General features: G+C 65.6%; 52 protein-coding genes, 1 pseudogene and 1 riboswitch (1 of these 54 running past the window's edge). Of the genes and pseudogenes, 29 read left to right on the top strand and 24 right to left on the bottom strand.

Annotated elements, in window-relative coordinates; translation table 11 throughout:
• Positions 1–11 precede the first annotated feature (11 nt).
• Complete coding sequence (locus tag ACPXCG_RS14685) at positions 12–1,430, top strand: stealth family protein (RefSeq protein ID WP_425792846.1); 1,419 nt, start codon at positions 12–14, stop codon at positions 1,428–1,430.
• On the opposite strand, the gene ACPXCG_RS14680 is transcribed toward ACPXCG_RS14685, so the two are convergent.
• Entirely contained in the window at positions 1,394–2,341 is a 948-nt protein-coding gene (locus ACPXCG_RS14680; RefSeq protein WP_425792681.1) for a phosphodiesterase, read from the bottom strand. The two genes, ACPXCG_RS14685 and ACPXCG_RS14680, sit on opposite strands and share 37 nt — an antisense overlap.
• 113 nt (positions 2,342–2,454) lie before the next feature.
• A riboswitch (TPP riboswitch) is annotated at positions 2,455–2,547 on the top strand.
• On the opposite strand from ACPXCG_RS14680, the gene ACPXCG_RS14675 reads away from it, so the two are divergent.
• Complete coding sequence (locus ACPXCG_RS14675) at positions 2,538–3,320, top strand: 3-oxoacyl-ACP reductase (protein ID WP_425792680.1); 783 nt, start codon at positions 2,538–2,540, stop codon at positions 3,318–3,320. (Overlaps the previous riboswitch by 10 nt.)
• A gap of 21 nt (positions 3,321–3,341) precedes the next feature.
• Here the strand turns inward: ACPXCG_RS14675 and htpX are convergent, their stop codons facing one another.
• Positions 3,342–4,202 (bottom strand): zinc metalloprotease HtpX, encoded by an 861-nt coding sequence (htpX, locus tag ACPXCG_RS14670; RefSeq protein WP_425792679.1) that lies wholly within the window; start codon positions 4,200–4,202, stop codon positions 3,342–3,344.
• A gap of 206 nt (positions 4,203–4,408) precedes the next feature.
• Here htpX and ACPXCG_RS14665 point away from each other — a divergent pair, with 206 nt between their 5' ends.
• Entirely contained in the window at positions 4,409–5,290 is an 882-nt protein-coding gene (locus ACPXCG_RS14665) for a peroxidase family protein (RefSeq protein ID WP_425792678.1), read from the top strand.
• Positions 5,290–5,943 (top strand): hypothetical protein, encoded by a 654-nt coding sequence (locus tag ACPXCG_RS14660; protein ID WP_425792677.1) that lies wholly within the window; start codon positions 5,290–5,292, stop codon positions 5,941–5,943. Before ACPXCG_RS14665 ends, ACPXCG_RS14660 begins: the two co-directional genes overlap by 1 nt.
• A 6-nt stretch (positions 5,944–5,949) precedes the next feature.
• Here ACPXCG_RS14660 and ACPXCG_RS14655 read toward each other — a convergent pair whose 3' ends face one another.
• Positions 5,950–6,969: a polyprenyl synthetase family protein gene (locus ACPXCG_RS14655; protein WP_425792676.1), complete on the bottom strand. Its 1,020-nt coding sequence runs from the start codon at positions 6,967–6,969 to the stop codon at positions 5,950–5,952.
• A 102-nt stretch (positions 6,970–7,071) separates the two neighbouring features.
• Here ACPXCG_RS14655 and ACPXCG_RS14650 point away from each other — a divergent pair, with 102 nt between their 5' ends.
• Both ACPXCG_RS14650 and ACPXCG_RS14645 read left to right on the top strand, forming a co-directional pair.
• The gene (locus tag ACPXCG_RS14650) at positions 7,072–8,346 is read left to right on the top strand and encodes a geranylgeranyl reductase family protein (protein ID WP_425792675.1); all 1,275 of its coding nucleotides are present in this window, start codon (positions 7,072–7,074) and stop codon (positions 8,344–8,346) included.
• A 26-nt stretch (positions 8,347–8,372) separates the two neighbouring features.
• Positions 8,373–9,344 carry an oxygenase MpaB family protein gene (locus ACPXCG_RS14645; RefSeq protein WP_425792674.1) on the top strand — a complete coding sequence of 324 codons (972 nt, stop codon included), beginning with the start codon at positions 8,373–8,375 and terminating at the stop codon, positions 9,342–9,344.
• A gap of 180 nt (positions 9,345–9,524) precedes the next feature.
• On the opposite strand, the gene ACPXCG_RS14640 is transcribed toward ACPXCG_RS14645, so the two are convergent.
• Entirely contained in the window at positions 9,525–10,223 is a 699-nt protein-coding gene (locus ACPXCG_RS14640) for a demethylmenaquinone methyltransferase (protein ID WP_425792673.1), read from the bottom strand.
• A gap of 130 nt (positions 10,224–10,353) precedes the next feature.
• Positions 10,354–11,496 carry a glycosyltransferase family 4 protein gene (locus tag ACPXCG_RS14635; protein WP_425792672.1) on the bottom strand — a complete coding sequence of 381 codons (1,143 nt, stop codon included), beginning with the start codon at positions 11,494–11,496 and terminating at the stop codon, positions 10,354–10,356.
• A 113-nt stretch (positions 11,497–11,609) separates the two neighbouring features.
• Here ACPXCG_RS14635 and ACPXCG_RS14630 point away from each other — a divergent pair, with 113 nt between their 5' ends.
• Positions 11,610–12,230, top strand: coding sequence for a Type 1 glutamine amidotransferase-like domain-containing protein (locus ACPXCG_RS14630; RefSeq protein WP_425792671.1), 621 nt, complete (start codon positions 11,610–11,612; stop codon positions 12,228–12,230).
• Here the strand turns inward: ACPXCG_RS14630 and ACPXCG_RS14625 are convergent.
• Positions 12,179–12,715, bottom strand: a complete 537-nt coding sequence (locus ACPXCG_RS14625; RefSeq protein ID WP_425792670.1) for a hypothetical protein — start codon at positions 12,713–12,715, stop codon at positions 12,179–12,181. The genes ACPXCG_RS14630 and ACPXCG_RS14625 overlap by 52 nt on opposite strands.
• A gap of 89 nt (positions 12,716–12,804) precedes the next feature.
• Here ACPXCG_RS14625 and ACPXCG_RS14620 point away from each other — a divergent pair, with 89 nt between their 5' ends.
• The 3 genes from ACPXCG_RS14620 to ACPXCG_RS14610 are packed head-to-tail and all read left to right on the top strand — an operon-like array spanning position 12,805 to position 14,828.
• A complete protein-coding gene (locus ACPXCG_RS14620; RefSeq protein WP_425792669.1) occupies positions 12,805–14,046 on the top strand; it encodes an amidase domain-containing protein in 1,242 nt (413 codons plus the stop codon).
• A complete protein-coding gene (locus ACPXCG_RS14615) occupies positions 14,043–14,453 on the top strand; it encodes a hypothetical protein (protein WP_425792668.1) in 411 nt (136 codons plus the stop codon). Before ACPXCG_RS14620 ends, ACPXCG_RS14615 begins: the two co-directional genes overlap by 4 nt.
• A gap of 33 nt (positions 14,454–14,486) precedes the next feature.
• Complete coding sequence (locus ACPXCG_RS14610; RefSeq protein WP_425792667.1) at positions 14,487–14,828, top strand: type VII secretion target; 342 nt, start codon at positions 14,487–14,489, stop codon at positions 14,826–14,828.
• Positions 14,829–14,868: 40 nt separating this feature from the next.
• On the opposite strand, the gene menD is transcribed toward ACPXCG_RS14610, so the two are convergent.
• Positions 14,869–16,545 carry a 2-succinyl-5-enolpyruvyl-6-hydroxy-3-cyclohexene-1-carboxylic-acid synthase gene (gene menD / locus ACPXCG_RS14605; RefSeq protein ID WP_425792666.1) on the bottom strand — a complete coding sequence of 559 codons (1,677 nt, stop codon included), beginning with the start codon at positions 16,543–16,545 and terminating at the stop codon, positions 14,869–14,871.
• Between the two features lie 86 nt (positions 16,546–16,631).
• Between menD and ACPXCG_RS14600 the strand changes: the two genes are divergently transcribed.
• From ACPXCG_RS14600 to ACPXCG_RS14590, 3 genes are all read left to right on the top strand, one after another.
• Complete coding sequence (locus tag ACPXCG_RS14600; protein WP_425792665.1) at positions 16,632–17,249, top strand: class I SAM-dependent methyltransferase; 618 nt, start codon at positions 16,632–16,634, stop codon at positions 17,247–17,249.
• Between the two features lie 215 nt (positions 17,250–17,464).
• Positions 17,465–18,562 carry an AbrB family transcriptional regulator gene (locus ACPXCG_RS14595; RefSeq protein ID WP_425792664.1) on the top strand — a complete coding sequence of 366 codons (1,098 nt, stop codon included), beginning with the start codon at positions 17,465–17,467 and terminating at the stop codon, positions 18,560–18,562.
• Between the two features lie 45 nt (positions 18,563–18,607).
• The gene (locus ACPXCG_RS14590) at positions 18,608–19,891 is read left to right on the top strand and encodes a saccharopine dehydrogenase family protein (protein WP_425792663.1); all 1,284 of its coding nucleotides are present in this window, start codon (positions 18,608–18,610) and stop codon (positions 19,889–19,891) included.
• Between the two features lie 60 nt (positions 19,892–19,951).
• Here ACPXCG_RS14590 and ACPXCG_RS14585 read toward each other — a convergent pair whose 3' ends face one another.
• Positions 19,952–21,760, bottom strand: coding sequence for a hypothetical protein (locus ACPXCG_RS14585; protein ID WP_425792662.1), 1,809 nt, complete (start codon positions 21,758–21,760; stop codon positions 19,952–19,954).
• Between the two features lie 136 nt (positions 21,761–21,896).
• Positions 21,897–22,547 (bottom strand): PaaI family thioesterase, encoded by a 651-nt coding sequence (locus ACPXCG_RS14580; RefSeq protein ID WP_425792661.1) that lies wholly within the window; start codon positions 22,545–22,547, stop codon positions 21,897–21,899.
• A gap of 375 nt (positions 22,548–22,922) precedes the next feature.
• Between ACPXCG_RS14580 and ACPXCG_RS14575 the strand changes: the two genes are divergently transcribed.
• On the top strand, positions 22,923–23,891 hold the full coding sequence (locus tag ACPXCG_RS14575; RefSeq protein WP_425792660.1) for a 1,4-dihydroxy-2-naphthoyl-CoA synthase: 969 nt from the start codon (positions 22,923–22,925) through the stop codon (positions 23,889–23,891).
• 209 nt (positions 23,892–24,100) lie between these two features.
• The gene (locus ACPXCG_RS14570; RefSeq protein ID WP_425792659.1) at positions 24,101–25,936 is read left to right on the top strand and encodes a glycosyltransferase; all 1,836 of its coding nucleotides are present in this window, start codon (positions 24,101–24,103) and stop codon (positions 25,934–25,936) included.
• 8 nt (positions 25,937–25,944) lie between these two features.
• Here ACPXCG_RS14570 and ACPXCG_RS14565 read toward each other — a convergent pair whose 3' ends face one another.
• The 9 genes from ACPXCG_RS14565 to ACPXCG_RS14525 all read right to left on the bottom strand — a co-directional run bounded on the left by ACPXCG_RS14565 (position 25,945) and on the right by ACPXCG_RS14525 (position 35,798).
• Positions 25,945–27,240, bottom strand: a complete 1,296-nt coding sequence (locus tag ACPXCG_RS14565; RefSeq protein ID WP_425792658.1) for an O-antigen ligase family protein — start codon at positions 27,238–27,240, stop codon at positions 25,945–25,947.
• Between the two features lie 110 nt (positions 27,241–27,350).
• Positions 27,351–28,088, bottom strand: coding sequence for a hypothetical protein (locus ACPXCG_RS14560; protein ID WP_425792657.1), 738 nt, complete (start codon positions 28,086–28,088; stop codon positions 27,351–27,353).
• A 120-nt stretch (positions 28,089–28,208) separates the two neighbouring features.
• Positions 28,209–29,165 carry a GDP-L-fucose synthase family protein gene (locus tag ACPXCG_RS14555; RefSeq protein WP_425792845.1) on the bottom strand — a complete coding sequence of 319 codons (957 nt, stop codon included), beginning with the start codon at positions 29,163–29,165 and terminating at the stop codon, positions 28,209–28,211.
• 14 nt (positions 29,166–29,179) lie between these two features.
• Complete coding sequence (gene gmd / locus ACPXCG_RS14550) at positions 29,180–30,202, bottom strand: GDP-mannose 4,6-dehydratase (protein WP_425792844.1); 1,023 nt, start codon at positions 30,200–30,202, stop codon at positions 29,180–29,182.
• An 85-nt stretch (positions 30,203–30,287) separates the two neighbouring features.
• On the bottom strand, positions 30,288–31,652 hold the full coding sequence (locus ACPXCG_RS14545) for a hypothetical protein (RefSeq protein ID WP_425792656.1): 1,365 nt from the start codon (positions 31,650–31,652) through the stop codon (positions 30,288–30,290).
• Positions 31,645–32,886, bottom strand: a complete 1,242-nt coding sequence (locus ACPXCG_RS14540) for a hypothetical protein (protein WP_425792655.1) — start codon at positions 32,884–32,886, stop codon at positions 31,645–31,647. The genes ACPXCG_RS14545 and ACPXCG_RS14540 overlap by 8 nt, the downstream gene beginning before the upstream one ends.
• Positions 32,883–34,037, bottom strand: coding sequence for a glycosyltransferase (locus tag ACPXCG_RS14535; protein WP_425792654.1), 1,155 nt, complete (start codon positions 34,035–34,037; stop codon positions 32,883–32,885). Before ACPXCG_RS14535 ends, ACPXCG_RS14540 begins: the two co-directional genes overlap by 4 nt.
• Positions 34,034–34,576 carry a putative colanic acid biosynthesis acetyltransferase gene (locus ACPXCG_RS14530; protein ID WP_425792653.1) on the bottom strand — a complete coding sequence of 181 codons (543 nt, stop codon included), beginning with the start codon at positions 34,574–34,576 and terminating at the stop codon, positions 34,034–34,036. The genes ACPXCG_RS14535 and ACPXCG_RS14530 overlap by 4 nt, the downstream gene beginning before the upstream one ends.
• A complete protein-coding gene (locus tag ACPXCG_RS14525) occupies positions 34,563–35,798 on the bottom strand; it encodes a glycosyltransferase (RefSeq protein ID WP_425792652.1) in 1,236 nt (411 codons plus the stop codon). Before ACPXCG_RS14525 ends, ACPXCG_RS14530 begins: the two co-directional genes overlap by 14 nt.
• 272 nt (positions 35,799–36,070) lie before the next feature.
• On the opposite strand from ACPXCG_RS14525, the gene ACPXCG_RS14520 reads away from it, so the two are divergent.
• The 9 genes from ACPXCG_RS14520 (at position 36,071) to ACPXCG_RS14480 (ending at position 45,832) form a co-directional block, all read left to right on the top strand.
• The gene (locus tag ACPXCG_RS14520; RefSeq protein ID WP_425792651.1) at positions 36,071–36,712 is read left to right on the top strand and encodes an SGNH/GDSL hydrolase family protein; all 642 of its coding nucleotides are present in this window, start codon (positions 36,071–36,073) and stop codon (positions 36,710–36,712) included.
• Between the two features lie 354 nt (positions 36,713–37,066).
• Positions 37,067–38,131, top strand: a complete 1,065-nt coding sequence (locus tag ACPXCG_RS14515) for a Gfo/Idh/MocA family protein (protein ID WP_425792650.1) — start codon at positions 37,067–37,069, stop codon at positions 38,129–38,131.
• Complete coding sequence (locus tag ACPXCG_RS14510) at positions 38,128–39,123, top strand: NAD-dependent epimerase/dehydratase family protein (protein ID WP_425792649.1); 996 nt, start codon at positions 38,128–38,130, stop codon at positions 39,121–39,123. The genes ACPXCG_RS14515 and ACPXCG_RS14510 overlap by 4 nt, the downstream gene beginning before the upstream one ends.
• Complete coding sequence (locus ACPXCG_RS14505; protein WP_425792648.1) at positions 39,120–40,265, top strand: DegT/DnrJ/EryC1/StrS family aminotransferase; 1,146 nt, start codon at positions 39,120–39,122, stop codon at positions 40,263–40,265. Before ACPXCG_RS14510 ends, ACPXCG_RS14505 begins: the two co-directional genes overlap by 4 nt.
• The gene (locus ACPXCG_RS14500) at positions 40,262–40,888 is read left to right on the top strand and encodes an acetyltransferase (RefSeq protein WP_425792647.1); all 627 of its coding nucleotides are present in this window, start codon (positions 40,262–40,264) and stop codon (positions 40,886–40,888) included. Before ACPXCG_RS14505 ends, ACPXCG_RS14500 begins: the two co-directional genes overlap by 4 nt.
• A gap of 8 nt (positions 40,889–40,896) precedes the next feature.
• The gene (locus ACPXCG_RS14495) at positions 40,897–42,000 is read left to right on the top strand and encodes a DegT/DnrJ/EryC1/StrS family aminotransferase (protein WP_425792646.1); all 1,104 of its coding nucleotides are present in this window, start codon (positions 40,897–40,899) and stop codon (positions 41,998–42,000) included.
• A gap of 5 nt (positions 42,001–42,005) precedes the next feature.
• A complete protein-coding gene (locus ACPXCG_RS14490) occupies positions 42,006–43,046 on the top strand; it encodes a glycosyltransferase family 2 protein (RefSeq protein ID WP_425792645.1) in 1,041 nt (346 codons plus the stop codon).
• Between the two features lies 1 nt (position 43,047).
• Positions 43,048–44,583, top strand: a complete 1,536-nt coding sequence (locus ACPXCG_RS14485; RefSeq protein WP_425792644.1) for an oligosaccharide flippase family protein — start codon at positions 43,048–43,050, stop codon at positions 44,581–44,583.
• The gene (locus ACPXCG_RS14480; RefSeq protein ID WP_425792643.1) at positions 44,510–45,832 is read left to right on the top strand and encodes a hypothetical protein; all 1,323 of its coding nucleotides are present in this window, start codon (positions 44,510–44,512) and stop codon (positions 45,830–45,832) included. The genes ACPXCG_RS14485 and ACPXCG_RS14480 overlap by 74 nt, the downstream gene beginning before the upstream one ends.
• Before the next feature lie 281 nt (positions 45,833–46,113).
• On the opposite strand, the gene ACPXCG_RS14475 is transcribed toward ACPXCG_RS14480, so the two are convergent.
• Together ACPXCG_RS14475 and ACPXCG_RS14470 are read right to left on the bottom strand one after the other, a co-directional pair.
• Positions 46,114–47,211, bottom strand: a complete 1,098-nt coding sequence (locus ACPXCG_RS14475; protein ID WP_425792642.1) for a WecB/TagA/CpsF family glycosyltransferase — start codon at positions 47,209–47,211, stop codon at positions 46,114–46,116.
• 911 nt (positions 47,212–48,122) lie between these two features.
• Positions 48,123–49,190 (bottom strand): LLM class F420-dependent oxidoreductase, encoded by a 1,068-nt coding sequence (locus ACPXCG_RS14470; RefSeq protein ID WP_425792641.1) that lies wholly within the window; start codon positions 49,188–49,190, stop codon positions 48,123–48,125.
• Between the two features lie 232 nt (positions 49,191–49,422).
• Here ACPXCG_RS14470 and ACPXCG_RS14465 point away from each other — a divergent pair, with 232 nt between their 5' ends.
• From ACPXCG_RS14465 to menE, 5 genes and pseudogenes are all read left to right on the top strand, one after another.
• Positions 49,423–50,652: an anion permease gene (locus ACPXCG_RS14465; protein ID WP_425792640.1), complete on the top strand. Its 1,230-nt coding sequence runs from the start codon at positions 49,423–49,425 to the stop codon at positions 50,650–50,652.
• A 68-nt stretch (positions 50,653–50,720) separates the two neighbouring features.
• Complete coding sequence (locus tag ACPXCG_RS14460) at positions 50,721–51,002, top strand: hypothetical protein (RefSeq protein ID WP_425792639.1); 282 nt, start codon at positions 50,721–50,723, stop codon at positions 51,000–51,002.
• 35 nt (positions 51,003–51,037) lie between these two features.
• The gene (locus ACPXCG_RS14455) at positions 51,038–51,346 is read left to right on the top strand and encodes a DUF3349 domain-containing protein (protein ID WP_425792638.1); all 309 of its coding nucleotides are present in this window, start codon (positions 51,038–51,040) and stop codon (positions 51,344–51,346) included.
• A gap of 110 nt (positions 51,347–51,456) precedes the next feature.
• Positions 51,457–51,780: pseudogene (locus tag ACPXCG_RS14450) on the top strand (DUF3349 domain-containing protein); the annotation flags it as partial.
• 134 nt (positions 51,781–51,914) lie between these two features.
• A complete protein-coding gene (menE, locus tag ACPXCG_RS14445; RefSeq protein WP_425792843.1) occupies positions 51,915–53,075 on the top strand; it encodes an o-succinylbenzoate--CoA ligase in 1,161 nt (386 codons plus the stop codon).
• Here menE and ACPXCG_RS14440 read toward each other — a convergent pair.
• From ACPXCG_RS14440 to ACPXCG_RS14425, 4 genes are all read right to left on the bottom strand, one after another.
• Complete coding sequence (locus ACPXCG_RS14440; protein WP_425792637.1) at positions 52,996–53,802, bottom strand: pyrimidine reductase family protein; 807 nt, start codon at positions 53,800–53,802, stop codon at positions 52,996–52,998. The genes menE and ACPXCG_RS14440 overlap by 80 nt on opposite strands.
• Positions 53,799–54,302 (bottom strand): flavin reductase family protein, encoded by a 504-nt coding sequence (locus ACPXCG_RS14435; RefSeq protein WP_425792636.1) that lies wholly within the window; start codon positions 54,300–54,302, stop codon positions 53,799–53,801. The genes ACPXCG_RS14440 and ACPXCG_RS14435 overlap by 4 nt, the downstream gene beginning before the upstream one ends.
• Before the next feature lie 273 nt (positions 54,303–54,575).
• Positions 54,576–56,081 (bottom strand): sugar transferase, encoded by a 1,506-nt coding sequence (locus ACPXCG_RS14430; protein ID WP_425792842.1) that lies wholly within the window; start codon positions 56,079–56,081, stop codon positions 54,576–54,578.
• Positions 56,082–56,780: 699 nt separating this feature from the next.
• Positions 56,781–57,671, bottom strand: the 3' portion of a protein-coding gene (locus tag ACPXCG_RS14425; RefSeq protein WP_425792635.1) for an alpha/beta hydrolase-fold protein. Its footprint extends 639 nt past the window's final position; 891 of the gene's 1,530 nt are visible here — the last part of the coding sequence; its start codon lies beyond the right edge, outside the window — the gene reads right to left on this strand; its stop codon occupies positions 56,781–56,783.

The following is a 57,671-nucleotide window of genomic DNA, read 5'->3' as shown; positions in this document are numbered from 1 at the left end:
CCCACGAAGCGATGGTCGAGGATCTTCTCTTCCTGCGTGACGTCCTCGACCGCGCCGGGATCGGCTACCTGCTGGTTCGCGGGAACGATGAGCGTCCCGTGCTGGCGATCGACTGGGCGCTGCGCAAGCGCTTCAGGTCGGCGTTGACCGCCGCGTGCGCGGATCATCCGTTCTATGCCAAGACCGTGGGTGCGGGACGGGGTCGGCCCGCCCTGGTCGCCGACGGCGCGTTGTCGACGCACCGCAAAGCCCGCGTGTTCCGTCTGTTCCGACCGCGCGTCCACCTCGCCAGCGGCATGACGTTCGGAGCGGCGACCGGCGTGCAGATCGAATTGTGGACGACGGCAGGTGACGATCTGCTGTTGCCCGTGGCCAATTCGTTGACGCGACGAACGGTCTCCTCACGGGAAGCGGTACGCAGCGAGGTCGAGAGGTTCGGGCGCACATGGCCGACCTTCGAGAAGATGTTCGCCCACCAGGCTTCCGACATCACTTTCGACATCGATCTGGTGTTCTCCTGGGTGGACGGGTCGTCGAAGGAATGGCAGGCTCAGCGCGCCAGGAGGATGCAGAGCCATGTGGTCGGCGAGGGTGACGATTCCGAGGCCCGGTTCCGTCAGATCGACGAGTTGCGGTATGCGCTGCGCAGTGTGCACATGTACGCCCCGTGGATCCGGAGGATCTTCATCGCCACCGACTCGCCGAAACCTGCATGGCTTGCCGATGATCCGCGGGTGACGTTCGTGCGCAGTGAGGAGTTCTTCGCAGATCCGTCGGTCCTTCCGACCCACAATTCGCAGGCTGTCGAGTCCCAGTTGCACCGCATTCCCGGTCTCGCCGAACACTTCCTGTATTCCAACGACGACATGTTCTTCGGTCGTTCCGTGAGCCCGCAGATGTTCTTCTCCCCCGGCGGAGTGAGCATGTTCATCGAGGCACCGATCCGAATCGGACTGGGCTCCAACAACGATCAACGCAGCGGATTCGAGAATTCGGCGCGAGTGAATCGCGGGCTCCTCAGAGATCGGTTCGGCCTGGTCACCACCCGCCATCTCGAGCATGCGGCGACGCCGCTGCGCAAGAGCGTGATGGCGGAGATGGAGGCAAAGTTCCCGGCCGAGTTCGCGGCCACCGCGGCCAGCACCTTTCGGGCGGAGACCAACATCTCGGTCACCAACTCGCTCTATCACTATTACGCGCTCATGAGCGGCCGCGCGGTGGTGCAGCGCTCGGCCAAGGTCAAATACGTCGACACCACAGCGAAATCCGGCCTACGACAGATGGATTCACTCCTGACGAAGCGGTCGATGGACTTCTTCTGCCTCAACGATGGCAGCACACCCGACGTCGACCTGGACGTGCGCACCATCAAGGTCACCCACTTCTTGCAGAACTACTTCCCGATCCCGGCACCCTGGGAAGCCGTCTGAGCGGCTGCCTCGGGGCCGGGTATGCGGACCCCCGCCTCGATCAGTCGCCGCTCGGTCTCCGCCGGGCTCACATATTCACCGACCGTGTCGTAGTCGCCGACCGGGGCCACTGAGTGGACGACGGTTTCCGGATAAACGTGCACCAGATTGAAGCCCTGGGCTCCGTTGCGGCCACGTAAGGCCCCCGCCGGACCGGTGAGATCCTGTGTGTAGCAGGTGGCCGACGCGACCGAGACGGGAATACCGGCAAACATCGCGGTGGTCGAGTAGTGCAGGTGGCCGGCGAGGATGGAGCGCACGTCGCTGCCCCTCAGAATGTCGGCGAGCCGGTGCTGGTCGCGCAACTCCACCAGTACCGCGAGGTCGAGTACACACGGGACCGGCGGATGGTGCATGGCCAGGATGGTGCCGTGTGGCGCGGGCACCGAGAGTTCGGCCGCAAGCCACTCCAATTGATCCTCGGCGATTTCGCCATGATGGCTCCCCGGCACCGAGGTGTCGAGAGCGACGACACGGAGACCGTCGATGTCGTAGACACGATCGATCGGTGCCGCCGAAGGTGCCTCGTCGAGAAGTTCCGACCGGAAATGCGCTCGATCGTCGTGGTTTCCGATGGACCAGATGACCTGCGCACCAATGGATTCTGCGACTTCGTCGACTATCGACCGCAACTTCCGGTAAGCCGCGACCTCTCCCCGATCGGCGAGGTCGCCGGTGAACAGCAGCGCATTGGGGCGCACGTGTGAAGCCTCGACTTCGGCGAGGATCTGCCGCAGTGTCACCTCGCTGTCGACGGCGCCGTACAGCGGGCCGGCATCGCCGACCAGATGCGTGTCACTCAGGTGCAGGATCAGGTGCGACGGATGGGGGTACTCCGACATCCGGATACCGTCTGGACCCCTGTTGCTCATCGGTCTCCTGCTTCCGCCCGCCCGATGTGCAGAGCCCGATTGGGCGCCTGCCTGTGTCCAACCCTAGACGTGTGTGCCTGAGTCGTGTGCTCGCGCGGGCGCATGATCTGATGAAACACGACACGGGGTGCCGCGCCGGCGGCTGAGACCACACCCGCCGAACCTGTCCAGTTAGCACTGGCGAAGGGATGTCCACATGAATGCGCTCGCTCCTGCAGTCTCCGAGCAGATCGTCCTGGTCACCGGCGGCGCCCGGGGCCTCGGCGCCGCGATCACCAAAGCTTTTGCCGCACAAGGAGCCCGGCTGGTCATCAATTTTCACCGCAGCGCGTCGGCCGCGGCCGCACTCGTCGATGAACTCGGCGGCGCCGGGCGGGCGGTGGCTCTGGGCGCCGATGTGACCGACCGTGACGCGGTGTTCGACCTCGTCGCACGGGCTCGGGAACATTTCGGCGCGCCGGTCTGCACCGTGGTCAACAATGCGCTGGCCGACTTCTCATTCAACGGCGACGACCGCGCCAAGCCCGACACCATCGATTGGCAGGCCTTCGACGCCCAGTTCCGGGGAAGCGTCGCGGCCGCGCTCAACACCACGCAGGCGGTCCTCGGCGACATGCGGGCGGCCGGATTCGGCCGCATCGTCAACATCGGCACCAACCTGGTGCAGAATCCCGTCGTCCCCTACCACGACTACACCGCCGCGAAGGCCGCACTCCTCGCCCTGACCCGAACGCTCTCCGCGGACCTGGGCCCCGACGGGATCGCCGTGAACATGGTGTCCGGTGGACTCCTCCGCACCACCGATGCCAGCGCCGCCACCCCGACTGCGGTCTTCGACGCCATCGCCGCGGGCACGCCCCTGCGAACAGTGACGACACCCGACGAATTCGCCGATGCCGTACTGTTTTTCGCGTCGCCGTGGTCGCGGGCGGTCACCGGCCAGAACCTTGTCGTCGACGGCGGGTTGGTCAAAGACTAGGAACAGGGCTACGCGACGCCACTACCCCCGGCCCGACCGCCTCGCCATCTCCTGCAACCGTGCGATGCGGTCGGGTGTCGGCGGGTGGGACGAGAACATCTTCGCGACGTTCCCGCCGCGGAACGGGTTGGCGATCATCATGTGCGACTGCGACTCGATCTTCGGGTCCGGGGGCAGCGGCGCCTGATCGATCCCGCCGCTGATCTTTGCCAATGCCGAGGCCAGCGCCAGCGGGTCACCGGTGAGTTCCGCGCCCGACTCGTCGGCCTGGTACTCACGCGAGCGGGACACCGACATCTTGATCAGCGAGGCTGCCAGCGGTCCCAACAGGCTGATCATCAGCACGCCCAGGATGCCGGGGCCGTTCCCGTCACGGTTACCGCCGCCGAAGAAGAACGCGAAGTTCGCCAGGCCGGTGATGACCGACGCCATCGCACCGGCCACCGACGAGATCAGGATGTCGCGGTTGTAGACGTGCGACAGCTCGTGGCCGAGCACCGCGCGCAGTTCCCGCTCGTCGAGCAGACGCATGATGCCCGCGGTGCAGCACACCGCGGCGTTCTTGGGATTACGGCCGGTGGCGAACGCGTTCGGCGATTCCGTCGGGCTGATGTAGAGCGCCGGCATCGGCTGGCGGGCCGTCGTCGCGAGCTCGCGGACGATCCGGTACAGCACCGGCGCCTCGACCTCGGTGACCGGCTGCGCGTGCATCGACCGCAGCGCCAGCTTCGCGGAGTTGAAATAGACGTAGGCATTCATGCCGATCGCCGCCAGCACCGCCAGCAGCAAGATGGTCGGGCTGCGGAAAAGCGCCCCGATCCCGACGATGATCGCCGACATCAGCCCCATCAGGGCCGCCGTCTTCAGGCCATTGAAGTGCATCTGTCCCTCGTTCTCAGCATTCGACCCGGCGCCCGTCGCCAGGTCCTTCATGTACCGAACGGACGACCGGGCGGCAGAGTTTCCTGCGCGACGTCGCGGCCCGCACACCTCGGTGAACTTTCGGGTAGTCAACTACGCGCGACCAGGGCTTCTACCGCCCATAGCGTTGCTGACATCCACTGGACCACCACCGTGAGGACCCGACCATGTTCACGAAATTCAGTCACACCGGGGAGGTGGCCACACAGGACGAACTACTGTTCACCACACCGTTCGGCTACATGTTCCCCGACGCCGCCCACTCGTCGTCGCGGCTGCTGCCCAATTCCCCCGAGACCCTGGCTGCGCTCAAACAGCTCGGCGACGCGATGGCCACCGACGTGGTTGCCAACCCGAACGACTCGGGCATCCCGGCCGTCTTCACCTATTTCGGTCAGTTCATCGACCATGACCTCACCGCCCGCACCGACCGCGACTCGACCATCTCCACGCTCGGGCGCGGTGAACCGGTGAACCCACGCAACCCGGACGAGGTCACCGCGAGTCTGCGCAACGGGCGTCGTCCACAGCTCGACCTCGATAGCGTTTTCGGCGATGGGCCGTCACTGGCCGCAGGCTCCACCACCGAGTCCGATGATCTGTACGACGCCGATCTCAGACTGGTGGTCTTCAACCCCGCAGGCCGTCGGGACGTGCCGCGTGACACGGCGAACCGCAGCGCCCGAATCGCCGACTCGCGAAACGACGAGAATCCCAACATCTCCGCACTGCACTGCGCGTTCCTGTTGTTCTACAACAAGATCTACGACGCACAGGTCGCCGGCACGCCAGCCTGCAAGCACGTCCGGGCACGCCAGCTGACGCGTTGGGCTTACCAATACGTGGTGGTGCAGGATTATCTCGCCAAGGTCTGCGACCTCGCCGTGGTGATCGACACACTCGCCAACGGGCCCCGCTTCTACGGCAACTCGGCCGGTCCCGGCCAGACGTTCATGCCCCTCGAATTCTCCACCGCTGCTTTCCGTTTCGGCCACACGATGATCGACCACGCTATCAGCTCAACGGTGCCACGCCCGCGCTCGACGTGATGAAGATCCTCGGCCCGTCGCAGGGGCTCAACAACGACCCGACGCAGTCGAATCCGGACTTCTTCGACGACGCCGATCCAGTGAAGTATCAACTCAAACCCAGTGTGACTCTGGACTTCAACTTCTTCACCGGCACCAGCGCGAACGTGCAGTTCGCGCGCAAGGTCGACTCCAACATCGCCGCGGGTCTGGGTGACCTGCCACTGGGCACCCGCCGGGACGATCCGATCCTGGGGCACCTGGCCAAGTCGAATCTCGTTCGCGGCTACAGTCTCTCGGTGCCGTCGGCACAGGCCTGTTGCGAAGCGATGGGTGTGAAACCGATGACGCTCAGCGAGATGGCCGACACGATGAACGGCGAAAGCGCAGCGGTCGCACAGATCTTGACCACCACCGCGCTGGGCCAACGCACCCCGCTCTGGTACTACATCCTCCGCGAGGCGGGCGCCCAGGCGGGCGGCGAGCATCTCGGCGAACTCGGCAGTCGCATCGTCTGCGAGACCATCATCGGTTCCCTGAAGTCCGACCCGAACAGCTACCTCAACGCCAACGATCTCGCGGTGACGCCCTCGGGGGTCGACGTCGGCGGAAAGGTGATCGGGACCCTCACCGACCTGATCAACCACTCGGGAGCGGGGCCGGTCGGCCCGTGACCGCCGCTACCCGGTCCGGTCGATCGTGTACCGCACCAACGACGACAATGCCGTGTGCGCAGGCCCCTCGGGCAACTGTGCGAGTTCGGCCTCGGCCTCGTCGGCGTAGGCACGGAGACGGTCGTGCGCGGCAACCATGCCCGACGACGCGTTGAGCACCTCGATGGCATCGGTGACCACCGCGTCGTCGGTCACCGGCCGCGCCGCGCCGGTCTGCGGATCGCAGAGGAGTTCCCGCAGCCGCGTGGCCGCGGCATCGTCGGCGCGCAGCGCATAGAGCACCGGCAGGGTGTGCACGCCCTCGCGCAGATCGGTGCCCGGCGTCTTGCCGGAGTCACCGGTCGCCGAGCTGATGTCGATGATGTCGTCGGAGATCTGGAAGGCGGTGCCGATGATGTCGCCGAGTCGGGACAGCCGCTCGATGCGGTCGGGCGCCGCGTCCGATGCCATCGCGCCGAAGCGTCCGGCCGCCGCGATGAGCGAACCGGTCTTCTCCCACACGACCTGTAGGTAATGATCGATGGGGTCGCCACCCTCGCGGACCCCCACAGTCTCGCGCATCTGGCCGGTGACCAGTTCGGCGAACGTCTCCGCGATGATCCGCACGGCATCCGGACCCAGTGTCGACACCAGCCGCGACGCACGAGCGAACAGAAAGTCGCCGGAGAGGATCGCCACGCTGTTGGTCCACCGCGCATTGGCGCTGGGTGCACCGCGCCGCAACTGCGCCTCGTCCATCACGTCGTCGTGGTACAGGGTCGCCAGATGGATCATCTCGACGACGGTGGCCGAGGTGATCACCTCCGACCCCCCGGGCCGTGTGCCGAATTGCGCGGCCAGGATCGCGAACATCGGGCGGAACCGCTTGCCCCCGGCCTTGGCCAGATGTGTGGCCGCCTCCGTCATGATCTCGTCGCCTGACGACAGTTCTGCCAGTAGCAGGTCCTCGACCTGCGCCAACGATCCCCGCACGGTGTCGGCGAACTCGTCGGTGCCCAGGTCCAGCCCGGCGAATGTGGACTTCACGCGTTCCACCGCTCCATCTCGTCGTCGGTCTCGAGGGCCGCCGGTCACACTCGGGGCCTGCTGCCGAGCGTAGTCGCTGATGCGGGCCGACATACTGGTCGGGTGAGTAGCGACATACCCCCTCCCCCGATACCGCAGCGCGCCGAAGTCCTCGTCGTCGGTGCCGGGCCGGGCGGATCCGCCGCGGCCGCGCACGCCGCGACGGCGGGACACGACGTGGTCCTGCTGGATGCGGCCACCTTCCCCCGCGACAAGACCTGCGGCGACGGACTGACCCCACGTGCGGTCGCCGAACTCGATCACCTCGGCCTCGGCCGCTTTCTCGACGACCGGCCGCGTCTCGACGGACTCGCCCTGCACGGCTGGGGCGCCTCGCAGCAGATCCGATGGCCCTCGGGTCGTTTCCCCACCTTCGGCAGCGCCGTGTCCCGCGTCGAGCTCGACGAGGAGATCCGCGCCCTCGCGGTGGCCCGTGGCGCACAGATGGTCCAGGGAGCGAAGGCCGTCGACGTGACGATGCGCGACGGCCGGATCGCCGAGGTGGTCGTCGACACCTCCGACGGCGCCCGGTCGATCGCGGTGCGCAACGTGATCGTCGCCGACGGCGTGCGATCCGGACTCGGCAAGGCCCTGGGGCGCGAATGGCATCGCGAGACCGCGTACGGGGTGGCCGCGCGCGCCTACGTGAAGTCGGGGCGGGCCGACGACAACTGGATGGGCTCACATCTCGAACTCCGCGGCCCCGACGGTGCGCTCCTGCCCGGCTACGGATGGGTGTTCCCGCTCGGCGGTGCGGGAGACGGCCTGCTCAACGTCGGCGTCGGCGCCCTCGCCACCGCGAAGCGCCCGGCGCACATGGCATTGCGGCCCATCCTCGAGCATTACACCCGCATGGTCGGCGACGAGTGGGCCATCGAGGGCCCACCGCAACGCCTCACGTCGGCACTCCTCCCGATGGGCGGCGCGGTGACCGGTGTCGCCGGCCCCAACTGGATGCTCATCGGCGACGCCGCAGCGTTGGTCAACCCGCTGAACGGCGAGGGCATCGACTACGCGCTGGAGGCCGGGCGCCTCGCCGTCGAACTGCTCGACGAGACCCGCGGCTCCCCCGACCACACCACCCGCTGGCGCGATGTCCTGATCGGCCAGTACGGCCTGGCGTTCTCCGCGGCCCGACGGCTGGCCGGACTGCTGACGGTCCCCCAGGCAGTCCCCACCCTCGGCCGGCCCGGCATGCGGTCGACACACCTGATGTCGATGGTCGTCCGCGTGATGGGCAACCTGATCACCCCCGACGACGCCGATCTGGTCGCGCGCGCATGGCGCACGGCCGGGCGCCTGTCGTCGCAGATCGACGACCGTCCACCGTTCCGATGACACATTTTCGATGATATGTTTCAACGATGAACGCAGCCAGCATTCCGACCCGGGTGAAACATGCCGTGCAGAACCGCGTGTCGTCCCGCTATCGGCTGCGCGGTGAGATCGACGCGGTCGACTCCGCCGACGACCCGGTGGCCATCTCCGCGTTGCTCGCCACCCGCGAGTTCCCGTGGAGCATCACCCAAGCGCTGAGCTTCGCCCTGTTCCGCACCTACGCGGTGCCGTCGATCGGTGAATTGCTCTTCGACACGCAGCAGTTCACCAAGCAGACGCAAAAGCGCTACGACGACACCGTGCTGTTGCTCGACGCACCGATCGAGCACGGCTTCAACAGTGCGGCCGGCCGCGCCGGAGTCCGGCGTATCAATCAGATGCACGCGATGTACGACATCTCCAACGACGACATGCTGTACGTGCTCTCCACCTTCGTGGTGTGCCCGGTGCAGTGGGTGAACTCCTACGAGTGGCGGAAGCTGACCGGCCACGAGGTCACCGGGCTCACCAATCACTACCGCATACTCGGAAAGCACATGGCCATCAAGGACATTCCGGCCACCTACGAGGAGTTCGAGCAGTTCTACGAGGAGTACGAGCGGCGACACTTCGCGTTCAGCACGAAGTCGCTGGCGGTGGCCGATTCGACCCTCGATCTCCTCGGCACCTTCCTGCCCTACCGGCTGCTACCGCGGTGGGTGGTGCGTCGGATGTCGTTCGCGCTCATGGACGATCGCCTGCTGACTGCGTTCCACTACCCGAAGCCGACCGCGGCCGAGCGGGCCGTGGTGCGCGGCGGACTGAAGCTACGCGGCCTCGCCATCCGCTTCTTCGCCCGCCCGCGCACCGAACCGCTCTACGGCCGTCAGACCAAGCAGGTCCGCGGCTATCCGCGCGGATATCGGCTCGAGGAACTCGGCACGTTCACCCCGGGCTGCCCGGTGCCGCACCTCCAGCACGCCGACAGCAACCCGGATTCCGTCGACAGCACCACATAAACGGCCCACCGACGGTCGAACAGCCACCAACCGCCAGCCGAGCCCGTCACCAACCGCCAGGCGAGCCCGTTACCAGCCGCCGGTCGAGTAGCCACCAACCGCCAGCCGAGCCCGTTACCAGCCGCCGGTCGAGTAGCCGGCGAGGCGCCAGCCGAGCCGGCGTATCGAGACCCCCGACCCTCAGCGCACCGCCGAATGAATCGCCGCGATCCCCCCGGTCAGGTTCTGCCAGGCGACATCGGAGAACCCCGCCGTCCGGAGCAGCGCCGCCAGATGCGTCTGGTCTGGCCAGGCGCGGATCGATTCGGCGAGATACACATACGCGGCCGGATTGCTCGACACCTTGGTCGCCACCGCCGGCAGCGCCCGCATCAGATACTCCATGTAGACCGTTCGGAACGCCCGGAACGTCGGTGTCGAGAACTCACAGATCACCAGGCGCCCACCGGGTTTCAGAACCCGGCGCAATTCGGCGAGCCCCTTCGGCGCGTCGTGGACGTTGCGCAGCCCGAACGAGATGGTGGCGGCGTCGAAGGATTCGTCCGCGAACGGCAGTGCGAGCGCGTCGGCCGCCACCTTGGGCACCTCCCGGTGCGCGCCTGCCTTCAGCATCCCCAAGGAGAAGTCGGCGGCGATGCAGTGCGCCCCCGACGTCGCCAGCTCCGCCGTCGACACCGCGGTACCGGCCGCCAGGTCAAGCACGATGTCGCCGGGACGCAGGTCGAGGGCCTTGCGGGTCTTGCGCCGCCAGCCGCGGTCCTGCCCGAACGAAAGCACCGTGTTGGTCCGGTCGTAGCGCTTGGCCACGCCGTCGAACATCGCCGCGACCTCGGCCGGATCCTTGTCGAGCGTTGCGCGGTCCTGCGGCCCGGTTTCCATGTCGACAACGCTACCGGCCGCCGGGCGAGCAACGAGAACCGATATGGATGCAGTCTCAGCGAGAGCTCCCGGCAATAATCTCCTCGACGGCGCACTCACACCGCATCCATATCCCGTCCGCCGACGCAGGTCAGCCGGCGAGCGGCCGAATCGCCAGGTCGCCGCCGATCACCGCGCGATAGTGCGCAAGCAGTTCGTCGCAGATCACCGGCCACGTGCGGGCCCGGACCGCCGACAGCGCGGCTCGACCCATCTCCGCTCGCAGCGCATCATCACGCAGCACCGCGACCACCGCAGGCAGCCGCTCGGCATACTCCGACGGGGGCAGCAGATAGCCCGTTCGGCAGTGGTTGACCAGGTCACGGGGTCCACCGGCATCCGGGCCGACGACCGGCAATCCGCTGGCCATCGCCTCCTGGATCGCCTGGCAGAACGTCTCGTGCTCACCGGCGTGCGCGAACACGTCGAAGCTGGCGTACGCCCGCGCGAGGTGTTCACCGCGGAGCTCCCCGGTGAACACCGCCCGCGGCATCAGTGCCTCGAGCCGAGCGCGTTCGGGCCCGTCCCCGACGATGACGAGTTGCACCGACGGATCGTCGGCCACCGAGGCCAGCCGCTCCACATGTTTCTCGGGCGCGAGCCTGCCCACGAAGCCGACGATCAGCCTGCCTCGGCCCCAGTCGGAGCGCAGTCCCGCATCGGCGTTCGCCGGGTCGAACTGATCGAGATCCACTCCCCTGCCCCAGTGGTGCACGCGTGGCACACCTTGCGCGGCAAGCATTCTCATCGTGTCTGTCGAGGGAGCGAGGGTACGGTCGCACATCTCGTGCAACCGCCGCGTATAGCGCCAGGCCAGTCGCGAGGTGATCGCGAGCCCGTAGCTGGCGGCGAATCCCGCGACATCGGTCTGGAACACCGCGACGGACGGCAGATCGAGGCGTCGAGCTGCGGCGGCGCCGGCCGCGCCGACGACGAACGGCGAGGCCAGATGCACGACGTCGGGGTTCATGTCGCGCAAAGTGCGGTACAGGGTCGGCGTCGGCACTCCGATCGGCAACGACGTCACCTTGGGAACCATCACCGACGGCACCAGGTGCACCGGTGTCCGACGGCCGATCAGTCGTGGTGCCGTTTCCTCACCGCGGGGCGTGTCCGGTGCGATCACCAGGGTCTCGTGGCCGGTGCGTTCGAGGTGCTCGACGACCCGCAGGACGGAGTTGACCACTCCGTTGCACTGCGGCAGGAAACTCTCGGCGACGATCGCGACCCGCATGGCTTCATGGTCGCGGAACCCGTTGTCCGGGGCCGCCGAATCCGAATGATCCGGACACGAACAGCCGGTGAACTTCTCGTCCGATCCGTCACCGTCGATGACAAACTGATCGCATGGCCGAGCTGCTGCTGTTGAGTCGATGGCTGGGGGCGGTCCCCGCCTTCCTCGCCGCCCACGGGGTGGCCCCGGGTGCGCGTATCGGCTTCGTGCCGACGGCATCGTCGATCTATGCCGACCGTGCCTGGGTCGACCTGGATCGCAGCACCCTACGAGACCAGGGGTTCACCACTGTCGAACTCGACATCGAGACGATGCCGACGACCGAGTTGGCCGGCGCACTCGACGACCTCGACGCAGTCTTCGTGTCCGGCGGCAACGTCTTCCACCTGCTGGCGGCGCTGCGTCGGACCGGGTTCGCCGAGATCCTCACCGAGCATGTCGACGCCGGACTCCCCTACCTCGGTGCGAGCGCGGGGGCCTGCGTCGTCGGCCCCGACATCGAGCCCCTCGCCATGCTCGACGACCCGGCCGAGGCCACCGACCTCACCTCGACGACCGGACTCGGCTGGATCGACGAGGTGGTGGTGCCGCACGCCGACGGCATCGTCAGCGGACCGGCACTCGTCGACGCAGTGCGCACCCGGTTCGCCGATCGGTTCGCCTTGCGATTCCTCGACGACGATCAGGCGTTGCTGGTCTCCGGCGTTTCGGTCTCGGTGGTCGCGTCGTCCTGATCCGGGTCGTCGGTGAGGTCTTGGTCGGTGAGGTCTTGGTCGGTGAGGTCTTCCGATGACGAGCGGGACAGCATCCGGCGATTGATCTCGGACAGCGCGATCATCACCGCACCGACGACGAGCCACCCGACCACGGCGATCGACAGCGCCGGAATGATCGCCAGGGTCCAGCTGCGGCCGGCCGGCCGCGCCAGGTCCGGGTTCGTGACGTCGTACTCGACGCTGATCCGCTGACCCTGGGTCAGCTCCGTCGGGTAGAGGAGGCCGAGACGAGGGCTGTGGAACTGCCCGTCGGGGGTCTGGAAATTGACCGCGGCGTGCAGCCGATCCGCCGACACCACGTCGGCCATGACCATCGCACGGTTCTCGTCGATCTGCCGATCATTCCGATGACAGCCTGCGACGAGGACCAGGCCCATCGTCGTGACCACCACGCCGAGTACAAGCAGCACGATCTGCACACGGCGCAGGATGGTCGGGTTCATGAATGACAGGATATGGCCTACGGCGATTCGAGTCGTAAGCTGCTGAGGTAGCGAACCGATTCCTGGGGGAAATGGTTACATTTGCCGGGTTGCGAGACGCCCGACCGTCGCTGTGGGAAACCGCTGCGGACGACATCCTGAACGTCAGCAAGCAGGCCGAACGCACCGCCGACAACATCCACGCCAACGGGGTCGCACCACTGAAGGACGATTGGCCCGACCACACGGGCGCCCAGGCACGCGGAACGCTCACACAATGCGCCAATCGGATGACAAATGCAGGCGTCCTGGCGCGAGGCGTCTCGACCGCACTCGACACACTCGAAGATGCGATCGGCATCGCGCAGCGCATGCTCACGGCAGCGACAACCTTCGCCACGTCGCGCAGCCTGACAGTGGACGGCAGCGGCAGGGTGTCGATATCGCCTGACGCATCAGTCGACGACCCCCTTGGCATCGCACTGTCCCTCGCCGAAGCCCAATCCATGATCGACGACGCCATCGAGGCCGCGTCCCAGGCCGACCAATCCTGTGTCGATGCAATCGCCGCCTGCGCGGTCGACCCGGATTCGGTGTCGACCGACGAGGCACGTACCCGTCAGAGCACAGCGGTGCAGGCTGCCCTGCAGGAGATGCGAAACCTTCTTCCCGACGGACAGTCGCCGGCCGCAGTGCGGGCCTGGTGGGACGGCTTGACCGCGGAGCAGCAAATGCAGTTGAGGCGAGCTGTTCCCGTCGAGTTGCACGATCTCGACGGCGTCCCCGACGACATCAAACAACGACTCACCGATACCGGCCTCGGATACAACCCTGTCGAGACCGTACGGTGGGCGATCGCGAATGCACAGAACGAGGACATTGACGTCTTTGGAAACAACTGTGCGAACTTCGCATCGCGATCCCTCGAGGCCGGCGGCCTCGACGAGAAGATGGACGCCTGGGCCGGCAGCCTCGACAGCCGCAATTGGGGCAGGTCCCCCGCGGGCGAAGACGATCTGATCCCCGGGATCGAGGGAAAGACCCACACGAAATCGTGGTACAACTCCGACGCCCAGCGTGAGTTCTTCCTCACCAACGGTGGCCACGAAGTCCCTTCGAACCAGGCGATGCCGGGCGACGTCGTCTACTTCAACTATGCTCAGCCGCACCCGTCCGGGGACGTCAGCCATCACACCGCTGTGGTCACCGGCGTACTGCCCGACGGCCAGGTCCTCTATACACAGCACACGCCTGGAGCGGCCAACTTGAGTGTGCAGGAACGACTTCCGATGATCGAACAGAACGAGGGACAACAATCGATCACCATCGTGCGACCATCGGAGATCTGGTGAGCGGATCCGAGATGCGAGCCACCCGCAACCCGAGCTGGATAGCGGCGAGTATCGGGCTGGTGACGCTCGTCGTCGCTTTCGCCTGCCCGGTGATTCTCCAGCTGCGCCGCGACGATTGGGTCCGCGACGCGATACGCACTCAGTGCCGGGACCTCGCCGCGCTTCCGCCGGCCGCGGTTTTCGGAGGCCTCCAGATCACCTTCGCCCTCATCGCTGCTGCCGCCTTCGCCGTGTCCTGGCGCCGGGTTCGGACCGACGGCGGCCGAAGCCGGCTGGTCCCGATTCTCGCCGTGCTCGTCTTCGTCGGCGTGGCGGTTGCGATATACGGCGCGCTCATCGTCATCGACGCACCGACGTCGCCGTATTCGGGCGTCGACGGTAGCGGACTGCCCTGCGGCAGTGGCTGAGCCTGTGAAAGAACCAAACGAAAGTGGTCTGTGATGAGCGACAGGATCACCATCGACCCGGGCGCGGTCCGGAACGCCGGAGCTGCCATCGACGCCGAGGCCGGCGAGGCAACGGCCGCGCTGACAGCTCTGTTCGATTCGGCTCACCCTGCCGCAGAGGGGAACGTGGGATTCGCCACCGGCGCCAAACTCATCGCTTTCGCGGACGACCTCAGATCGGAGCTGGACGCCACGATCAGCGAATTGTCGACAACAGCCCACAAGATCGCGAATGGCGCAACACAGCTCGAGCGAACGGATGCGGATACGGCGGAAGGAATCAGCCGGATCGCCACCGCCCTCAGCGGTCTTGGCAACGACCCGCTGGCAGGTTAGCCGCGCGGCGCGAGGGTCGGCGTAGAGGCGCCGCTCCCCCCTACGCCAGCCGCGCCGCGATCGCCGCGTGCACGTCGCGCAACGCCGCACGATCGGTGCTCACCTCGACCACCTCGACGCCACCCGCCGGCGCCGGTTCACCCAGCACCGACGACAGCTCGCCCAGCCCGACCCGACGATGCGGGATGTGGAAACCGGCGCACAGCGACGCGAGGTCGGCGCGGTGCGGCGTGCCGAAGATCCGTTCGTAGGCACCCGCGTAGGGACCGCTGTTGAATCGCGGATCGCCCTGCTCCAGCAATCCGAAGATGCCGCCGCCGTCGTCGTTGGCCACGACGATCCGCAACGACGACGGGCGTGGCTCACCCGGCCCCACCACCAGCCCGGTGACGTCATGGATGAAGGTCAGATCGCCCATCAGGGCAATGGTGTGCGCTCCGGGATCGGACCTGTCCAAAGCCAACGCCGCGCCGATCACCGTCGAGTTGGTGCCGTCGATCCCCGCGACGCCGCGGTTGGAGAGCACCCGCACCCCCTCGGTGACCCGCCCGGCCAGCGCGACGTCGCGGATCGGATTGCTCGCCCCGACCACCAGCTGGTCGCCGGGTCGCATGGCGGCACTGACGACCCGCGCGACGTGGAGTCCGGTGGCGGCATCCGGATCGTCGAGCAGCAGGCTGTCCAACTCGGCATCCACCGCGCCGAGAACCCGCTGCTGGGCGGCCGCGCATTCCTTGAGCCACTCCTCGCGGGCCTCCCCGATCGGTTCGACGCGCGTGCCGGTGGCGTACACGTTGCCGGACACATCCGGCCAGCGCGGACCGGTGGTGAGTGCGTAGACACGCACCTCCGGGTCGGCCAGCAACTGCGAGACGCCGCGGTGCAGCGTGGGACGCCCGCAGATGATCGCCTGCTGGGGCCGCAACGGTCCGAGCGCCAGCGGATGCAGCGGCGTATGCGCTTGCGGCGCAGTCGGTTCCGCCACCGTCGGAATACCAGCGAGCGCGGGATGGATCCCCGCCCCGTGACCCGAGATGACGACGGTGTCGAGCGAGAGGTCGATGGGGATCGGCACGTCGAGCTTGCCGACCGGAGCCTGGGTCCACGGGAGTCCGTCGGGGCGGCCGGCGAAGCTCCCGAGATCGTCGTCGGGTCCGGCGCTCGCGTCGGGCACCAGCGGCTCCCGCAACGGGATGTCGAATTGGACGGGACCGGCGTTGCCGCTCCGGGCACCGCGGGCGGCCGCCAGCACACGTCCGACTGCCGACCGCCACTGGCTGTTGGTGTCGAGGTCCTGCTCGGCCAGGCCGAGGCTGATCGTCGCGCGCACCTGGGTGCCGAAGATGCCGAACTGTTCGACGGTCTGGTTGGCTCCCGATCCCAGGAGCTCGTAGGGCCGGTTGGCGCTCACCACCACCAACGGCACCCGGGCATAGTTGGCCTCGAACACCGCCGGGCTCATGTTCGCGACCGCGGTACCGCTGGTCATCACGATCGGTACCGGCTGCCGCGACGCCACCGCCAGCCCGAGGGCGAGGTAGCCGGCCGATCGCTCGTCGATACGCACGTGCAGCCGCAGCCGACCCGCCGCGTCGGCCGCATGCAGCGCGAACGCCAGAGGTGCGTTGCGCGAGCCCGGGCACAGGACCGCCTCGGTCACGCCGCCGCGGATCATCTCGTCGACGATGACCCGGGCCTGCAGAGTCGAGGGATTCATTCCATCAGCGTAGGACTGCGCCCGGGTGTCATCCGAACAGCCTGACGACAGTGGTGCTCGTCACAGCGCTGCGGCAAGATCGGTGCATGGGCTTTTACGACGACCGCATCCTTCCGCACCTGATCAACCTGACCTGTGGGATGTCGGCGCTGACGCCGTTGCGGCGGCGCACCTGCGAAGGGCTGTCCGGTGAGGTCGTCGAGTTGGGATTCGGCTCCGGCCTCAACGTCGACGTGTACCCCGACACGGTGACCCGCGTGTCCGCGATCGAACCCTCCGACGGCGGGTGGCGCATCGGCGCCGACCGCGTCGCGTCATCCCGCGTCCCCATTGAGCGAGCCGGTCTCGACGGCCAGCGCCTTCCCTTCGACGACGACACCTTCGACGGAGCGCTCACCACGTTCACGATGTGCACCATCCCCGATCTGCCCGCCGCGCTGTCGGAGGTCGCGCGGGTGGTGAAGAGCGGCGGCACACTGCACTTTCTCGAGCACGGCAGCGCGCCCGACGCCGCGGTGCGCCGATGGCAGCACCGCCTGGAACCGATCCAGCGCCGGGTGGCCGGTGGCTGCCACCTGACCCGCGACATCCCTGGGGTACTCGCCGACGCGGGCCTCACCGTCACGGCGATCGACCGCTTCTATCAGCCGGGCACCCCGAAGTCGTTCGCCGCGATGAATCTCGGGGTCGCGCGGGTCGCGTGATCTCGATACACCTGCTCGCTACGCTCGCGGGCTACTCGATCAACGGATGACTCGTCCCGCCCGTTGAGCAACGACTGACCCGTCCCGCCCGCTTGAACAACGACTGACCCGTCCCGCCGATTGAGTAACGACGCGCGAGCGTAGCGAGCTCGTCGTGTATCGAAACCGAGTCCGAGACCCAGGCCACACCCACCCCACCGCCTACTCTCGACCGAGTGCGTCGCTGGTTCGTGTTGGCCCTCCTCACCGCGATCGCGACCTACCTTCTCGAACTCCTCGAAGTGGACGCGGCCGCGTTGTTCGCCGGCCTCGTCGTCGCGGGCGCGCTGGCCATCGCGGGTTTCGCCCCACGACGAAGGTCCGCACCGCGTGAGGCTGACGACGCCGACCCCGCCGACGACTCCGCCCCGCCCGCGATCCCGCGACCGGCGATGCTCGCCGCGCAGGGGGTGCTCGGCGTCTACATCGGCACCATGGCCGATCCCGAGACCCTCTCCGGGCTCGGGTCGTCGTGGATCCCGGTGCTCGCCATCGGTCTGGGCACGCTGGCGCTCTCGGTGATCGGCGGCGCACTGCTCGGACTGCATCGTCTGGTCGACCCGTTGACCGGGTCTCTGGCCCTGGTGGCCGGCGGCGCGTCCGGCCTCGTCGCGCTGACCAGGGAGCTCGGCGGTGATGAACGCATGGTCGCGGTGATCCAATATCTGCGGGTCGCGCTGGTCACCATCACGATCCCGCTGGTGGCCTCGGTGGTCTTCGATGCGCAGTCGTCGAACGCCACGGTCCCGTCCCCGAGCGGCGGCGACCAGGCCTGGGGACTCCTGCTGCTCGCGGTCGGCCTCGGTATCGGCATCCCGGTCGGGCGCCTCATCCACCTGCCCGCGGCCGGACTCCTCGGCCCGATGGCCGTGGCCACCATCGCCGAACTGACCGGCTTGGCCGGCGACGCCGCGGTGTCCACGATTCTGCTGACCGTGGCCTACGCGGTGATCGGATGGCAGGCCGGCCTCGGATTCACGATGGACCGTCTGCGGGCCATCGGCCGTGTCCTGCCGGCCGCGCTCGTGCTGATCCTGGCGATCGGTGTGGGCTGCGCACTGCTCGGGGTGTTGCTGTCGGCGTGGACCGGCGAATCGATGTTCGACTGCTACCTCGCCACCACCCCCGGTGGCATCTACGCCGTGCTCGCCGCCGCAACCGCGGCCGGGTCGAATGTCGCATTCGTCGTCGCTGCGCAGATCCTGCGCGTGTTGCTGATGCTGTTCGTGGCGCCGTTCGCAGCCCGTGCCGCTGCCCGTCGGTTGGTGCGCTGACCGGCGACCTCGACCGGGTACCGGCACCTGACTAGAGTCGGGGGCATGAACGGGGACGCCAGCTCACCAGCACCAGGATCGAATGCCCGCGAGTTCGATGTCGTCGTATTCGGTGTCACCGGGTTCGTCGGCGAACTGACCGCCCGATACCTCGCCGAGCACGCGCCGACCGGCACCAAGGTCGCGTTGGCGGGACGGTCGGAGACCAAGCTGGCCGCCACCCGCAAACGGCTGCCGGCCCGCGCGCACGATTGGCCACTGATCGTCGCCGACTCGTCGTCGCCCGCATCGCTCGACGCGATGGTCGCCCGCACCCGCGTCATCTGCACCACCGTCGGACCCTACCTCCGCTACGGCGAGGCCCTCGTGGTCGCGGCGGCGAGCGCCGGCACCGACTACGTCGACCTCACCGGTGAGGCCCCCTTCGTCCACTTCTCCATCAACAAGGCGCACGAGACCGCGGTCGCGACCGGCGCACGGATCGTCCATTCCTGCGGGTTCGACTCCGTTCCGTCCGACCTCGGCGCCTACCTGTTGTACAAGAAGATCGGCGACGACAACGCGGGCGAACTCACCGACACGACCTTTGTGGTCAAGTCGTTCAAGGGCGGCATCTCCGGCGGCACCTTCGACTCGGTGCGGGTCATCGCCGAGCAGTCGCGCGACGCCGAGACGCGGCGGTTGCTGCTCAATCCCCATTCGCTGTCCGGTGAACCCGGCAACACACCCCGGGTCTCGATGTCGTCGGAGCCCAGCGACATGACGATGATCAGCGCCAAGAAGGTCGATCCGTCCATGCGCGGCACGTTGGCACCGTTCTTCATGGCGGCGTCCAACACCCGGATCGTGCGACGGACCGACGCCCTGCTCGACAACGCATACGGCAAGGACTTCCGGTATGCGGAGACGATGTCGGTCGGGCAGGTCCCCGGGGTGTCCACGCTCATCGCCGGCGTCGTCGCGGTGGGCACGGGCGTCTTCCTCGGTGCGATGAGCTTCGGCCCGACCCGCAAGCTCCTCGACCGCCTGCTCCCCAAGCCGGGCGAAGGACCGAGCGAAAAGGTCCGGGAGAAGGGGTCTTTCGTCACCGAGACCTACACCACCACGACCACCGGCCGCCGCTACCGCTCGCAGATGCGCATGAAGGGCGATCCGGGTTACAAGGCGACCGCGATCATGCTCGGCGAGAGCGCGCTGACGCTGGCCCTCGAACGCGATCGCCTCTCGAGCCTGACCGGCGTGCTGACCCCGGCCGCGGCCATGGGCGACGTCCTCGCCAACCGCCTGCGCGCCGCCGGCGCCACCCTCGACGCCGTCGAGCTCACCTGACCCTCGCCGACGGCAACCGGCATCTCGCCGACGGCAACGTCTTTCGCGCCGACGGCAACGTCAGGCGACGACCGCCACACCCTCGACCGGCTTCACCGCGTCCACCGTCCGCCGCGTGATCGACGGAATCCCGTCCCCGGGCAGCGTGTCGGTCTCGGTGACGGCCGGGCCGGTGGTGGTGCCCTGGGCGACCAGCGTGCCGTAGAGCCTGGGCTCCCCTTCGGCATCCCGCTCGCCCTGCACCGAGGTGACCGCGTACGCCCCCTCGGGAAGGTCGATCCGGTGTGTCCCACCGGCCTCGACGACGTAGAAGTCGGTTTGCGGCAACGTGTTCGACGCCGCGCCCCCGGTGAACACGGTGACCGCGATGTCCTGGTCGCTGTCGTTGTGGATGGTGAGCCCGCCGGTGTCGGTCGTGTAGTAGACGCCGTCCGCGGCCCCGTCGGCGCCGGTCGCGAAGGTCGGCCACAGGATGCCGGTCGCCAGACCATCCGACGGGTCCCAGAACCGGTCGTCCGGATCGGCGACGGGATCTGCGGTGTCGCGGATCGCCCCACCGAACGGGTTGAAGTTGTAGCTCAGCGTCTGATCATCCTGCACGACGACCATTCCGTAGATGATGGCCCGCCCGGCTGAATCACGTTGCCCCTGCATCACATAGCCGGAGATGTCACCGGAGGCGTCGATCGTCGTCGAGCCGCCCGCAGGGACCACGTACACACCGTCACCGTGCGGGACGTTGAACTGATCCACCGCGATGATCGCGACATCCGTCTCGGTCGTGTTGGTGAACGTGATCGTGTCGGCATCGGCGTCGTAGGTATAGGTGATGCCGTCGTTGTCGACGATCCGGTAGTTGTCACCGATCAGCACCTGGAAGTCCGAGGGATCGAGATACTGGTTCTCCGGATCGATGCCCGACCACACCAGCCGTGCAGTGAGGACCTTGATCGCCTGGGCCAGCAACGAATCGTCGGTGTCGGCGGCCGCGACCCGGTTGCCCGACGACAATTCCGCGACGGTCTGGGTCGGGATGGTGAACCGTTCGCCCGGTCCCAGCAGACCGACGTAATCGGTGCCGTCGTCGCGGCTGCGCCGGCTGAGCACACCGGCCGTCACGAGACTCTGGTTGAGGAAGATCAGGCTGTCACGTCCGGGTCCGTTCACCAGCCGGTAGAAAACGCCAGAGCCGAGCGCCAGGGCAGGCGCCGCGACGGCGGCAGTGGTGCCCGGCTCGCCGACGAACTCGTCGACGGGCGGGGTCGACGACGATGTCTCGGAACCGGGCGCCACTGCCGCGGCGGGGTCGGGCGACGTCCGTTCCACGGAGGGTGACATGTCCGCGCGGTGGCGTCCCGCCGACGTCGGGTCGGCACGGTGACGACCTGGGTCGTGGGTGTCGGCATGATGCCGTCCCGGCCACTGGGATTGCGAAGGCGTTGTCGATGGCGAGGTCGACGGCGATGTGGATGTCGGAGCCGAGGTCTCCTCGGCGGGCTGCTGCTCCGACGTCTCGGGCGCTGCGGTGTCGCCCGACGCCGCGTCGTCGGGGGCGCCTTGGTCTGCCGATCCCGCATCGGCCGCAGGCTCGGTCGCCCCGCCGGCCCCACCCGATGGCGCCTCCGTGCTCGGGGCGTCGGGTGCCGGGGTCGATTCGCCGGTCTCACCGGTCGAAGGCACGTCATCCGTTTGACCCGCGCCGGCGTCCGCTGCCTCCGATCCGGAGTCCGCATTCGACGGCGACGAGACGCCGGAGTCGGTTCCGGTGCCGTCATCCGCGGCGGCGATCGCGGCAGGCGCGGCGATCACCAGGGCGGCAGCAATGCCCGATGTGGCGACGATTCGCCGGGTCCGACTCAGTCTCTGCACCGACGATCTCGTCATTTCAGCCCCTCAGCGTCACGACCGCACCGAATCCCGCGAAATTGTCGCCGGGATGGTCATGAGTTCGATCGCGATTAAGGCCGGTGACGTTACCGATTCCAGAGGTCGCCGCTGGGGATCGCTATTGCTGGCCGGGATTGAGCTTGATGAACAACGCGTCCATCTCGGCGCACAGCCGGTCACCGTCGTGGATGGTGCCCTTGATGAACACCTTCCGGCCGTCGACCTTCTCGGCCCAGGTCCGGCATTGCAGAGGCGTGTTCAACGGGGTGATCGATCGGTACTGCACGGTGAGATAGGCAGTCCGGCTGACGCCTTCGATCGCCACCGCCGATGCATATCCGCCGAGATCGTCGAACGCCACCGCAACCTGACCACCGTGCGCGGCGTTGTTGCCCCCGAGGTGGAAATCGCGGAAGGTCACGGTCGCAAAGACCCCGTCGTCGTTCACGTCGGTGACCTCGAACGGCGGAAGGGTGATGTTGCCGCGGGCGGGCAGGTCGATGCGCGTTCCGGCAGGTGAATGCCACTCGTCGATCCGAACGGCCGCAAGCTTCTCGTTGACGGCGGCGAGCTGATCGATCAGTTCGTCGGTCAGCTCGGGCGTCGGGCAGGCGTAGCGCGCGCGGTCCATGAGAGTGCGGACCTGCTCGCTGAACTCCCCGTACCGCGGGCCGCCTCGTTCGGTTGTGATGGCCGTGTGCGCGCGGAAGCCGCCCTCGTGGGGATCCTCGATCTCGGTGGTATCGGGACTGACGGCACCATCACTCATGGATCAACCGTATAGAACGGACAAACTGCGGTCGCGACCGACTGTTGCGTTGCTGCACACATCCGAACAGCCGACAACGGCCGACTAGTCAGGACGGTTGAATTCCGACGGCGATCGACCGGCAGACATGGACCGACCGCGGGAGGACTCGTAATGATCTCTCAAATGGACCGCGCGACCGACGACCAGCGCCACGACGAGAGCGATTGTCACCCACACCGTGAGCGCCAACACGATCCCGATCGAAACGGACATATAGTTACTGTTGCAAAGAACGAAATCTCATGCAATGAGTTTAAAGATAAATAACCGGCAACGTTGGGTCACAAATGGCGCGCCCGCTTGCCACCGATCGACCGGCGATACCCTGACCGGATGGACGCCGATCACCGGACAGAAGACCAGCAGCCCTTCGACACCTCGGCCTGGGCACCCATCCGCGCCATCGGCGACTTGACCGACATCACCTACCATCGCCACACCGGCGCCGGCCGCGAGTACGGCATCGTCCGCATCGCCTTCGACCGGCCAGAGGTTCGCAACGCGTTTCGACCGCACACGGTCGACGAGCTGTACCGCGCTCTCGACCACGCTCGCCGCTCCCCCGATGTCGGCACGGTGTTGCTCACCGGCAACGGTCCGAGCCCCAAGGACGGCGGCTGGGCGTTCTGCAGCGGTGGAGATCAGCGGATCCGCGGCCGCTCGGGCTACCAGTACGCCACCACCCACGATTCCGACGTGACCGGCGCCGGCGCCGACACCGTCGACGACGCGCGCGTGAAGGCCGAAGGTGGCCGCCTGCACATCCTCGAGGTTCAGCGACTGATCCGCACCATGCCCAAGGTCGTGATCGCGGTGGTCAACGGATGGGCAGCCGGCGGCGGTCATTCCCTGCACTCGGTGTGCGACCTGACCCTCGCCTCACGTGAGCACGCGCGATTCAAACAGACCGACGCCGACGTCGGCTCCTTCGACGCCGGCTACGGCAGCGCCTACCTCGCCAAGCAGGTCGGCCAGAAGTTCGCCCGCGAGATCTTCTTCCTCGGCGAGGCCTACGACGCGGACACGATGTACCAGATGGGCGCGGTCAATCGCGTTGTCGCACATGCCGACCTCGAGAAGACCGCCATCGAATGGGGCCGCAAGATCAACGGCAAGTCACCTACGGCCCAGCGCATGCTGAAGTTCGCGTTCAACCTCACCGACGACGGCCTCATGGGGCAACAGGTCTTCGCCGGCGAGGCGACACGGTTGGCATACATGACCGACGAGGCCGTCGAGGGGCGAGACGCGTTCCTGGAGAAGCGGTCTCCGGACTGGGACGCGTTTCCGTATTACTACTGAACGCGAGCGGCCGGTCAATGAACGATTCGGCGCCTTGCCGACGATCGGTCATCTACCGTGATCACCAGGACCTACTGAGGCCTGCCGAGGGCTACGCGCACACCTGATCGATACTCTCCCGAGCACATCCCACCCTCGCACCAGATGTCGTAAGGTGAGCGGTGACTCGGGGCACCTGACGGCACGTCCTGTTCGGGAGGAACACCGCGATGAGCGACTCCAATCAGCCTAGGCAGGCGGATTCCGGAACCGCCGAACGGCACTTCGTCGAAGCCGGTTCACCCGCCGACGTCTGTGTCGTGATCGTGACCTACCAAAGCAACGACGACATCGACGCCATCATCGACGACCTACGTCTGGAGGCCAGGGATCTACGTCTCCGGATCGTGGTCGCCGACAACAACTCGCCCGATGGAACTCTCGAGAGGGTGCGCACCCATCCGGATGTGATCGCGGTCGACACCGGCGGCAACCTCGGTTATGCGGGCGGGATCAACGTGGCGACCGAGTTTGCCGAACCCTGTGAGACATTGTTGATCCTCAATCCAGACCTGCGACTCGAGCCCGGCGCCGTCGGTGAGATGCTCGTAACCCTTCGAGCAGACCAGCGCATCGGGGCGGTGCTCCCGAAGATCTTCCGGCCAGACCACACGGTATATCCGTCGATACGCTTCGAACCCTCAGTGAGTGGTTTGCTCGGAGACGCCGTGTTCGGCAGCGCAATCTGGCTCGGACGACCAACGGCATTGTCCGAATTCGACTATCGCGCACACAGTTACGATGACGCCCACGACGTTGACTGGGCGACCGGTGCCGCGGTGCTGATCCGCTCTTCGGTGGCCCGCGAGGTCGGTCCGTGGAATGAGTCCTTCTTCTTGTATTCCGAGGAGATCGACTACTTCCGAAGAATCAGAGACAGCGGTCACCTGATTCGGTATCAACCGCGCTCCGCAGTCGTGCACACATTGGGCGGCTCCGGCACCTCGCCCGTGCTGGCAGACCTGTTGGCAGTCAATCGTGTGCGGTACCTCGAACTGCACCATGGTCGCCTGTACAGTGCCGCCGGCCGAGCGTCGGTGGCGTTGTCCGAGGCACTCCGGTCCTACGATCGGGACCACAGACGCCGACTCGGCATCGTCCTCCGACGACAACGCTGGGCGCAACTGCCAACCGCCGACATTCCGAAAACCGCCGAATCCATCGCAGTCGACCGAGACCGAGGGACGGTGATCGTTCCGGCCTACAACGAATCAGCGGTGATCGAACGGACGCTGATGCCGCTCAGCCGTGCGGCCGTCGATGGAGTCATCGAGCTGATCGTCGTCTGCAACGGGTGCACTGACGACACCGCCGCGCGCGCCCGAAAGATTCCCGGGGCCCAAGTGATCGAATTGACCACCGGATCCAAGACCCTTGCATTGAATGCCGGCGACGAACTCGCTACGTCCTGGCCGCGTGTATATCTCGACGCCGACATCGAAATCACCCAGCGCGCCGTGCTCGACATCCTCGATCGATTGCGACGCGGCGATATTTTGGCCGCGCGACCGGAATTTCGTTATGGCACCGACGATGCCGGACCAATCGTCCGCAGCTATTACCGCGCACGCTCACGCATGCCAGTCCATCGCGACGCATTGTGGTGGGCAGGTGTGTACGCGCTGACTGAAGAAGGCCACGCTCGCTTCGGACGGTTTCCGGACGTCACCGGCGACGACAAATTCGTGGACACCCAGTTCGCGCCCGACGAGAAGACTGTCGTGTCGACCGATCCGTCGATATGGACGACGCCGACGAACACTCGTGGACTGATCAAGGTGCTCGGACGCCACCAACGAGGCAACGCCGAACTCGCCGAGCACAACCCAGAATCCGCGCGCCCGACAGGCCGCACGACCGCACTTGCGGTGCTGGCGTCCGTTCGTGGTCCACGCACGGCCGTCGACGCACTCGCCTACCTCGTGGTGGCGACATTGTCCCGGTACAAGGCCGGGCGCGGCGAGACCACCTGGGAACGCGACGACACCAGCCGACGGCGGCGCTGATCTGGATATCAGCGCACGCCTTGTGCCGCGGCCTGTTTCCCGATGCGGGGAAGTGACTCCGGTTTGTCCGTGCTCCGTTCGTTCTCGTCACTGAGCACAGCCACCAGGCTCCAGAACAATCCGTAGAGCAGGAAGATCAACAGAACCGCCTGCTGAAATGAGAACAGGTCGAATACCGTCGTGGACACCACGATCGCGCCGAATGATGCGGCCAGCGCGAAGACGAGATCTCTGTCTCCGGGCGTCCGCGTCTCACGCAACGCGCCGGTTATCCCCACCACGCCGCCGACGATCAGGAGGATCAGCGCTACGGCTCCGACGACGCCGCCCATCACGAGAACCTGTAGCCATTGGTTATCGAGGTATCGGGTGTGTTCCGGCACGGTGCTGCCCAAGCCGTGCCCGAGCCAAGGTTTCAAGCGGAACATGTCGCCGACGTACTTGTAGTCGTCCAGGCGTGTGGTGATGCTCGGATCCTTTGCCGCACCGGTAAAGAGATTCTTGACCGCGGCAAACAGATCCGGGGCGGCCACGTAGTACACCGCCGTGATCACCCCGACAGCGGCGACGGAGGCGAATATGACCTTCAGCGGCTGCGCAATCATATAGATCAGCGCGACCACACCCAGCGTCACGATGGCCGACCGCGACACACTGGCCGGCACGGCGACGAGAAGCAGCACGCTGACACAACCCGTGAACAACCGAATTCGTGATGTCGCCCCGAAACGGGTGTAATGCAAAGCTATCGGAAGGAGCGCGGAGACGAGTACCGAGAACTCGATGGGGTGCGCAGCCGTACCCGTCACGCGCGTGAAGCCTTCGCGGATGGCCAGTCCGACCTGGCGGGTCTCGACAAACCCAGGCGGCACCAAGAAGTCTCGATAGTCGACGTTCATCAAGCCTTGTAGCAGCCCGATGCAGACCGATATCGCGGCGCCGGCGAGGATTGACAACAGGACGAGGTCGATCGCTCGTCGAGTCCGCACAGTGGTGATGATGAACAGGCTCAGGCCGACAAATGCAACCGACCCGAGCAGTGATCGGATCTCGGCCGCGACGATGTCAGCGGGAACGGTAGCCGACTTGTCTCCCTGTGTGAACAGCACGCACTGGATCATCAGGTAGACCGCGAGAATCATGACACCGACAAGAATCAGAGGCTGGGCACGAGTCCTCCGCGACAGCAGTTGATTCGATGCGCGTCTCGCCGGCGAGCACAGTGAGAGCGCGACGCAGGCGAACATCAGCAGGCCGAGCAATCGAGCGGGCGAGCCGTTGCCGCGCAACGGTCCGGGCAGCACTGCTTCCGACGGCAATGCGAAGAGGACGAAGCCGAATGCCATGAGCGCGAACGGTAATCGCATGTCACGCGGTTGCTGGTCGCGAACGGGCACGAGCTCGGGGCCGACACTCATCGATGCGAGAACACAGTATGTTCTGGGGTGGAGGGCTGCTCGTCCGGCGGCTCCCCGGACGAGGGCTCGTCGCGGTCGGCCCGACGACTACGCCTTCTCCCGATGAACTCGATGATCGCGTTCACGATGACAGCGGCCAGAGCGGCAATCAGAATGCCGGCGACAACGGTGGCGATCAGTTCGCGGGTCCGTGCCGGGATGGCGCCCACCGGCTGCGACGGCTGCGCGACGACAAATGTCTTCGCCATCTGATCTGGCGGGACACCCGCCGCTTCCTGCAGTGACCTCAACGCCTCATTGGATGCCGCGACCGTCAAGGCGACACTTCGCGCAACCGCATCAGCGTCCTCGCCGGCGGCGCTGATCTCGATGATCGGTAGCTGGCTGCCACTGTCGGAGCTCTTCACAGTGATCGTGACCGGGGCGGTTCCCCCGCCCGCCCGCACCTTGTCGCCCACCTGCGGTTGCAGCAATGCTGTGTCGAGCAGGTTTGCCAGCATACTGGGACCACCGGATTCTTCGAGGCCGTTGCGCGACTGAACGGTGGAGCCGTCCGGACGAGAACCTGCCACCACTTCGACACTCGGCGTCGTGATTCCGATGGTGGCACTCGAGTAGTACTCGATTTTCACACCCGAATAGTTGTTGTAGGCGATCACGAACGTGATGAGGACGATGGGGAGGGTCACCCACCATCTTCGGAGAGCGATCCGGGTGACGTCGAAGAGGTCCATTCGGCCGCAGCCTCCTAATCACAGACCGGCGAACATACCAGGATGCGCCGAGGCACCGCCGACTGTTCCGGTCCCGGCGGTGTGTTCTTCCATATCGACATCGCACTTGATTGTGTTACGTCATCTGCGCACATGATCGCCTCGTCGATACCAGTCCACGGTTTCCCCGATCCCCTTCTCGAGATCGATCTGTTGCGACCAGCCGAGCCCATGCAGCGTGGTGATGTCGAGTACCTTACGCGGCATGCCATCTGGGCGGGACATATCCCATTCGGTCGTGCCGCTGAAACCGGTCAGCTTCGAGACGATCTGCGCGATGTCGGCGATCGACATGTCCTCGCCCGTACCGACATTGACGGGTGCCGTCTCGTCATAGTGCTCGAGCAGGTGGATGCATGCACCTGCCGCGTCGTCGACATGCATCAACTCACGTCGCGGCGTCCCGCTCCCCCAGTTGACCACCGCATCCCGGCGGTTCGCCACGGCATGCGAGTAGCGCACGATCAATGCGGGGACCAGATGGGAGGAATACGGTGAGAAGTTGTCACCGGGTCCGTACAGATTGGTCGGCATCGCCGAAATCCATGGAAGCCCGTACTGACGCCGGACAGCCTGCACCTGGATGAGTCCGGCTATCTTCGCGATTGCATAGGCCTCGTTCGTAGGTTCCAACGGCCCTGTGAGCAGGGCGGACTCCTCGATCGGCTGCGGCGAGTCCCGCGGGTACACACACGAGGAGCCGAGGAAGAGTACCCGCGGCACGTCCACCTCGAGCGCCGCGTCGAGCACGTTCACCTGGATCTGCAGGTTCTCCGACACGAAAGCGACCGGCTCGACGCTGTTCGCCCCGATTCCTCCGACCTTCGCTGCTGCCAGGACGACGACCTCCGGCCGCTCGCGGCGCATGAAGGAGAAGACCTGGTCCCGGTCGCGTAGGTCGAGGTCATCGCGTGTACACACCATCGGATCGATGCCTCGCGCGGTGAGGGCACGCACTATCGCAGAACCCACCAGCCCTCGATGACCAGCGACGAAGACACGACCTGCCGTCCCGAGTGGATGGACGGCAGGACTCACCTGACCACTGACGCTCACACCCACCCCCGGACGTCGGGCCTGTCGATGTACGGCTCGCCCGCACTGTCGAGCGACTTGATATCGGCGTCGACCATGATGGCAGCGAGCCGGGGAGCCGTGATGGTCGGCCGCCAGTCCAACACCCTGTTCGCGCTGCTCGCATCGCCGACGAGATCATCGACCTCGGTCGGGCGGACATACCTCTCATCAAACGCGATGTGATCACGCCAGTTCAGCCCGACATGCGAGAATGCGGCCTCGGCGAAATCTCCCACGGTATGGCCGGCCCCGGTCGCGAGCACGAAATCCTCCGGCACCGGGGCCTGGAGCATGCGCCACATCCCCTCGACGTATTCTGGCGCGTATCCCCAGTCCCGCACCGCATCGAGGTTTCCCAGATACACGCAATCCTGTTCTCCGCGATGGATTCTCGCGACGGCACGGGTGATCTTTCGCGTGACGAACGTTTGCCCGCGTCGTGGCGACTCGTGATTGAACAAGATGCCGTTGACGGCAAACAGTCCGTAGGCCTCCCGATAATTGCGTGTGATCCAGTGCGCGTAGAGTTTCGCGATCCCGTATGGCGACCGGGGATGAAAGGGCGATTGTTCGTTCTGCGGTGGGGACGTCGATCCATAGATCTCCGAGCTCGACGCCTGATAGAACCGGCATTGCAGTCCGGTCTGCCTGATCGCCTCGAGGAGCCTGGTGGTGCCGATCGCGGTGACGTCACCAGTGTGCTCCGGCTCGTCGAAGCTCACGCGCACATGTGACTGGGCCGCGAGGTTGTAGACCTCATCCGGCCGGATGTCTGCCAGTAGCCGCATGAGCCGAATCCCGTCGGTCAGGTCGCCGTAGTGCAGCAGCAGCCGTGCGTCGGGGTCATGCGGGTCGCGATATATGTGGTCGATCCGCCACGTGTTGAACGATGATGCTCGCCGAACGAGGCCATGCACCACATAGCCCTTGGACAGCAGAAGCTCCGCGAGGTAGGAGCCGTCCTGCCCGGTGATTCCGGTGATGAACGCAGTTGGCAATGTGGGCCATCCCTTCCACCTGTTGGCCATGCGGGACCACCTGATTCTGCGAGAATACGGCCATCCTGATCGCGGAACCGGTCGATCAGTACCAGGTTCGTCTGTACAGATGCATACGGAAAAGCCGCATGGTGCGCGTCCATCCCTCCGCCATCGCACCCGTCGACGATCTTGCGACCAACCAATTGAACACCGAGACGAGCGCGCAGGCCACGAGAAGAACCCAGAAAAACCGCCAGCACAGCCTCGAGGAGTACTGCACGGACAGGAACGCCAGCATGAGGGCGGCGACGGTTCCGGCGTGGCGATACGGCGCAAAGGGTCCGGCATCGAGCAGTCGATACAGCATGCACGGGACCGCCGCGAACACACCGAAGACGCCGAGTTGCCCCAGGATGCCGGTGGCGCCGTACCAGGTACCTGCGAACGAGAGGGGCACCCAGTCCCACGGGAAGTAGCGCTCCAACTCCGCCGAGTTGCCCGACCCGAGAAGCGGATTCGCGTTCTGGATCTGAATGTTCATGGGTACCCCGGCGATGACCGAATGGTCCACGATCGGGTAGGACGCGGCGACCGATGCGACCACCTGGCGGACCGATCTCGCAATCGCCGATGGATCATCGGTCATCGCGGTTACCTTCCCGCCGAAGATGACCCGTGGCAGGAACAGGAGACCGTGGGTGCCATAACGCGCCTCGATAACCCAGCCGAACGTGAGGATGGCGACTCCGATCAGCACCCCGCCCGCGAGGAACATCGGCCGCCGGTACATCGGATCGTGTCGGCCTCGCGCAATGATCATCAGTCCCGCCATCACAGGGATCGTCACGGCGCCACGGGTCCCGATCGCCAGGAGCGACATGAACCAGACCACGGTCAACACGAAGAGCACATTGCGTGGACGTCGGTCGTGACACAGGAACAGCGTCGCGGTGGTTGCCATGGCAGCGAGGGTGCCTCCCGGGGTCGTGGCCCGAAGAAGGATCTGGATGCCATCGGTGTCCAGATAAACCTCGCGGATCAGCAGACTGGGCCCCTGACCCAGACACCAGCAGACGAACACCAGGGCCGACAGACCGGCCACCCACCAGGCCATCTCGGAACTCACCGACCGTGCCGGCTGATCGGAGGAGCGGTGCTGGCCACCGGCGCCGTCGACGCGGAAGCCGCGTGGCATCAGACACGCGATCGCCGACGCTGCCATCGATGCGACGAGCAGTGCGCGCACCCCCACCGAATCGGCGAATGAGACCACCAGGGCGTCCGAGGGCAACCCGGCGCCGAGCGAGGACTTCGACCATGACCACGCCGGGTACCCGAAGACGCTCAGCGCCACAAAGATCAACGACATCCACAGAGCGGGCCACCCTGCCGTGGCCCTCCCGCGGACACGCCAGAACGCGAGGACGAGCAGCCCGAGGGCGGGCACGAGGAGCAGCGCGTTACTCATGGTCGGCCGCGACAGACACGAACTCGCGATCCACCCGCGAAAGTCTGACACACACTGCAGCAGCCAGCGTGCCCACGATCCCGGACAACGCGAGCGCCGTAGCGATGGCCGGGCCGGTACCCCACGACAATCCCGCGTACACACAGGCGATCAGCTGGAACCCGCCGTAGCCGAGTCGAACGGCCAGCAGTCGGGCCGATTGACCATGCGCTTGCAGGACGCTCGAGAAGTAACCGAACCAGGCGAGCGCCGCGTACTCGACTCCCAGGTACGGCATCACATCGACGGCGCGATCCCAGGTATCGCCGAGAACCACGGCCCCCACACTCTGCGGAAGCAACGGCACCCCTACTCCGATCGCGAGTGCCACCACCGACACCGCCGTCACCGCAGCGCCGACCGCCGGCGCCACCCCGCGGACCGTGCCGCGTGAGAGTCTCGGGATGACGGTCAGCGGAAGGCTGCTGATGAGCACGGCCACCGGACCGAACAACGTGCCGGCGCCCCGCACCGCAGCGGCGACCACCGCCCCGGAGGTGACCAGCGCTATGCAGGTGACCAACGCGGCACCCAGAGAATCGAGGGCGTATACCGCCGCGAGGCGCAGCCGCTCTGCGGTGCCGGTCGCCGGGTCGGGGTACTGCAGCGTGCGAACATCCACACGCAGCAAGAGGCTCAACAACACGCCCGCGATCCAGGCCAGTGCGACCCAGATGCCCAGTACCGCCGCGACCGGGACCGAGTGGTGGAATGCGTTCAGGACGAACACACCGGCCATGCCAGACGTCCACAAGCCGTCGGACACGAGGGCTCGGCGTACTTGACCGAGAGCAATCGCGCAGTAGCGCAACATGTCCTGAACGAGCAACGCGGGCAACGCCAGTGAAACCAGGGCGATCATCGGATGTCCGAGACCGATTCCCACCCCGAGCACGACCGCTGCGCAGAGCGCTGCGTTCAGAAGGCACAACGTCACCGATCGTGCGGCCGCCTGGCGTATCTCCCGAGAGTTCCGGGCCGAGGCGACGAGCAGGGGGACGCCGACGGCGCCACGACCGGCACCGAGGCTCGTCGTCACCACCGCGAAGACCAGTGCCACGACGCCGAACACCGCCGGCGCCGCGACCTGCGCGACACACACCAATGCGAGCGCATTGCCCACACTGGACAGGATCTGGTCGGCGACCGTGGCGGCCGCATTCCGCGAGCCGAGGCGCGTACGTGTAGACGTCATCGAAATCTGCTTCGTCCTCGCCTCCCTCTCGGCCGGGGGGTGGCGTAGATCTGCTCGAGCGTGTCGATGACACCGCCCATCCCGTACTTCTCGCGGGTGCCGGTCAGCGCGCTGCTCGACATCTGATCCAACCGCGTGTCGTCGCAGATGATGTGACCGATCGCCGAACTCAGCTCCTCGACAGACTCGCCGACCACGACACCTGCGCCGATGTGCTCCACTCCGCGCGCCAGGCCGCAGCTGTCGGTCACAACCACCGGCGTGCCCACCGACATCGCCTCCAGGACGGTCATCGGGAAAGGTTCGTCCACCGACGGGAGGACGTACAGGTCGGCCGCTGCGAGGTAGGCGAGCACGTCGTCAGGCGAAACCGGCGGCTCGAGCACGATTCGGTCCCCGTGCCCGGACCGTGCGATCGCCTCCACAACGTGACGGCGTTCCCCTTCGTCCGGGCCGGCGATCGCGAACTCGGCGTCGACTCCTTGCCGCAGTAGCGCGACGGCGGCTGCCACGAATGCGGTGGGTCGCTTGCGCGGATGCAACCGGGCCAGGAACACGACCCTGGGTCTCACGGCGGGCTGCGCATGCTTCACCGCGGCCTCGTCAACCGGTACCCCATTGGGCAGCAGACGAACAACGGCTTTCGGTGAGATCTTCGCGATGTCGGCACCTTCGCCCGAGGTGAGACAGAGGACCGCGTCCGCGCCGGCGAGAACACGCCGGGTTGCCAGCACATCGAGCAGCCGAGCGCTGATCCGGCCGGATTCGTCGATCATGCCGTGCGGTTGCAGATACAGGTCTCGGCCGAGCAATCTGGCAACCATTGCGGCCGGCAAGGTGACCAGATCGCGGGCGACGTGCACATGCACGACGTCGTAGCGACGCATGGACCGAGCCAGCCAGATCAGCAGACGCGGCGAGAACAACCCGGCGAAACCCCAGCGGGCGCCGAGTGATCCGACGCGCCAGAGGCGCGCGGGGACACCACCGATCGATTCGGGCGGGCGGGCGTGCCCTCGATATCCGCCGGCGATCGTGACGTCATACCCGCGGCTTCGTAGGCCTTCCGACAGATTCTGCGCCACCGTGATCGGCCCACCGTAGGCACGGTCGGGGCTGACCAGAGTCACCACCTGCAACACGGCGGTCATGGCCCACATCCGTACACGACCTGCCCTGATGCGACATCGGACCGAACCAGCGAATGAGCGCCCACGACGGCACGATCGCCGATCGTGCAGCCTCTGAGTACGGTGCTCCGACAAGCGATCCATACGCCGTCACCGATCGCGATCGGGCCGTTGTCGAATCGGAAGTCACGGGCGAGTCGATCGTGACTTCCGGTGCACAACAACACTTCTTGCGAGACGCATGTGTTCGACCCGATCGTGACGTCTTCGAGATTCAGGATCCACGCGCCCTCACCGATCCACGATCCGTCTCCGACGGTGAGCTTCCACGGCCAATGAATTCGCACCCGGTGCCGGATCACACATCCTCGGCCGATCCGGGCGCCGAACGAGCGCAGCACCGCAATGCGCAGCCGTCCCGGGCACCACCACGACCGGACGACCACACCCGAGACGAGTAGCCACGCAAGCTGCCACCCGACCCCACGGCCTCGCTCGTAACCCTGCGCGGTGAACGCCGACAACTCGAATCGGCTTCGCGGCTGGTCATCTGTGAACATTCACCCCTCGCTCCCGAGCCGAAGCGAGAACCTCATCCCATTGGGTCAGGCATGCGTGTGCCGAGAGAACGCGTCGCGAGTAGGCAAGCCCGTTCTTCCCTCGGCAGTGCGCCTCCCGAGGATCTTCGATCAGACGACGCACCGCCATCACGAACTCGGCGGGATCGGTGTTGGAGACGACAATCCCGGCGCACGAGTCGTTGACTTCCTCCGCAGTGGCGCTGGTCGGATCGACGGCGGCAACGATGGGTCTACCTGCGGCGAAGTACGCCGAAAGCTTGCTCGGCATGGCCATCTCGCGAATCCCGGGTGCCTCGTTGACCACGAGCACACGAGCGCCCTCGAGTAACTGGTGGAACTGCCGGTCCGGCAACAGATCGAGGAAGAGAATGTTCGGGACGCCCTGCGCATACTCTTGGACTGCGCGACGTCTGCTCCCGTCGCCGAGAATCACGAACGTGAGACAGTCGCCGGCGTCGGCCGCGTATCGCGCACAGTCCACGAGGTGCTCGAGGCCCTGCTTGTGACCGATGTTGCCCACGTGCAGAACATAGGCACGGCCGCACAGGTCCGAGAGCGCCGACGGCATCTGCCCGGGCTCGTCCCGGCCGGGGGCCGGTGGTCTGGTCCAGTTCCGAACGGACCTGACGTTCGCGCGCGACACACCGTTCTCGTGCACAACGGACTCGGCAAGGCGTGGATGTGGCACGACGACACGGTCTGCGGCACGCAGCACCGCCGATTCGAGCCTGCGCACCAGGGTTGCCGGCAAGCCGTGCGCAATCCGGGTCTCCGCGGCTCCGTTGCCGTACAGATCCTGCGACCAGACCACCACCGGCTTACGATGCACCCGGGCCGCCACGACGGAGACCGCGCTCGACAACAGCGACGGTGATACGGCGACCACCAGGTCCGCACGCCGCCACGCGGAGAATGCCACCCGAAAGGCGAACGTGGCCTCCATCGCCAGACGCCCCATCAGCGCCGGATGTCGTGGAACGTAGTGACTCTTCCGGCGCACGAGTCCCGAACCACGCCTCTCGATCATCGTTCGGTGTCGGCGGTAGGCGGGATCGCGAACCCACGCAGGGTAGTGGGGCACGCCCACCACCGCCACCACCTCGTGACCGGCCGTCGACAGGTGATCGAACAAGCCGGCCGTATACGGCGCGACGCCAATGGGTTCCGGGTCGAAGTTCAACCCGATCAGCAAGATTCTCAATTCGAGTCCGGATACCTTCCGCCCGGCGCGCATACAATTCCCAGACGGCGTCTCGCGCTGTCCAGCTCAGAGTTCTGCCACCCTACACCCGCCAGACCACCATCAGAGGCCCGGCGAGAATCTTCATCAATCGAACTGCGCCGAGAACAGCCGCACCGACTAGGATGAGCGCCGTGCTCAATTTGCACGACGCTTCGGCTCATTCATCGGCAAATTACAGGGATCGCCGGAGATTATTTCTTTCGTTCGGCAAAATAATTACCCCAGTCGCCATGTTGCTGTGCATTCTTCTCTCCGGATGCGGCGGTGAACCACCGCTCCATACCCCTCTGCGCATCTCGATCATCGGCGATTCCTACACCACCGGCAGTGCCATGGGCGGGTACGGCGACCGCAACTGGACCAAGATCCTGAGGTCGGAGCTGTGGGCGACGCACGGCATCGCACTACAAACCCAAACACTTGCCGCCGGGGGCTCCGGATACGTGAAACGCGGCATCGACGGCACCAGGTTTGCCGACGATGGCGCCCTCGTACACCCCCGGTCTCAGGTGGTGATCGTGTTCGGGAGCCGAAACGACATCGCTGCGGCCGGAGCGGTCGGCAACGCGGCCGACGACGTGTACTCGGCCATCCGCGCCAGGGTCCCCGACGCAAAACTGCTCGTCGTGGGGGCCCCGTGGGTGGATGGAGCAGTTCCCGAACCGATCTCGACGATCAACTCGGAACTCGCGACCGAGGCTGAAGTCGCCGGCGCCGAGTTCGCCGACCCCGCGGCCGCCAACTGGCTCGCAGGGGGCGCCACGCAGGCCGTCGGCGCAGACGGCATCCACCCCACCGACTACGGGCACCGGCTCATCGCCGCCCACATGGAGCACCTGCTGCTCCGCGTCACGAGTGGCATCGAGCGGTGAGGACCGAACCGGAGGCCGCGGAGCCTCGACAATTCACCTCTTCGAACGACAGCAGTGCGCCGCCGCGGCCGGCGGCGAGACGGTATTCTCAGCGTTCACATGACCATCTGATGCGCAACGGTCAGTTCTCGCGCATCGGTCGGAATTCGTCGACGTTTCGCCGGCATTCTCACCAACCAGGGCGGCAGAAATGATCGGAGAATTTCGACCTCCGCGCCGGCCATTCCGGCGACCATCCAAAGAATTCTCGAAAATGTGTAATATCCGCACGTCCGTGGACGGTATACCCCCCGAGATCGAGATATCGGGGAGGTATCTCCCTCACCCCACCGTCCCCTACCGAGGACCGAGATGATGCCTGAACGCATGCGCGCCGCCGTCGTGGGAGCCGGCTACTGGGGGCCCAACCTCGCCCGGAACTTCCACACGTCCACCGATTGGGATCTGGCGGCGATCTACGATCTCGACGCCTCACGCGCCGCCGCCGTCGCTGATCGGGTCGGGGGCGTGCGCGTGGCCGCGAGTCTCTCCGAGGTTCTGAGCGATGACGAGATCGATGCCGTTGCCGTGGCGACACCGGCCCGCACGCACCACGATGTCGTCTGCGCAGCACTCGCAGCAGGCAAACACGTCATCGTGGAGAAACCCCTTGCCGATACGCGTGATCGCGGCGTTGCGATGGTGCGCGCGGCGCGCGAGCGGGAGTTGGTCCTGATGGCCGACCACACCTACTGCTATACCCCTGCTGTCCTCAAGATCCGCGATCTGATTGCCGACGGTGCCATCGGCGACGTCCTGTTCGTCGACAGCGTGCGCATCAACCTCGGACTGATCCAACCCGACGTCGACGTGTTCTGGGATCTTGCGCCACATGACCTCTCGATCATCGACTTCATCCTCCCGAGCGGGCTCGACGCCGAGTCGGTCGCGGCCCACGGCGCCGACCCGCTGCTGACCGGAAAGGCATGCATCGGCTATCTCACATTGCCGTTGGCGAACGGTGGTATCGCGCATGTTCACGTGAACTGGTTGAGTCCCACAAAGATTCGTCAGATCGTCATCGGTGGCACCAAGCGCACCATCGTGTGGGACGATCTGAATCCGCAACAGCGCGTCAGCGTGTACGACCGGGGCGTCGACCTCGAACTCCAGTCGAAGGAGACCGCCGATGCACGGGCGGCGAATGTGTCCTACCGCCTGGGCGACACCTGGGCCCCTGCCCTGCCGGAGCAGGAGGCGCTCGGCAACGTCGTGGCAGAGTTCGCCGCCGCGATCCGCGCCAAACGTGAAGCCCGAACGAGCGGAGAAGCGGGACTGCGGGTGCTCTCCATCCTGGACGCGGCGCAGGCCAGCCTCCGTGCGGCCGGCGCCCCGTGCCCTGTGACCAACGACCATCTCATGAGAGCCATCCGAACATGACCGATCCCGACGGTTCACACATCCTGGTCACCGGCGGCGCCGGGACAATCGCTTCGACGCTGGTCGACCAGCTCATCGATGCCGGCGCCGCCCACATCGACGTCGTGGACAATCTCGTACGTGGCCGTCGCGCAAACCTCGACGGCGCAATCGCTTCCGGCAAGGTGAGCCTGATCGAGGGCGACATCCGCGATGCGGCGCTCGTCGACGAGTTGACCGCCGGCAAGGACCTCGTCTTTCACCAAGCGGCCATCCGTATCACGCAGTGTGCCGAAGAACCCCGACTCGCGCTCGAGGTCCTCGTGGACGGCACGTTCAACGTCGTCGAGGCCGCGGCACGGCACCAGGTGGGCAAGCTCATCGCGGCGTCGAGTGCCTCCGTGTACGGAATGGCGGAGCGGTTCCCCACCGACGAACGTCACCACCACGAGAACAACGACACGATGTACGGGGCGGCCAAGACCTTCAATGAGGGACTGGTCCGAAGTTTCCGCGCGATGGAAGGTCTCGACTACGTCCTGTTGCGCTACTTCAATGTGTACGGGCCACGGATGGATGTTCACGGCCTCTACACGGAGGTACTCGTGCGGTGGATGGAGCGGATCGCCGACGGAAAACCTCCGCTGATCTTCGGCGACGGCGAACAGACCATGGATTTCGTCTGTGTTCCCGACATCGCGCGCGCCAACGTGCTCGCTGCCCGGTCCGACATCGTCGAAGGGACCTACAACATCGCGAGTGGCACCGAAACCAGCCTGCTCGAACTCGCCGAAGCTCTTCTCAAGGTGATGGACGCGACCCACCTCGGCGTCGAGCACGGTCCGGAGAGGGCGGTGAACGGGGTGATCCGACGACTCGCCGACACATCGGCGGCACGACGCGATCTCGGGTTCACGGCGACGATCAGCCTCGAGGACGGCTTACGTCAACTCGTCGAATGGTGGACTCCCCTACGCGACGAGATAGCCGCCGGCCGGGTTGCGGCACCGTGACCGGCCGCATCAACATCATGGTTCCCTGGCTCGGCCAGGAAGAAGCCGACGCTCTCGCCGAGGCGATCTCCAGCGGCTGGGTGGCGCAAGGGCCTCGCGTGGCGAGATTCGAGCGGGAGTTCGCGGCGGCGATGGAGGCGCCTTACGCGGTGGCGACGACCAGTTGTACGACCGCGCTCCATCTCGCGCTGATCGTCGCCGGCATCGGCCCAGGCGACCACGTCGTGGTCCCCTCGTTCTCCTTCATCGCGACCACGAATGTCGTTTGTCATGTCGGCGCCACACCAGTTTTCGCCGACGTCGACGCAGAATCCGGAAATGTCACGTCCGCTACCGTCAAAGCCGCTCTCACGCCGCAGACAAGGGCGGTGATCGCCGTCGACCAGGGCGGTGTACCGGTGGACATCGACGATATCCGTTCGATCACCGACCCCCTCGACATCGTTGTCGTCGAGGACGCCGCCTGCGGTGCCGGATCGACCTACCGGGGCCGACCGGTGGGCGCTGGTGCCGAGATCGCGGCGTGGTCATTTCATCCGCGCAAGCTCCTGACCACCGGCGAGGGTGGCATGATCACCACGTGTCGACCTGACTGGGCTGAACGCGCGCGGCATCTGAGGGAACACGCGATGAGCATGTCGGCCGCCGATCGCCACCGGTCCGTACTTCCTCCGGCCGAGAGCTACGACGAGGTCGGATACAACTTCCGGATGACCGACCTGCAGGCGGCGGTCGGCCTCGTACAGCTCTCCCGTCTGCCCGAGATGGTGGCACGCCGTCGTCAGCTCGCCGCCAGGTATCACGCGGAGATCGCACCGATCCGAGGCCTGCGTGCTGTTGCCGATCCGGTTCATGGGACCGGCAATTTCCAGTCGTTCTGGGTCCAGGTCGGCGACGAGTTCCCGGTCGACCGCGAGAAGCTGTTGGAACTGCTTGCCATGGCAGATATCTCGGCACGTCGGGGGATCATGGCGACGCACCGTCAGGCCCCCTATCGCGACCTGACACCGCCTACCGGACTGCCGGCGACCGAGTTCCTCACCGACACCACGCTGATCCTCCCGCTGTTTCATTCGTTGGCCGAGGTCGACCAGGATCGCGTCATCCGTGTGCTGCTCGAAGCCGCCGGGGCGGCGCCATGACGGCGGGACTGCTCCTGCTCGGGGCGGGAGGGCTGACGCGGGAGGTTCTCGCCTCCGGGATCGACGGCGTCGTCGGCATACTCGATGATGATTTCTCGCTGCAGGGCACCGTGGTGGGTGGCGTTCCGGTGCTGGGAGTCATCGCCTCGGCCGTCGACCGCGACGAGTCGCTGCTGGTGTGCGTCGGCCCCGGTACCGGCCGTCGTGACATCGTGGCCCGGCTCAGATCTCTCGGGATCGAGGAGCGTCGATTCGCCACCTATGTCGCGCCGTCCGCGCGGATCGGCACGACCAGCACTGTCGGGGTCGGCAGCGTCGTCCTCGACAACGTGGTGGTGACCGCCGACGCCGGCATCGGCAGGCATGTGGTGCTCATGCCGAACTGCACCATCACCCACGACGATCTGATCGCAGATTTCGCGACGCTTGCGGCAGGGGTGACGCTCGGCGGACGGGTCCGGGTCGGCGAGGCTTCGTATCTCGGGATGAATGCATCAGTGCGGCAAGGACTCACAATCGGCGGCGATGTCACCGTGGGCATGGGGGCGGTCGTACTGTGCGACGTCCCCGACGAACAGACCTGGGTTGGTATGCCGGCCCGGCCAACGGGGGTCACCGTATGACAGTCCGTGTGCCCTTTCTTGATCTTGCCGCTCAGCAGGCGGAGATCACCGACGAGGTCCTGCCGGTATGGCAGAAACAGTTCACGTCGGCCGCATTCATCGGCGGATCCGAGGTCGCCGCCTTTGAGGATGAGTTTGCCACCTATCTCGGAGTCGACCATGTGGTCGGCGTCGGAAACGGAACGGATGCACTCGAACTCGCATATCGTGCGGTCGGAATCGGGCCCGGCGACGAAGTGATCATCCCGGCGAACACCTTCATCGCCACCGCGGAGGCGGTCACCAGAATCGGTGCCGTCCCGGTCCTGGTGGACGTCGACGAGCATCTCTTGCTCGATGTGTCCGCCGTGGCGGCGGCCATCACCGATCGCACCCGCGCAGTCGTGCCGGTCCATCTTTATGGCCAGACCGCCGACGTACGTGCGCTGGAAACCATTGCTGCACAACACGATCTCGTCATCGTGGAAGATGCCGCACAGGCCCAGGGAGCCTCGTCCACCGATGGCCACGCCGGCGCGATGACACGGATCGCCGCGACGAGCTTTTACCCGGGCAAGAACCTCGGTGCCGCGGGTGACGCGGGTGCGGTGATGACCAATGATGATGACGCCGCGTCGTTTGTTCGCAGCTACGCGGCCCATGGCAGCACGGTCAAGTACGTCCACGACCGTGCGGGCGCCAACTCGCGACTCGATGCGTTGCAGGCACCAGTGCTACGCGCCAAGCTGCGACGCCTCGACAAGTGGAACAGCGCCCGGCGTACCGCGGCTGAACGCTACGAATCACTGCTGGCCGGCTTCTCCGGTGTGCGCCTGCCCGTCCCACGTCCCGGCAACGAGGACGTGTGGCATCTGTACGTGATCCAGGTCGACGACCGCGATCGGGTGCTCACCGACTTGACCACGGCCGGAATCGGCGCGGCGATCCATTACCCGGTCCCACTCCATCTCACACCTGCCTATGCGCATCTCGGTTACCGACGCGGTGAGTTTCCGGTGGCTGAGGCTGCTGCCCAGACCATTCTTTCGCTGCCGATGTTCCCGCACATCACGCACGATCAGCAGGAGATGGTGGCCGCAGGCCTGGCCAAATCCCTGGGAGGTGCCAGTTGAGATTCATGCGCCCCGTTGCATTGAGACAGCAGCCCAGGGTCAGCGTCGTGGTTCCGCATTACAACTACGGCCAGTTCCTGCCGACCGCGGTCGCCTCGGCACTGGACCAGACAGATATCGACCTCGAGGTCATCATCGTCGACGACCGCTCGACCGACGGCAGCGTGGAGATCGCCCGGCAGCTCGCGGCGTCGGATCACCGAGTCCAGCTCATCGAGCATGAGCAGAACATGCGTCACATCCGCACCTACAACGACGGATTGTCACGAGCGACAGGCGAGTACGTGGTCCTCTTGTCGGCTGACGACGCCGTCAGTCCGAACTCGATCTCACGTGCCGTAGGTCTCATGGAGGCGAATCCCGATGTGGGACTTGTCTATGGCAGGGTCGAGTGCTTCGACGGCGACCTCCCTCGCTTTCGCCCGACTCGCCATTGGTGGCAGATGTGGGACGGCGCGGAGTGGATCGAACGTGTCGCCCGCCGTGGACGAAATGCCATCACCAATCCTGAAGCAGTGATGCGAAAGTCGGTGTACGAGGATATCGGGGGATACAACCCTGCATTTCCTCATGCCGGCGACATGCTCATCTGGCTACAGGCCGCAGCACGATCCGACGTCGGTTTCGTCGGAGGACCACGTCAGGGGTACTACCGCGGGCTGCACGGAAACAACATGCACGACATCGACTTCGGCGGTGTGCTCGACGACATCAGTCAGGTACGCGATGTCTTTCAGCAGATCTTCGCTGAAGTCGGCCCCAACCTCCCCGATGCCGACGGAATCGAACCCGTGTGGCGCTCTGCTCTGGCTCGAGAGGCGATACTCAAGGGCACACTGCTCGTCGCGAACGGCGAACCTCGCGACACGCTCGAAAAGTTCCGCGCATTTGCTGAGGAGACATGGCCGCGATCGAGCGACTCGTTGGCCTGGCGATGGTCCGCGCTGGCCGATATCACGAATGCATCAGTTGAGCACGCCCTCCGCACGACGGAGAACCAGAGGTGGACCGCCCGCTACCGCCGTGCCAATTTTCTTGGCCTCTGACGTGAGCGCCGACTCCGGGTCCGAGTGGACGGAAGGGTTGGGTGCCAAGGTTCGGCGTGGCCTCGTCTGGTCGACCCTGAACACCATTCTGCTGCGTACCGCCAACCTTCTCCTCGGGATCATCGTCGCGAGACTCATCAGCCCGGAAGAGTTCGGGGTGTGGGCGGTGGCGCTCACCGTCCAAACCGTGCTGCTCACGCTCGCCGATCTCGGTCTGAGTGCAGAGATCGTTCGCACGGATCGTCTCGCTCAGCGCATGCCGACGGTTGCGACCATCGCGGTGGTCTCCGGAGCAATCCTCACGGTGAGCATGGCGCTGAGTGCACCCTGGATTGCACAGACGCTCAATGCGCCGGATGCCACACCTGTCATCGTCGTGATGTCATCGACGATGCTTCTTGTGGGGTTCGCGGTCGCGCCGCTCGGCTTACTGCAACGAAACATCCAGCAACGGCGCGTGCTTGCGGTCTCAGCAGCCGACCTCGGGGTCGGGACCATCGCGGCGGTCGCGCTCATCGTGTTGGGTCTTGGCCCCATGGCGCTCGCAATATCGCGTGTCCTCGCTCAGTCGGTGTCAACGGTCCTCGCCTTCGTTCTGAGCCACACGCGCCCACGATTCGGCTTTGACCGCGCGGAGGCCGGACCTGCCCTGCGCTACAGCGTTCCTCTCGCCGCGGCGAACTTCCTGTCCTGGGCGGTTCTGAGCATCGACAACGTCGTGGTGACAAGGGTTCTCGGCCCCGCAGCACTCGGGATCTACGTGTTGGCCTTCAATATCGCAATGTGGCCGATGAACATCATCGGGCAGGCGGTTCGGTCTGTCTCCATGGCGGCGTTCGCACACGTGTCACGCGGGCGTGCCGCAGGAACTGACGACGCGACCGACGCCGGCATCGGCGAACGCGACCAGTCTGTTGCTGTCGGAGTCGCAATCTCGTGGGCCGCCGCGGTGCCCGCAGGCATACTCCTCGGCGCGTTGTCCGGCCCCTTGATCGAGCTCCTCTACGGGACCAAATGGTCCGCTGCCGGGCCCGTCCTGGCCGCACTCGCCTATTTCGGAATACTACGAGTGCTGATCGACATTCTGGCGACATACCTCCTGGCGCGGGGATACTCAAAGCCTGTCTTCTTCGTTCAGGTCATCTGGATGTTGATACTCATACCGACCGTGATGGCAGGGGTCCGCTCGTTCGGAATAGCCGGCGCCGCGTATGCACACCTCATCACCGGCATCGTGGTCGTCGTCCCCGTCTACCTGGTGTACCTGCACGTTGTCGGCGCCGACAACCGGGCGGTCCTGAGGTCCGTCATCGTGCCGGTGCTTGCCGGTATCCCGACCTGGATGGTGGCGACCGCTGCGTGCCACTTCATCCACGCTCCGTTGCCGGCGCTCGCCGTCGGCGGCGGGGCTGGTATCGCGACCTACGCGCTCCTCGTGTACCGCTGGGCCCTTCAGCAACGCAATGTGGCCCGCCGTCTCGAGCAGTCGCTGGAGCCCGCCACCGCATCGGCACACGGCGGGCAGAAGACAGAATGAGAGCAGTATGAACAGACATCTGCCAGTTCCATCGGACGTCGGACGTAGGATTCGGCAGGCCCGAAACCTATGGCAGGCGGGCGGTGTGCGTTCACTGACCCAACGAGCGGCACGACGCCTGTATGAAGCGACCGACGCCCGAGAGCTCGACGCTCCGATCAATTGGAGTGAGATCGTCGATCCGCCGAAGCGTATGTCCGTCCCCGAGCAGCGGCCCGCGGCGGGTACACATCTGACGATCGGGTGGATCAGTTCGCCTCCAAGCGCGGGGTCGGGAGGGCACACGACCATGTTCCGTATGGTTGAGGCTCTCGAACGGGCCGGGCATCAGTGCATCCTCTATCTCCACGAGGAGCACGGCAGTCCCATCAGCTTTCATGAGCAGACCATTCGAACATCGTGGCCGAGGGTCAAGGCAACGGTCTCCCACACCGGAGCAGACATGTCGAAATGTGACGCGATTGTCGCAACCACATGGCAGTGTGCGTATGTGCTCGCGTCACGCACACAATCGACGCCCACCCGCCGCCTGTACTTCATCCAAGACTTCGAGCCCTTCTTCGAGCCCAGAGGGTCGGCCTACGCCCTGGCCGAGATGACATACGGTTTCGGCTTCCGCAATGTTGCTCTCGGGGCCATGGTCGGGGACCTGATCGCTGGGTTCGGACCATACGCTCAGATCGAATTCGGCTGCGATACAAATACTTACGAGCTAACCGAGGTTGCCAATCGCTCAGGTGTGGTGTGTTACTCGCGTCCGAAAACGGCTCGCCGGGGTACTCAACTCGCGATTCTCGCACTGCAGGAGTTCCATCGCCGCATGCCAGACGAGCCGATTCACATCTTCGGCGATCCGATCGCGGACCTACCGTTTCCGGCGGTCCACCACGGCAAGCTCGCACCGAAGGATTTGGCCAGACTCTACAACGAGTGTGTTGCCGGTCTCGGTCTGTCCTTCACCAACATCTCGCTCGTTGTGGAAGAGATGCTGGCGTGCGGCACCATACCGATCGTCAACGACTCGACCTACGCCCGAGCCGACATGCCCAGTCCATACGTCAAGTGGGCACGCCCGACCCCGGCCGCACTGGGCGCGGCACTGGCAGAAACGGTCCGAACCTTCGACCCCGACATCGCGAAGCGCGCGGCGACCAGTGTCCGATCCGGCAATTGGGAGGACGCACAACAGGCATTCGTGAACATTGTCGAGTCCGAGATCTACGGCAGCAATCAACAGGAGGCCCGATGACTGACTACTTCGTTCACGAACACGGCCTCTGCGAGTCTTCGGATATCGGTGCCCGCACCAGGATCTGGGCGTTCACCCATGTTCTCCCCGGAGCTTCCATCGGATCCGATTGCAACATCTGCGATCACGCCTATGTGGAGGGCGGGGTGACGCTCGGCGATCGGGTGACCGTGAAGAACCGGGCACTGCTCTTCGACGGTGTCACGGTTGAAGACGATGTCTTTCTCGGACCGGGCGTGATCTTCACCAACGACGTCCGCCCGCGCGCCGAGGTCAAGAAGTCAGGAGATGCCCTTGCCACCACACTCGTTCGACACGGTGCCACCCTGGGCGCCGGAGTCACGGTTGTGTGCGGACACGTAATCGGGCCGTACGCCTTCGTCGGTGCCGGAGCGGTTGTCACCACCGATCTGCTCCCCCACGGAATCTACGTCGGGAATCCCGCTGCCCGTAAGGGCTGGGCATGCGCCTGCGGCGACAAGCTTGGACCCGATCTCGTCTGTGTATGCGGACGGTCGTTCGAGGCGCGCGGCACCGATCCCGACACCAGCGGTCTGCGCGAACGTGTTTCGTGAATCGGGAAGGTGTCCCACCACCATGCGCGCCGCACCGAGGTGGATGAGGAACACCGGTATGCCGACGAGATACCGACGCGCCAAACGGTGGGGTTCGAGGTAGAGCCGATAGGCCCACTCCAGTCCCCACCTGCGAACGGCAGCCGGCGCACGATCGACCCTACCTCCCAGGAAATCCAGAATGGCCCCGCCGTTCACCACCACAACCGGATATGTCAGGCGACGGCGTAGCGCGGCGGCGACGGCCTCCTGCTTCGGCATCCCCATGGCGAGGATGACCAATTCGGGTTCGACTCGCTCCGCCAACTCGACATATGTATCGACCGATGAGTATCCGTCGTGTTCGGCAACGACGGACAGACCTTGGGAGGTCAAGATCTCCCGGGCGTTGTGCAGCCACGGCTCCTGAGTGCCGAACAGGGCGACACGGCGGCCGGCGTAGCACTTCAACAGCCGCGGGATGAAGTCCGTACCGTTCATGTTGAGTCCCACAGGCCGGCCGAACACCCTGAGGGCCAACTGAACACCTACCCCATCGCGCAGCACCAGATCGGACGAGACGAGATCGCGGTACAGCGCCGGAGTCCGCCAGGCCAGATTGGCTGCATGCGCATTGACGAACGACACGACGAACGGACCCGCCGGTCGCCCTAGGGACGCCACGAGTTCGTCATAGGCAGTGTCGGAATCGACGCAGCAGATGCACATGTGCAAGGTGTGGAAGTTGCCCGTGGACCCGACCATTGTCCGGCCGCGGCGAAGCGGTGACACAGCAGCAGATATCCGATCGACGCCAGAACCCATCAAGTTTCCTTTCGCAGGTCCATACAGCGGGCACAGTCCAACCCCCGTCCTGGCATGTCAGGTCAGTGCGTACCTCCTGGCGGCTCGGGACTCGGCAACGTTGTGCAATCGGCCTACCAACGGGGACACCGGAGGAAGCGTCTGTTCCCAAGCGCCCGCCTTGCGCATCAAGGGTCGAATCACCACTCGCGATCCCTCCCTGCACCAAAGGCCCAAAAATGATTGCGGAAACAATCAATATCGACCCACTTGATCACCAATTGGAATATTACGACAGCCGACGTCAAACGAGCAGAAATTCGTTCGACAGGTTTGCATAGACACGCTGCGCAACCGCCTGAACTGCGGAGATAGTTTTCAATATCATCCAAGAAACTGCCAGAGGAATTCATTTAGCATTGCGAGCAAAATACTACACTTAGTTAGCAAGGCAATGAATGTATTTTCCGGATGAGCGTAAGACGCAGAGTCAATTGTTTACATTCCGGTTACGCAATGCCGAGACATATTGGGCTATGTCGGCGCTGAAGAATGGCGGCGGGGTGGCGACCACTCATGGCCGCGTCAAAGGAAGACCGAGGCGAAGGAAGACCGGGGCGGGGTCGCGATCACGGAATCGGTGATCCACTGCGCCACAACAGATTTACAATCCTTCGCCAATTCGAGTAGACGGAGCGCACGGCTCGGGCGACAGCACGACTCGACTCCGGAGCGCCACCTGGAGCCGCGGCGTTCGTGCGCGGCGGGGCGACGCTCACGTTATTCTGCCGTGGCCCAGCCCGATGAACAGGCGTCACCGCGAGCGCACGCGCCCGGCCGTGTGCGGCATGGGCGCCGGCGTCAGCCGGCCGACAAGGGTAGCCGGCCGGCGGACGCTGATGGTTTACAACGCGTCGAGATAGCGGGGACCGTCAGCTTCCGACGATCTCCCGCAACTCCCGCATGTCCTCCACGCGTTCCTTGTGCGACCCTGCCGACGGCGTCCCCAGGATGCAGCCGACCCCGGCGGCACGGAAGGCCTCGACGCGCTCCGCCACCAGCGAGCGCGGACCGATCAGCGACATCGCACGCACCAGCTCGTCCGGCACGGCGGCGGCGGCCTCTGCCTTCTTCCCGTCGAGGTAGAGGTCCTGGATGATCTTGGCCTCGTCGACGTAGCCATAGCGCTGCGCGAGGGTGTTGTAGAAGTTCTTCCCGCGAGCTCCCATGCCGCCGATGTACAGCGCGGCGTGGTGGCGAACCGCCTGCAGCGCATTCTCGACCTCCTGCTCGTCGTCGGAGATCAGGGTCGCGGCCTGCACCACGATCTTCAGCGGCGGCATCGACGGATCGCGCTTGGCCTTACCGGCGGCCAGCGGTTCGCCGAACGCGGCGTCGACGAACTCGGGATGGAACAGGAACGGCTGGAACTCCTCGAACATCTCGGCGGCGAGCTCGGTGTTCTTCGGGCCGATCGCGGCCAGCAGCATGGGAATCCGCTCGCGGACCGGGTGGTTGATGATCTTCAGCGGCTTGCCGAGCCCGGTGCCGCCATCCTCCTTGGTGAGCGGGAGGGTGTAGTGCTTGCCCTGGTAGTCGGACTTCTCGCGCTTCCAGATCTTGCGGCAGATCTCGGCGTGCTCACGGGCACGGCCGACCGGATAGTCGTACTTGACACCGTGGAAGCCCTCGATGACCTGTGGTCCCGACGCGCCGATGCCCAGCACCGCCCGGCCGCCGCTGATGTAGTCGAGGCCGGCCGCGGTCATCGCGAGGTTCGTCGGGGTGCGTGAGTACATCGGCAGGATCGCGGTCTGCAGTTCCATCTTCTCGGTCTTGGCCGCGATGTACCCGAGCTGACTGACGGCGTCGAAGCTGTAGGCCTCGGGGACCGCGATGCGGTCGACACCGACCGATTCGAAGTCGCCGAGGTTGTTGATGGTCTCGCGGAAGTCGCCCGCGTAGTTGATCGGCATTCCGAGCGTCATCGCAGCAGTCATGGTCGGATTCTTCCACAGCTGTCGTGCGGGTCACACAGCTGCCCGAGCGCTCGATCTGTCCCTCCGCCAATCAGTCAGAACCGGAAGCCGGCTCGCTCGGTGGCGGATTGGCGGCGGCCACATGAACAACGGATGAACATATCGAGATTCTTGGCAAACTCCCAGGTCAAATCGAACATCTCGGGCCCTGGAGGGTTAGGTGGGAGGGGCTGCGGGACCGCATCATATGAACATGACCGGAGAGACGCTGATTCTTGTGCTGCTGGTGATCACGGCACTTGGCTTCGACTTCACCAACGGATTCCACGACACCGGCAACGCGATGGCCACGTCGATCGCCACCGGCGCCCTCAAGCCGAAGGTGGCCGTCGGACTGTCGGCGATCCTGAACCTCGTCGGCGCGTTCCTGTCGGTCGAGGTCGCGGCCACCATCACCAAGGAAGTGCTGAACATCCAGCAGACCTCCGGTGACGACAAGGGCGACATCATCACCGGCCTCACGCCCACCACCGCACTGCTCATCATCTTCGCCGGCCTCATCGGCGGCATCCTCTGGAATCTCTTCACCTGGCTCTTCGGCCTGCCGTCGAGCTCATCGCATGCACTCTTCGGTGGCCTGATCGGCTCGGGCATCGCCGCGCTGGGAATGTCCGGCATCAACTGGCATGGCGTGTTCTCGAAGATCATCGTTCCGGCATTGCTCGCTCCCGTGATCGCGTGCCTGGTGGCCTCCTGCGGCACCTGGATGATCTTCGCGATCACCAAGAGGATCACCGAGAGCAAGAAGGAGGAGGGCTTCCGGTACGGCCAGATCGCCAGCGCGTCACTGGTCTCCCTCGCCCACGGCACCGGCGACGCCCAGAAGACGATGGGCGTCATCGCAATGGCCCTGATCGTGACCGGCCACCTCGATGCGTCGTCGGTCAGCCACGGCCTGCCGTTCTGGATCGTGCTCAGCTGCGCCGGCATGATCGCCCTGGGGACCTATCTCGGCGGCTGGCGCATCATCCGGACCCTGGGCAAGGGCCTGGTCGAGATCAGCTCGCCGCAGGGCATGGCGGCCGAGGCATCGTCCGCGGCCATCATCCTCACCTCCAGCGCCGCGGGCATGGCGCTGTCGACCACACAGGTTGCGACCGGCTCGATCCTCGGCTCGGGTGTCGGAAAGAAGGGCGCCCAGGTCCGCTGGGCCGTCGCGGGTCGCATGGCCATCGCCTGGGTGACCACCCTGCCGGCCGCCGGCCTGGTCGGCGCGCTCTGCTTCGGCATCGCACACGTGCTCGGCAACACTGTCGGCGCACTGGTGATCTTCGGCCTCCTGATCGTCGCCTCGGGCTACATGTACTGGCGCGCACAGCAGAACAAGGTCGACGCCAACAACGTCAACGCCGAATGGGACGACTCCACCAACTCGATCATCCCGGCCGAGACCGTCACCGAAGCCAAGGCCCCGGTCGCCTGACCCCGCCGCCTCACCACTGTCTCCTGACCGGCCGCTGACGCCGTCAGACACGAAAGGACAAACCCCCGATGGACATCGTCGAATCGATCGGCAAGGTTCTGATCGTCGGACTGATCTTCGGTGCCGGCCTACCCGCCCTGTTCGCATTCGGCCTCCGCTTCCACGCCGAGGGCGCATCCGAGACCAACGCCGACGGCACGGTGTCACAGGGAAACCCGGCGATGCGGACGCTCGGATACGTGATCTTCGGCGTGGTCGGACTGCTGATCCTGCTCGGTCTCCTGTGGATCACCCGGCAGACCATCTTCTATTACACCGACATCAAGATCTTCCCCTTCGGCTACAAGTAGGCCTACGCGAGAGACACCCCGGAGGTAATGCACCCATGGCTGACGGCACCCCGTTGTTCGAATCCGCGATCAACTGGATCCGCAAGGGCTATCCCGAGGGCATCCCACCGACCGAGTTCCCGCCGCTGCTCGCCCTGCTGACACGCGTCCTCGACGACAACCAGGTCACCGATGTGGTGCTCCGCCTCGCCAGGTACTACGACGTCGAGAATCCGATGACCGAGGACCGCATCCGCGAGGCCATCGCGAAGGTCATCCGTGACGAGCCCAATTCCGAGGAGATCAATCAGGTGGCCAGCCGCCTCGCCTCGGCCGGGTGGCCGCTGGCCTCCGGAGTCTCCTGACCCGACCGCCGCTCGTCTGTTCACCGTCATTGTCGGAATCTTTGCCTGACCACATAGAATCGCGGCAGAAGAGTCTCGTCTGCCGTCGGGGGAGAAAGGGGGCCGCATCCGTGGATCGACCACAGTTCCTCCTGCGAATCGTCGAGTGGCTGCGCGCCGGCTACCCCGACGGAGTGCCGCAGGGGGATTACATCCCACTCGTCGCGCTGCTGCGGCGCCAGCTGACGGAGGATGAGGTCCAGGAGGTGTCCGTCGACCTCATCGCCGAATCCCCGCCGCCCCCGGAACCCATCTCCAAGATCGATGCGGCCGTCCGGATCACCAAGGTCACCCATGAGCTCCCTCACGAGGCGGACATCGCCCGCGTCCGTTCACACCTCGAGGCATCCGGGTGGCCCTTCGACGACAGCCCTCTGACCTCGGCCACCCCAGACAATCCATCGACGGACCCCAACACCCCGCCGACAGCAACCGAGAATCCGTCGACAGCAACCGAAAATCCGTCGAGCGGGCACACAAATCCGCCGAGCGGGCGCGACGACACCGACGACACCGACGGTGATGAGTCCTGAAGACTCTCCGCGCACTTCATTTACCCGCCAGACCCGAGGTTCTCGACCGCCTCGGTGACCTGTCCGCGGTCCTCGACGGTTCCGCCGCGTACGTACCGGTACCCGACGATGTTCGCGAGGTGGCCGCGCTGCGCGAGGCGCTCGGTGTCGATGAGGTGATCGACGACGATGTCTCCCTGGTGGTCTCGACGTCGGGCACCACCGGCGTACCGAAGGGTGCGCAGCACACCGCCGCCACCCTGGCGGCATCGGCCACCGCCACCGCGACTCGGCTCGGCGGTCCGGGCAACTGGCTACTGGCGCTCGCCCCGCACCACATCGCCGGCGTGCAGGTCCTGTTGCGTGCCTTGGCATCCGGATTCACTCCCGCCGCCCTCGACGTCACCGACGGCTTCGACCCCGACGCCTTCGCTGATGCCCTCGAGAACCTCGACGGCCCGCGCCGCTACACCTCGCTGGTGCCCACACAGCTGATCAAGGTGCTCGATTCGCCACGGGCCACCGCGGCGCTACGAGAGGCCGACGCGCTTATGGTCGGCGGCGCTGCGACACCGATTCCGTTGCTGCGCAGGGCCATCGACGCTGGAGTCCCGATCACCCGAACCTACGGCATGAGCGAGACCGCGGGCGGTTGCGTCTACGACGGCATACCACTCGACGGAGTCACCGTCCGCATCGACGACCCGAATCCCGAAGGCGTTGGCCGGGTGATCCTCGGCGGGACCGTCGTCGCGCACGGCTATCGCAATCGCCCCGATCATCCCGCCTTCGTCGAACCGGGCTGGTTCCGGACCGATGACCTCGGCCACCTCGACGACGCAGGCGTGCTGTCCATCGTCGGCCGCGCTGACGAGGCGATCTCGAGTGGGGGTTTGACCATCGTGCCGCAGGTGGTGGAGGCGGTGATCCTCGACGACCCGGCCGTCGCCGAGTGTGCCGTCGTCGGTGTGCCCGACGATCGGCTGGGCGAGAAGGTCGTCGTGTTCGTGGTCGCTTCTGGTACAACAACTCTCGACCCGAATCGGATTCGGGGTGCGGTTGCCGAGCGACTGGACCGCTACGCCGCGCCGCGGGAGGTCATCGAACTTCCCGATCTCCCGACACGGGGGCCGGGGAAGGTGGATCGTCGCGCCCTGCGCGCCCGATACTCCGGGTGACATACCGCAGGAAGAGATGGTCGTCGTGGGCCACCGAGTGCCGCAACGTCGCCCGCACCGGTACCGGGAGGAGATTGGTGCCCTCCGCCGCAGCGCCGGCGCCCACGCCCGCCGGTTCAGCCGTCAGAACGGGCGCGAGTGTGAGACACAGTTCTTCCACCAGCCCGGCCGCGGTGAGCGCGGCGAGGAGCGTCGGCCCGCCCTCGCAGAGGATTCGGCGGAATCCGCGCGCCCGCAGGCCACCGATGGCTTCGGCGAAGTCGATCTCCTCGTCACCGGCGGCGATGACGTCGGCGTGCACGGTCACCGATGTCGCGTCGGCTCGCTCGGTGGTGATCACGAGCGGCCGCAGATCCGATTCCGCCGCCAACGCGGTCGCCGGCACCGAGCAGGTGCGGGTGACCATCGCGATGTGAGGGGCCGGCGTCGCAGACGGCCCCAGCTGTCGCTTTCGAAGAGCGGTGAGTTCGTCGTCGAGGATCGCCGGACCGTACTGCTCGACTCGCGCGGTGCCGGCGCCCACCAGGATCACGTCCGCCATCGCACGGAGGGCGTGGAACAGACGTTGGTCGGTCCGGGACGACAACGGCCGCACCTTCCCTTGGAAAACCGCAGCACCATCGAGACTCATGACCATGTTGGCGCGCACACCTTCGGGCCAGTCCGCGTATCGCTGCTCGGCCAGCGCGACCGCGTCGAACGCGTCGTCGGGTCCGGGCTCGATCACGCGTCACGACCCGGATCGACGTCTTGGACGTCGGAGAACGTCACCCACGCCTGAGTGCGGTTCGCGGAGCTTTGTGAACCGCTGTCGACCGGATCGAGCAGGAAGGCGTCGTGGTCGCCGGCATCGAATCGTCGCAGTGTCTTGCCGACGAACCAGAAGGCGACGCCATCGAGGATCGGCAGCCCGTGCGGCCCCTCCGACCATGCACATTGGGCGAACTTGTCGGTCTCGTATCCGCTGTACCCGCCGAACAGTCGGGCGAGGTCGGTGCGTTCCCGCGGGAGCAGGTGTACCGCGAGGTGGTCGGTGTGCTCAGCGACCTCGTGTGTCAGGTTGTTTTTCGAGATCCCGATGAGGAATCGGCGCGGGTCGATGCTGGTCTGGCTGGCAAACCCCACCAGGCATCCGGCGCGTCGGCCGTCGGCCTGTGCGGTCACCACGAACATTGGGTAGTTGATCGCATCGACCATCTCGTCGAAGCCGGTCTGGTCGTCGCCCAACTCGATACTCCCGTCGGTCGTGACTCTGTGTCGACTGCGCGACCCGCGACCTCGATCGATCGCGAGTCTGTTCCAGCATGCCAGAGGTCGGCCGCGGCGCGATCGGGGTTCGCGGCGAGCCCGGACCCGCGGGCAGTTGCGTCTACGACCATGCGTCTACGACCGCGGGAAGTCATCGAACTCACCGAGCTTCCGACGCGCGGACCGGGCAGGGTGGACCGGCGGGCGTTGCGGGCGCGGTACGTCTGACCACGCCGTCGCCGAGCGCCCTTCTCAGTACGCTCCATCTTTGGAAATCACGGCTTTGGATGTGCGCCAGAGGATCACAAGATCCTGCATGATGGACCAGTTCTCCACATAGGAGAGATCCAGCCGTACCGATTCCTCCCACGACAGGTCCGATCGTCCCGAGACCTGCCAGAGCCCCGTCATCCCCGGCTTGACGAGCATCCGCCGCGCCGCGCGACCGTCGTACTGTTCGACCTCTTCCGGAAGGGGAGGACGCGGGCCCACCAAACTCATGGTCCCACCGAGCACGTTGAACAGCTGCGGGAGCTCATCGATGCTGAACCGGCGAATGAACGCGCCGACGCGAGTGACCCGCGGGTCGTCGCGCATCTTGAAGAGGACACCGCCGGCGCCCTCGTTGAGGCCCCTGAGGTTGCTCTTCAATGCGTCGGCGTCGCGCACCATCGAGCGAAACTTCCACATCGGGAAGTGAAGGTTGCCGACCCCGACGCGGTGGGCACGATAGAACACCGGACCGCGTGAGTCGAGCTTGATCGCCGCCGCCACGGCCAGCAACACGGGCAGGATCATCAACACGATGAGCGCGGCGCCTACCCGGTCGACCAGCGCCTTCCGGAATCGGTTGGCGCCATCATATTGCGGCTTGTCGATATGCAGAAGAGGCAGCCCGGCCACCGGGCGGACCATCATGCGGGGCCCCGCGACGTCGGTGACGCCCGGGGCCACAACCATGTCGACGTCCAGACCCTCGAGGTCCCACGACAGATTCTGCATGGCTTCATGCCCCAGTGCCTCGGCCGACGTCACCGCGACCGTCGTGGCGTCGCAGACGGTCACTGCGTCGACCACGTCGTCGAACGTCCCGCACACCGGAATGAGACGATCTCCCACCCTGACCTGAGTGCGGTCGGCAGCGCGCTCCGGAACGCAGAGACCGACAACCCGGTAGCCGAGCACAGGTTGCGCCGAGAGACGCTCGATGAGGGGTACCGCAGATTTGAGCCCGCCGATCACGAGCACATTCTCGAGGTTGCGCTGCTGGAGGCGCTGACTCATGAGCCGATGGCGCCATAGCCATCGTGACACGAGCAGCGATATTGTTCCGACGGGGAAGGCGACCACCAGGAAGCCTCGGGCGAGGTCAAGCTTGAACAACAGGTCAACCATGGCGAGCAGGCCGAAGACCGAAAAGCACGCCGTCGTCACCCGGCTGTACTCCTGAGATCCCGACCCGATGATGCGACGGTCCGCAGTGTGGAAAATTCGTAGCCAGGCGATCCACGCGACGATCAATGACACCGACACCGCGCCCGCCGGCAATGAGCTGCCATTCGGGATGTGGCTACTACTCGGCCCGAACCGGATCCATTGCCCGGCCATCACGGCGCCGGCCACGATCAGAGCATCCGACCAGGCGAGACGAGTCACATAGCCGTCGACCCAGGACCGTGAACGCTCGCGCGCTCGGGAGACCAACAGCAAACGTGACACCACGCTCGGCGGTGCACGTTTGGGCGCCACCGCTTCCATAGCGGACTCACTGGTCACGCTGCCTCCCCTACTCGTCGAGGTCTGACGCGAACCGACACAAACGAAACCGATCCGCTGTGACAGCTGTGCCGTTCTGTCGATCGCAGAACCCGACCTCGACCAACAACGAGAAGACTAAGCCAAGGAACCGACACCAACAACCGCTTATCGACATAAACCACAACGTTTGTTACAGGTGAAATCTCGACGTGCGAAAATCATCAAATCCGATGTAGTCCGAACGGACGAGTAAGTGCCTGAACAGATTGCCAGAAAATCGTTAGCTAGACGAAATATCTTGTTGCACAACGGTACTGACTTTCCAACTGGACGAATCGAACTTCCGATACGCGGACTAATTTACCAAGGCGAAATATGCATATTAGTCGTAAGCATGGTTTTTCACCGATCGCGAGTGGGTTGAGATGACGCGTCGAATCACCGTGCGGATCATGCACAAACCAAACTGAACGAACGTCAGAAATCGTCACATTCGCCAGCGATCGCCGCCCGGCCTCGCCGTGAGGCCCGCGCCGCGCCCTCCGATCGTTCCGCGAACCACCAGCGGGCACGGATCGATGAAGTATCGCAAGACTGCAATTTACGGCACTGAAACCGGCTCGGCAAGCAATCTTGAAGACAAATCGCCTGCACATGCGGCTACGAGAGGCACTGCACCGGCATCCGGTCGGCGGATGACTAGGAGTCCGACGCCTCACTGCCGGCGACCGCACTGTCGGCAGGTCCTGCGGCCGGGGAATGTTGATGCGTCTCCCGATCGCTCCGGGACTCTACGGTCGGAGTCTGATCGCGCCTGCTTTTCGCCGCTCGACCCCCGCCCGAACCCTCCTCGTCGTTGGATCTGGTCGGCTCATCGCTTGGCGTCCGGCCGCTATCGGACTCCGTCCCGGTCGACTCGTCCGCAGTAGCCTCCCGCGGCTCATTCACGCGCTCCGGAGCCGTCGGCTCGCGTGGACCGCCACGAGCGCCCTCGACGGGTTCGTTGTCCGTCGGCTCGTGAGAATCAACCGACGTCGGCTGTACCGACACTCCGAGCGGCGAACCTTGAACCTCTACAGGCGCAGTCGGTACCGCCGACGGCATTGCCGGCACGGGCGCAGATACCACTGGGGAGACGGTCTCGTTCGACGGGATCGTCTCTTCGGTTGCGCTCGGAACCTCGTATTTTGTCAGCGCATCCTGCACCATGCCGGCCTCGGTGGACATGTTGGCGTCCCAGTGCACCCAGGTGTGCGCCCCGTTGGTGTAGTGGAATTCGACGGGCAGGTCGAGGGCGAGCGCGACACCGTTGAGTACCAGTGCGGATGCGAAAGACCCGAACTCCAGAACGCTGCCGGCGATCACTTCCGAGATCCCACCGAGCCCCCACAGCTCGTCGAACTCCGCGGACGAGGTGATGATTCCGGTGCCCGCCGAGATGATGATCGTCTGGCCCGACTCCTTGGCCGCGACGATCTGTCTCATCACATCGTTGGCCGCCCACAGATTGCCCGGTGCAAAAGGATTGCCCCACATGCCCGTCAAGCCGTTGGAGATTCCGTTCCTGCTCGACAGGATGTACGGAATCAG

It is taken from the genome of Gordonia sp. DT218 (assembly GCF_049847105.1).
Taxonomy (GTDB): Bacteria; Actinomycetota; Actinomycetes; order Mycobacteriales; family Mycobacteriaceae; genus Gordonia.
Note: the sequence above shows the minus strand (reverse complement) of the source record. Positions and strands in the feature narration are given on the sequence as shown.

Excerpts from the sequence above, each read along its gene's own strand:
- ACPXCG_RS14685 (WP_425792846.1), top strand. The coding sequence starts at position 12 with ATGGTCGAGGATCTTCTCTTCCTGCGTGACGTCCTCGACCGCGCCGGG.
- ACPXCG_RS14680 (WP_425792681.1), bottom strand. The coding sequence starts at position 2,341 with ATGAGCAACAGGGGTCCAGACGGTATCCGGATGTCGGAGTACCCCCAT.
- ACPXCG_RS14675 (WP_425792680.1), top strand. The coding sequence starts at position 2,538 with ATGAATGCGCTCGCTCCTGCAGTCTCCGAGCAGATCGTCCTGGTCACC.
- htpX (WP_425792679.1), bottom strand. The coding sequence starts at position 4,202 with ATGCACTTCAATGGCCTGAAGACGGCGGCCCTGATGGGGCTGATGTCG.
- ACPXCG_RS14665 (WP_425792678.1), top strand. The coding sequence starts at position 4,409 with ATGTTCACGAAATTCAGTCACACCGGGGAGGTGGCCACACAGGACGAA.
- ACPXCG_RS14660 (WP_425792677.1), top strand. The coding sequence starts at position 5,290 with ATGAAGATCCTCGGCCCGTCGCAGGGGCTCAACAACGACCCGACGCAG.
- ACPXCG_RS14645 (WP_425792674.1), top strand. The coding sequence starts at position 8,373 with ATGAACGCAGCCAGCATTCCGACCCGGGTGAAACATGCCGTGCAGAAC.
- ACPXCG_RS14640 (WP_425792673.1), bottom strand. The coding sequence starts at position 10,223 with ATGGAAACCGGGCCGCAGGACCGCGCAACGCTCGACAAGGATCCGGCC.
- ACPXCG_RS14635 (WP_425792672.1), bottom strand. The coding sequence starts at position 11,496 with ATGCGGGTCGCGATCGTCGCCGAGAGTTTCCTGCCGCAGTGCAACGGA.
- ACPXCG_RS14630 (WP_425792671.1), top strand. The coding sequence starts at position 11,610 with ATGGCCGAGCTGCTGCTGTTGAGTCGATGGCTGGGGGCGGTCCCCGCC.
- ACPXCG_RS14625 (WP_425792670.1), bottom strand. The coding sequence starts at position 12,715 with ATGAACCCGACCATCCTGCGCCGTGTGCAGATCGTGCTGCTTGTACTC.
- ACPXCG_RS14610 (WP_425792667.1), top strand. The coding sequence starts at position 14,487 with ATGAGCGACAGGATCACCATCGACCCGGGCGCGGTCCGGAACGCCGGA.
- menD (WP_425792666.1), bottom strand. The coding sequence starts at position 16,545 with ATGAATCCCTCGACTCTGCAGGCCCGGGTCATCGTCGACGAGATGATC.
- ACPXCG_RS14600 (WP_425792665.1), top strand. The coding sequence starts at position 16,632 with ATGGGCTTTTACGACGACCGCATCCTTCCGCACCTGATCAACCTGACC.
- ACPXCG_RS14590 (WP_425792663.1), top strand. The coding sequence starts at position 18,608 with ATGAACGGGGACGCCAGCTCACCAGCACCAGGATCGAATGCCCGCGAG.
- ACPXCG_RS14580 (WP_425792661.1), bottom strand. The coding sequence starts at position 22,547 with ATGAGTGATGGTGCCGTCAGTCCCGATACCACCGAGATCGAGGATCCC.
- ACPXCG_RS14575 (WP_425792660.1), top strand. The coding sequence starts at position 22,923 with ATGGACGCCGATCACCGGACAGAAGACCAGCAGCCCTTCGACACCTCG.
- ACPXCG_RS14570 (WP_425792659.1), top strand. The coding sequence starts at position 24,101 with ATGAGCGACTCCAATCAGCCTAGGCAGGCGGATTCCGGAACCGCCGAA.
- ACPXCG_RS14560 (WP_425792657.1), bottom strand. The coding sequence starts at position 28,088 with ATGGACCTCTTCGACGTCACCCGGATCGCTCTCCGAAGATGGTGGGTG.
- ACPXCG_RS14545 (WP_425792656.1), bottom strand. The coding sequence starts at position 31,652 with ATGAGTAACGCGCTGCTCCTCGTGCCCGCCCTCGGGCTGCTCGTCCTC.
- ACPXCG_RS14540 (WP_425792655.1), bottom strand. The coding sequence starts at position 32,886 with ATGACGTCTACACGTACGCGCCTCGGCTCGCGGAATGCGGCCGCCACG.
- ACPXCG_RS14535 (WP_425792654.1), bottom strand. The coding sequence starts at position 34,037 with ATGACCGCCGTGTTGCAGGTGGTGACTCTGGTCAGCCCCGACCGTGCC.
- ACPXCG_RS14530 (WP_425792653.1), bottom strand. The coding sequence starts at position 34,576 with ATGTTCACAGATGACCAGCCGCGAAGCCGATTCGAGTTGTCGGCGTTC.
- ACPXCG_RS14520 (WP_425792651.1), top strand. The coding sequence starts at position 36,071 with ATGTTGCTGTGCATTCTTCTCTCCGGATGCGGCGGTGAACCACCGCTC.
- ACPXCG_RS14515 (WP_425792650.1), top strand. The coding sequence starts at position 37,067 with ATGCCTGAACGCATGCGCGCCGCCGTCGTGGGAGCCGGCTACTGGGGG.
- ACPXCG_RS14510 (WP_425792649.1), top strand. The coding sequence starts at position 38,128 with ATGACCGATCCCGACGGTTCACACATCCTGGTCACCGGCGGCGCCGGG.
- ACPXCG_RS14500 (WP_425792647.1), top strand. The coding sequence starts at position 40,262 with ATGACGGCGGGACTGCTCCTGCTCGGGGCGGGAGGGCTGACGCGGGAG.
- ACPXCG_RS14490 (WP_425792645.1), top strand. The coding sequence starts at position 42,006 with ATGCGCCCCGTTGCATTGAGACAGCAGCCCAGGGTCAGCGTCGTGGTT.
- ACPXCG_RS14480 (WP_425792643.1), top strand. The coding sequence starts at position 44,510 with ATGTGGCCCGCCGTCTCGAGCAGTCGCTGGAGCCCGCCACCGCATCGG.
- ACPXCG_RS14475 (WP_425792642.1), bottom strand. The coding sequence starts at position 47,211 with ATGGGTTCTGGCGTCGATCGGATATCTGCTGCTGTGTCACCGCTTCGC.
- ACPXCG_RS14470 (WP_425792641.1), bottom strand. The coding sequence starts at position 49,190 with ATGACTGCTGCGATGACGCTCGGAATGCCGATCAACTACGCGGGCGAC.
- ACPXCG_RS14465 (WP_425792640.1), top strand. The coding sequence starts at position 49,423 with ATGACCGGAGAGACGCTGATTCTTGTGCTGCTGGTGATCACGGCACTT.
- ACPXCG_RS14460 (WP_425792639.1), top strand. The coding sequence starts at position 50,721 with ATGGACATCGTCGAATCGATCGGCAAGGTTCTGATCGTCGGACTGATC.
- ACPXCG_RS14455 (WP_425792638.1), top strand. The coding sequence starts at position 51,038 with ATGGCTGACGGCACCCCGTTGTTCGAATCCGCGATCAACTGGATCCGC.
- ACPXCG_RS14430 (WP_425792842.1), bottom strand. The coding sequence starts at position 56,081 with ATGGAAGCGGTGGCGCCCAAACGTGCACCGCCGAGCGTGGTGTCACGT.